Below are 57111 nucleotides of genomic sequence, written 5' to 3' on the forward strand. Positions count from 1 at the left end.
AGCGTGGAATCAATGTCCGGATGTTGGCGGAATGGGTGTCCGGATGGTCATGGAATCCGCAGCTGAAGTGCTGGAGTACGTTCCGGCACGTTTTAAGGTGATTCGCCATGTGCGTCCCAAATGGGTCTGCCGCTGCTGCGAGCACATCGCCCAGGTGCCGGCGCGAGTCGCCCGATAGCTCGAGGCCTCGCTGGCCCGGGGTTATTGGCCCATGTACTGGTCTCCAAGTTTGTCGATCTTCTTCCGCTGTATCGGCAATCCGAGATTTACGCCCGCGAGGGCGTAGATCTGGAGCGCTCAACCCTGGCCGACCGGAAAGAGATTGCCCGCTGCGGCATGCCCTCAGGTGCCGTATTGCGTCGACGGTGCCAATGCTTGCCCGCCGGAAGACATCGGCGGTTGGCCGGGCTATGCCGAATTCCTTGAAGTGATGGCAGATCCCATCCCGACCACCCAGAGCATGAAGATATGCTGGAGTGGCATGGCGATAACTTCGATCCAACGGTTTTTGAGTGTGAGCGCGTCAATCAGCGGTTAAAGGGGATTAAGGTTTGAGATGCAAGGCGGTGTAGTTCGGACGCTTACGCATCACCAATGGGGTCATCTCGACCTTCGCGCTCAACTTCATCAAGAATCTCCAGGTATTGAATTGCTCGATCAGATCCTGGCTGCAGCCTTTCTAAATCCCACAAGGCATAGCGTCGTCTACGTTCGCGCTGCCAGAGACGCTTCGTGTCAATCATCATTCTTGCCCGCTATTCCAGGTCGCAGTGAGTTCGTCTATTCGCTCCGCTACTTGAGCCGTTTTTGATAGGACTAGGCAGCGCGTGTTGCCGACAAATTCTTCTATCAGGTACACAGCGTCGCCGACATCCAGCTCGAGCTCCTGCAGCGTCTCGTCTGGAATGCGTATCGCCCCGTCACCATCCCATTCTTCGATGATGATTTTCATAGGTGGCCTTCTCACGTGTGGTCTCCTTGCTTGTTTGTCGGCAATGGTAACTCGCTTTGCGTACAGGCTCAGAACGCAGCGAGGAAGCGTTCAGACTGCTCGATCACTTGCCCGCCAGTGATTTGGTAACAGTGACGCGGCTAGACAGGCTAGCTGCGCACCATCCCCGTGACCTGCTGGACATTACTGAGCAGTTAGCGCCGACATCGAATTGAGCCAGTTGCTGAGATGTCACTGACCCGGTCTGATTCTTCGCAAGCCATTGCCTGTGCTGGATTGGCGCCGACGTGGGGGGCAGACTTGCGTCGGCATGTGGGTCAACTCGGCGTCGGTGTCTACAGGTATTGGAAACCTTATCGTAGATCCTCCGCACCACGCCCGGGATGACGCGAGGCTAAAGACGTATCCAGCAATCCTTTGGCTGTCTACGTCCGTCGCTCCGACAAACCTGGCCCTATGGATTTCGATCAAACGCGCACACCTGCGGCTTTCTGATGGCTAGAATTATGGGTTGACCAAGGATGTATTCAATGTAGTGCTTCGACGGCTTCGCGAATCAGCGGAATCTTAGTGGTGCGTTTGTCGTAAGCCTCCAGCTTAACCCTATGGTCTCGGCCCTTGATTTTGCGCATCACAAAAAAGGTTTTACCGCCAGCTTTGGTGACTCGAATAACCAGGCCTTTGATTTTCGTGTCGTACACCAGAATGTCGGCCTTGCCGTCAGGGCAGGTCAAGTCGTCCAGAGCGGCTTTGGTGAAATTGATTTTCATGGCCATTACATTCATTTCCCGTGGCTAAGTGATTGATTCTGGTTTTGTTTTGGTGTTAAATCGTCGCCTGCTTTAGCGCTCCACCCGCTACATAAGCCTCGATGGTGAAATTGGTAGACACACCGGACTTAAAATCCGTCGCCGCAAGGTGTGCCGGTTCGACTCCGGCTCGAGGCACCACTCCACTCGCTTTTCATCTCGCTTACCCCTCACATCTGTCACTAGCGTCTAACCGACTCTGGTGTTTTTTGTCGTCTGCGATTCGGTAGCCAGCATCTGAGGTTTGTGAGCCGCTTGGGAGCCGGCTTGGGAGCTTTGCAGACAGCTTTCGCCATTCCTGGCATGCTGAGCTCAGCTCTCGCCCTCGCATCAAGGCCAGCAAAGAGTGTTCGTAAGTGATTGATTTTACAAATTTTTAAGCCTGTAAACACGGTCAGCAGCCGATCTCAGCGCTCAAATGCTTTTGTAGGCTGGCGGTGGGGAAGATGACTTAAAATCCCCCGCTCGTAAGGGCGTGCCGGTTCGATTCCGGCTTCGGCACCATATTTATCAAAGGCCTGCATGAGGTTTCTCATGCAGGCCTTTGTCGTTTCTGCTTCGCAATTTTTGACAGGCTTTATCCTGGATGCCAGTCGGTTAAGCATTTCAGCCGCGACACGCGCGTTGTAGCAGCTGCCGAAGGCTGCGTTCGGCTGCGCAGCGGTCGTAGAACCAGAAGTTGCGGTGCGTCAGGCAGGTCGGTTCATAAAACAGCTACTTCTCCGTCCATTTCCCACCACCGGTTTCGCAATCGATCTTGACCTGCGGCAGGTTCTCGACGCTGTAGTAATAAGTGATGACCTGGGCATTGTCGGGGATGTTCAGCGGTTTGCTGTTCTTGTCCTTGCTGATGGACTGAGGGTTGGCCAGCGCCTCTGCAGTCAATGTGCCCAGGCAGGTAGCCCGATAGCGATCACCGCACTGTGCGACTTTTTTCTTGGTGGTGGTCAGCATTTCCTTGCTCTCGTTGCTGCAGGACCAATCAATAGAGTCCACGGGCATGCCTTCGTACTCATAGCAGCTGTGTGTTTCGATCAAGGGAACTGAAGGGCTTTGAGATCGGGTTTTGACGTCGCACCCTTGGGCCATCACCCACGTGGGGCACAGGCAGACGACCAGAAGCAGAAGAAGTCTGTTCATCGGTGTTTCCTCTCCTATAGCGCCCCATGTCGGGGTTGGGAGTCAGCTACACGAATGGCTGGCCGGTGAAACCGCGCGGCAGTCTTTGCAAACCGGGCATTTCGATCAGCCGCTGGGTCCAGGCTGCGCGCCAGTCAGTGACTGTGTGGACGACTTTGGCCTTGCGTGCGGCCCGACGTGCAGCGTTGCGTTCGGCTTTGCGTGCATCTTTGAACGCATCGGTGTTTCGGCAGCTTCTGCATTTTACGCGAGTCAGTATGCTGCTTGAAATCAGCTTGCTGCCTTTGTGTCCGCAGGCCAGGTGCCCGCTGACTTTGAAGTGAGTGACCATGGGGTATCTCCTTCGTGATGTGTAATCGTTCGACAGACGGGCGAGGGCGTTCGTTCGTTATATAGCAGGCAAAAAAAGGCCCGCATGCGGGCGGGCCAGGGGATTTCTTGAAAGGAGTGGATGCACTGTAGGGCATGAGTTGTGAAGGTCGTGTGAAATGGGAAAAGACCCAAACAAAAAAAGCCCGGCATATTTGGCCGGGTGGGTGTGTAGCGCATGACAGGCAGGCAGGTGTAAGCCTGGTGACGGCTGTCACCGTTCAGGTGCCCTGAATGGGGCTTTGTGCCTGGCTCAAGTACTTGGGTCGACTCATCTGAACCGAGGCAGCGGTGGCTCGACAGGTTTGAGTGAAGACAGCGCGCTGCGAATCTGCGGCGTGTCTTTCTCGATGTCATTCAGACGATCGCGAATCCTGAGGGCTGTGGGATGCCCCCCTTGATTATCGACCCAATCGGCGATTTCCTTACACGCAGCGGCAAGGCGCGCCTGACGGGAGTCAAGCAGGGTGAGCAGGGTGGTGATGGACTCTTTCTCGGACATGACATACACCTCCGTTCAAAGAAATCGGGCAAAGGGCAACAAAAAGCCCGCGAGGAGCGAGCTTTCTGCCGGTGGGTCGCTGATCCTTCAGCTCCTATGAGTATAGACCCGGAAATAAAACAGGTCAGCTTCAGGCCTGCTGGGACTTCGGCGAACTGACCGCGTTAAGCCGCCGACATTCGCGTGCGGCGTCCTCTTCAAGATCGAAGCCGTCACCGATGAAGCCGCGAGTGCGGGTATCGGTGATGCGATACCAGACGGCAGCGTCGGGTGGCGGGTGATCGGGTTCTCCGGCCCGGCGACCATGAATGATGATCTTGTTGCAGCGTTTCACAACGAAAATGTCTTCCATGGCGTCACCGAAGCTATTCGTATTCAGATCAAGCATAGAAGCCCTTTGCGATCATGCAAAAAACGGACAGGTCAGTTCGTCGGTTTAGTCCACCTCAAAGAGATCTCACGGTGTTTCGGCCGTCTCGATAAGCTTCTCCAGAAGCACTGCCAGCGCGACTTCTTCGGCCCTGAGCCTTTTACGTCCCCTAGATCGTGGCAGTTCGGACAATGCCCCCCGCATGAAACCATCGACGACTGCGGGGTGGATGTAGCACTTGCGGCAAACCGCCGGGGTATTGCCCAGTTGCCGGGCGACGTTCTTGACCATTTCCACCACATGCCGCTTCGCGTCGGCTTCCGATTCCCACTGCAACTCGCGCAGCACCGCCAACGCCAGCGCACTGCCGGCCCAGGTGCGGTAGTCCTTGGCGGTGAAATCGGCGCCGGTCAGCGTCTGCAAGTAGGCGTTGACGTCGGAGGAACTGATGGTGTGCCGCTCGCCGTTTTCGTCCAGATACTGAAAGAGGTTTTGCCCCGGGATTTCCAGGCAACGCTTGATGATCCGCGCCAGCCGCAGGTCTTTGACGGTGATCTGGTGCTCGATGCCGCTCTTGCCACGAAACTGGAACAGGATCGCACTGCCGTTGACCTCGACATGACGGTTGCGCAGGGTCGTCAGGCCATAGGAGCGATTGTCCCGGGCGTATTGCGTGTTGCCGACCCGGATCAGCGTCGCATCGAGCAAAGTAATCACCGTGGCCATGACTTTGTCGCGGCTGAGACCGGGCGCCGCCAACAGAGTTTCAAGCTGTTTACGCAGTTTCGGCAGGGCCAGGCCGAAGTCCCGCAAGCGCGAGTATTTGTCGGCATCGCGCACTTCTCGCCAGCGCGGGTGATAACGGTATTGCTTGCGGCCGCGAGCGTCGCGGCCGGTGGCTTGCAGATGGCCGCGTGGGTCGGGGCAAATCCACACGTCGGTGTAGGCGGGCGGCACCGCAAGTGCATTGATGCGTTTGATTTCATCCGGACCGGTAATGCGCTGACCCGCCGGGTCGAAGTAGCAAAACTTGCCGCGCAGGAGCTTGCGGGTAATGCCGGGCTGGCTGTCATCGACGTAATGCAGATCGGGCGGCAGAACATCGGGCAACGCGGTATCTGGCATGGCGGGCAATCCTGAGCGACGAATCATGGGGCGTTAAACCATTGACCGCGCACTGTTGCCGGGGTGCCTGGAGAATGCCTGGAGAGTGCCGACAGATTTTAGGCCAGCACCGCCACCGCTTTGATTTGCGCCCAGAGTTGCTGTCCGGGGTGCACGCCCAGTTGATCCCGGGAATAGCGGGTGATCCGCGCCAACAGCGGTGTACCGGCCGCGTTCAGACGGATCAGTACGTGAGCGGCGTTATCGGCGCCGATTTCACTGATCACCGTGACCGGCAGGCGATTGAGGATGCTGCTGTGCTCGACGCCTTGCAGGCTCAGGCTGACATCCCGTGCCTGGACCTTGCAGCGCAATGCCTGGCCTTCAGCCATCGGTAAATGGGCGACTCGAATGCTTAGCTCCGTGTTGGGCAGTTGCAAGGTCAACAACTGATAGTCAGCGTCATAGGCGCTGACGTGTCCTTCGATCACCACGCCGGCGTCGTCGCCCAGCGCCAGCGGCAGATCGAGCCGGGCCAGGGTTTCGCCGATGGGGCCACTGGCCAAAGCCTTGCCGTTACTGAGCAGGACGAGGTGGTCGGCGAGCCGCGCGACTTCATCTTGAGAATGGCTGACGTACAGCACGGGGATGTCCAGTTCATCGTGCAGCCGTTGCAGATACGGCAGGATTTCGTTTTTACGCTGGGTATCGAGCGCCGCCAGCGGTTCGTCCATCAGCAAAAGCTTCGGGCTGGTGAGCAGGGCACGAGCGATACCGATCCGCTGGCGTTCGCCGCCAGAAAGGTTCTGCGGATCACGGCCCAGCAAATGACCAATCCCCAGCAATTCAGTGGCATGCGCCATGTCGACCCGGCGCTGTTGGCGAGGGATGCGCCTGAGGCCGAACTCAAGATTGGCCCGCACCGACAGATGTGGGAACAGGCTGGCTTCCTGGAAGACGTAACCCAAGGCGCGTTTATGCGGCGGGACAAAAATCCCCTTGTCGCTGTCCTGCCAGACTTCATCGTTGACCTGAATAAAACCCTGCTCGGCCTGTTCCAGACCGGCGATGCAGCGCAGGCACGTGGTTTTGCCCGAGCCGGAATGGCCGTAAAGCGCCGTCACTCCTCGGCCGGGCAGTTGCAGGTCGACATCCAGGGCGAATCCCGAATAGTTCAGTTTCAAGCGCGTATGAATCATCGATCAGCTCCAGGCCGCTTTGGTTTTACGGCTGGAGTAGAGCGCCAGCAATACTGCAAACGAGAACACCAACATCGCCCCGGCCAGCCAATGAGCCTGGGCGTATTCCATGGCTTCGACATGATCGTAGATCTGCACCGAGACCACGCGGGTCTTGTCGGGAATGTTGCCGCCAATCATCAGCACCACGCCGAACTCGCCGACGGTGTGGGCGAAACCAAGAATGGCCGCGGTGATGAAACCGGGGCGGGCCAGCGGCACAATCACGCTGAAGAACGTGTCCCAGGGATTGGCGCGCAAGGTGGCAGCCACTTCCAATGGGCGAGTGCCGATGGCGGAAAAAGCATTCTGTAGCGGTTGGACCACGAACGGCATCGAGTACAGCACCGAGCCGATCACCAGCCCCGCAAAACTGAAGGTCAGGGTGCCGAGACCCAGCGATTGGGTGAACTGACCGATCCAGCCGTTCGGGCCGAGCGCCAGCAACAAATAAAAGCCGATCACCGTGGGCGGCAGCACCAGGGGCAGGGCGACGATCGCCCCGATCGGGCCGCGCAACCAGGACCGGGTGCGCGACAGCCATAATGCAATCGGAGTGCCGATGACCAACAGGATCACGGTCGTCAGGGACGCCAGTTTCAGGGTCAACCAGATGGCGGAATAATCGGCACTCGATAGCGTCATTTAGAGTTGGTAACCGTAGGATTTGATGACAGCGGCGGCTTTCGGACCTTTTAGGTAGTCAACCAGTGCCTTGGCGGCCGGGTTGTCCTTGCCCTTATTGAGGATCACCGCGTCTTGTTTGATCGGGTCATGCAGATCGGCCGGGACGATCCAGGCCGAACCGCTGGTGACTTTGCCGTCTTTGTAGATCTGCGACAAGGCCACAAAACCGAGTTCGGCATTGCCGGTGGAGACGAATTGGTAGGCCTGGGTGATGTTCTGGCCTTCAACGATCTTGTCTTTGACCTTGTTGGTCAGGCCTTGCTTGGCCAGTACTTGAGTGGCGGCAAGGCCATACGGGGCGGCTTTCGGGTTGGCGATGGACAGATGCTGATACTGATTGTCGCTCAGCACTTTTCCCTTGGCGTCGACGTAACGGTCCTTGACCGACCACAGCGCCAGAGTGCCGACGGCGTAGGTGAAGCGTGAGCCTTTGACTGTGTCGCCTTCGGTTTCGAGTTTTTGCGGGGTGGTGTCGTCTGCCGAGAGGAATACTTCGAACGGCGCGCCGTTCTTGATCTGGGTATAGAACTGGCCGGTTGCACCAAAGGAGGTGACCAGTTTGTGCCCGGTGTCTTTCTCGAAATCCGCCGCGATGGCCTGGATCGGCGCAGTGAAGTTGGCGGCAACCGCGACCTGGACTTCATCCGCCTGGGCGGAGCCGAAAGCGAACACGGTGAACAGGCACGCAGGGGCAATACGTGAGGCACGAATGATCATGAAGCGGCTCCGTGGTAGGCGAGATGAAACGCTATATAGCGGAATATATAGCGAATTGCCTGTAAACGGAACTTGCCGGATGCAGAGTGCAGGCTTGGCACCGGATTTGTGGGGAGAGGGCTTACCTGTGGCTAGTGGGCTTCCTGTGGCGAGGGAGCTTGCTCCCGCTAGGGCGCGAAGCGGCCCCAAAAGCTTCACGACTGCTTCGCAGCCGAACGGGAGCAAGCTCCCTCGCCACAGGAAGCCCGCTCCCACTGGTTTTGTGCCTAGCGAGTCAGTTTGGCCAACGCCTCATCCGCCAAACGCCGAGTCAACTCTGCCGAGGTCATTTCAACGCCCAGCGTGAACGCCTGACCGGCCCAAAGGCTGCTGAAATCCGCTTCCCCTTTGGCCCGCAGCGGCATCAACGCACCACCCGCCAAGGGAAAGGCCGGCGCTTTGGCGCTCATTGGCCCCAGCTCCCGCATCACCCGATTGAGAATCCCGCGTGCCGGGCGCCCGGTGAAAATGTTGGTGACCGCCGTTTCACTTTCCTTGGCTGTGCGCAACGCTTTGTGGTGAGAAGCACTGACCTTGGCCTCCGGCGTGAACAAATAAGCCGTACCCACTTGAACCGCCGAGGCGCCCAGCAGGAAAGCTGCCGCAACGCCTCGCGCATCGCCAATCCCGCCCGCCGCAATCACCGGCACGTTCACCGCGTCGACGATTTGTGGCACCAGGGCAAAGGTCCCCACCTGGCTGCTCAAGTCATCACTGAGGAACATCCCCCGGTGGCCGCCAGCCTCGTAACCCATGGCGATAATCGCATCGCAGCCATGCTGCTCCAGCCAGATGGCTTCTTCGACGGTAGTCGCCGAGGAAAGAATTTTCGCCCCGGTGGCTTTTACCCGATCCAGCAGGGACTTTTCCGGCAGGCCGAAGTGAAAACTCACCACTTCAGGACGAAACTCTTCAAGCACTTCGCAGGCCGCATTATCGAACGGCGCGCGATTGGATACCGGCGTCGGCGCATCGAAATCGACTTCCAATTCCCGGTAATACGGTTCCAGCAGATTCTTCCAGTTCCGGGCACGTTGCTCATCGGGCGGTGGAGGTTGATGGCAGAAGAAGTTGACGTTGAACGGGCGCTGGGTGTGTTGGCGAATCGTTTTCAGCTCCTCGCGCAACTGCTCGATGCTCAGCATCGCGGCAGGCATCGAGCCCAGGCCGCCAGCGTTGCTCACCGCAATCACCATGGCCGACGTCGTCGCGCCAGCCAGAGGGGCCTGAATGATCGGCAATTCGATCCCGAGCAGGTCAAGAATGCGGGTGTCTGGCCATTGGCTCATGTGCAGTGTTCTCCGGCGTCGGTAGAAACGAATTTGTATCAGTAATGGCTGACCCAAGGCCAGTCGAGTTTGAGGATTGGCTTAAAGTCGGCTACGGCGATGTGTTTTCATGTGTTATTTCAACAGCACGACAACTGAACGATTCCATCGGGAGGCAGTGATGTTCAAAGGCATTTTGATCGACAAGGACGACAGCGGTTACCGGGCCACCCTGCAAGAGATCAATGACGATCAATTGCCTGAAGGCGATGTGACCGTGCGTGTGGCGTACAGCACGCTAAATTTCAAGGATGGCCTGGCGATCACTGGCAGCAGCCCGGTGGTGCGCAAATTCCCGATGGTGCCGGGGATTGATCTGGCGGGCACTGTCGATGTCAGCAGTCATCCGGACTACAAGGTCGGTGATCAGGTCCTGCTCAATGGCTGGGGTGTGGGCGAAGGACACTGGGGCGGATTGGCGCAGAAAGCGCGCCTGAATGGCGACTGGCTGATCCCGTTGCCCAAAGCATTCACCGCCGCGCAAGCAATGGCCATCGGCACGGCCGGTTACACGGCGATGCTGAGCATCCTTGCACTGGAGCACAACGGCGTGAACCCCGAGCAAGGCGAGGTGCTGGTGACAGGCGCGAACGGCGGCGTAGGCAGTTTCGCCATCGCGCTGCTGAGCAAACTCGGCTATCGCGTGGTGGCGTCCACCGGCCGCACCGCCGAGCACGAATATCTCAAGCAATTGGGCGCCAGCGAAATCATCGATCGCGCCACGTTGTCGGAGCCGGGCAAACCGTTGGCCAAGGAGCGTTGGGCGGCGGTGATCGATTCGGTCGGCAGCCACACGTTGGCCAACGCCTGCGCAAGCACTCGGGCCAACGGCACCGTCGCCGCCTGCGGTCTGGCGCAAGGCATGGACTTTCCAGCCTCTGTCGCGCCGTTCATTTTGCGCGGTGTGACCTTGGCCGGCATCAACAGCGTGACCCAACCCAAAGCCAAGCGGATACTGGCCTGGAATCGCCTGGCCAAGGATCTGGATTTCGCCTTGCTGCCGCTGATCAGTCACGAAATCGGCTTGAGTGAAGCCATCGATGCGGCGCAGCGCCTGCTTGCCGGCCAGTTGCGCGGTCGGGTGGTGGTCGACGTCAATCGTTGATCGTCTTGGCGCCAATCAAACAGACAAACTGTAGAAATAAGGAAATAGCGACAATGGATGTAAAGCTGCGTGAAGTGCTGCCCTTTAGTGTCGCGGGCTTGCAGGTGCGAACCCTCAATGCCGCAGAACAGCAGCCAGATACCGCACGTATCGGCCCTATGTGGGAACAATTTTTCGTTGAGGACGTTTTCGACAAAATCGCCCACAAACAGCCGAACTCCTTTATGTACGGCGTCTATTCCAACTACGAATCCGATGCTTCGGGCCACTTCGATGTAACCGCGGGTGCAGCGGTCACCGCGCCCTCCGAGGGTTTTGCGCAGCTTCAAATTGAGGGCGGCGATTATCTGGTGTTCAGCTCCAAAGGACCGATGCCAGACAGCGTCATTCAGACGTGGGGACTGGTCTGGGCTTACTTCGAAGATAACCCGCAGGTTCACCGCAAGTTCGCCACGGACTTCGAGGTCTACACCGGCCCGGAGACCGTGGCGGTCTATATCGGCATTCAGGATTCAGCCGCGTTCTCGCGTTCAAGCAACTGACGCTTGCGCTCCACACCCCACCGATAGCCCGACAGGTTGCCGTCGCTGCGCACCACGCGATGGCAAGGGATTGCCACCGCCAGGCTGTTCGCGCCACAGGCCTGGGCCACGGCGCGCATGGCTTTCGGTGCGCCGATGCGCTGAGCGATATCGGCATAACTGGCGGTGCTGCCGGCGGGAATCTCTCGCAAGGCTTGCCACACCCGCTCCTGAAACGCCGTGCCGCGTACGTCCAGCGGCAAGTCCAGGCCGAGGGCCGGGGCTTCGATAAAACCCACCACTTTGGCGATCAACTGCTCGAATTCATGATCGGCGCCAATCAGGTTGGCGCGCCGAAACTTGTCCTGCAGATCACAGACCAATTGATGCGGATCGTCCCCCAACAGAATCGCGCAGACGCCGCGCTCACTTTGCGCCACCAGAATCGCCCCGAGGGAACACTGGCCGACGGCAAAACGAATGTCGTTGTTCTGCCCGGCCGCGCGGTAATCGCCGGGCTTCATGCCCAGCAGTTGATCCGCCGCCTCATAGAAACGGCTGTTGGAGTTGAAGCCGGCGTCATACACCGCGTCGGTGACCGTGCTGCCGTCCGCCAGGCGTTCGCGAACCTTGCGCGAGCGGTGGGCCGTCGCGTAGCCCTTGGGCGTCAGGCCGGTGACGGCTTTGAACACGCGATGGAAGTGGAAGCTGCTCAGGCCGGCCGCGTCTGCCAGTTCATTCAGCGCCGGCAAGGTCTCGGCGGATTCGATGTGACGACACGCAGCGGCTACGGTCGTGGCGTGTTGTGCGGCGACGTCGCTTTGATCTTTAGCGGCCCGTTTGCTGGGACGATACCCTGCCGCCTGAGCTTGCTCGGCCGTGTCGAAAAACTCGACATTCTGCGGCTTCGGCAAGCGCGCCAGACTGCTGGGACGGCAGTAGATGCCGGTGGTTTTCACCGCATACACAAACTGCCCGTCGGCGCGGGGATCGCGCGCGACCACAGCGGCCCAGCGAGGATCGTTTTCGGTGGCGATATTTTTCGAATGAGTTGTCATGGCTTCATGTCCGTTGACCCGTTTCATGCAGATTAACCAGCCGGCAGAGACGCCACACTCCGGGTCTTGCGGTCGAATTCAACGGTTTCATTCTGCGGTACGAAAGGTGAAGTTGATCCGCTGTTCGCCCAACTGAGGGTGATAACCCTCCTTGATCGGCAAGACGCCGTGATAACGCAAACGGTCGACGCCGCCCCAGACCACAATATCGCCGTGCAACAGTGGCACCCGCTGGCTTTTGGCGCTGCGTTCGAAGCCACCGAACAGGAATGTCGCCGGCAATCCCAAGGATACCGACACGATAGGGGCCGCGTAGGAACCTTCGTCTTTGTCCTGATGCAACGACATCCTGGCACCGGGAATATAGCGGTTGATCAGGCAGGAATCAGGCACGAAATCGATAAACCCAGCTTCCCGCGCCGCCGCTTGGGCCAGTTCGAAAAACACCTCAGGCATTTCAGGCCAGGGCAGGCCGGTCTGCGGATCGTTGCGAGTGTACTTGTAGCCGCTGCGATCGGTCGTCCAGCCCCAAGTGCCGCAACTGCTCAGCGCCACTGACATGGTAAAGCCGCCGGGTGTGACCATCTGCCGAAAAGGGGCTGCAGCCAGAACCGCCTCCAGCGTCGGCAGCAACCGGTCGAGCCAAGGCAGGGCGAAGCCTCTAAGCACGTAGGATTGTTCGCCGATTTGCTCGCGCCGGGGCTGCTGCTCGGGTTCGGCGTCGGCAAACAGATCGAAGGTGATCGGGCTCATGGGGTCATAGCGCATCGTGAAAGATGATTCCAAGGGTATGCCGCTTTCCACTGTGCAGGCGACTCACGCCGTGACGCATGGTCACTCGGTAATAGCCGCGAACGCCTTTTACCGGGCGCTGATTCACGGCAAAAATCAACGCGTCGCCTTTCTTCAGACCGATGACTTGCGGGCGCGACTGCATCCGTGGACGTTGTTCGGTCAGCACAAACTCACCGCCGGTAAAATCTTCACCCGGTTCTGACAGAAGAATCGCCACTTGCAGCGGAAAGACGTGTTCGCCGTACAGATCCTGATGCAAACAGTTGTAATCCTGCGGGCCGTATTGCAGCAACAAAGGTGTCGGGCGTTCCTGACCGGCGGCATGACAGCGTTGCAGAAACGCTTCGTGCGATTCGGGGAAACGGGTCGGTAGACCCATGGATTCGTACCAGCGATTGGCGATTGGAACCAGTCGAGGGTAAAGCGCGCTACGCAACAGGGCCACCGGATCCGGCAGCGGGTATCTGAAGTATTTGTACTCGCCACGGCCAAAACCGTGGCGAGCCATCACCACTTTCGAGCGAAAAGGCTCAGGCCGCTCGTACAGGGCGCTTATTTCATCGCAGGTATCAGGGCTTAAAAACGACCTGATAACTGCGCAGCCATCCTGATCGAGTTGCGTCTCAAGCCGGGCCCAGTCGAGGGAATCGTTGCGAATCGGGTCGGTAAACAAGGGTTCTGACTCCTTGACCAAAAGGTCGAGGCGGCCAGTTTAGTGTGCGTTTGGGGAGTGAACACTCCGGCGCTTGCGGTCGAATTCGAAAGGGGAGCTGACATCCATGTTGTCGCTCCAGATCGCATTTACAGCGCTTTGCTCACGCTGATCTCGCTGATGACGTCTTCAGTCTGGCCGTGAATGACGTCCAGTGCAGCCTTGGCTTCTTCTTCTGTGCCGTTTTCAAGTTGGGCGAATTCGAAGCGGCGCTCGCCGTTGAGTTTGTATTTGATGACGTACTTGGTCGTCTGGGCCACGGTCATATCTGCCTGTTTTGGTGTGAGGTCGTCGATCAGCTCAGCTTCGAGCTGGAACGACGAATGATCTTGATCGAATGCGTCAGCGTCGGTTTGCGGGTCACGCTGATCGGCCGGCGGTTGACCGTGTCGATGGTGATGTTCCAGAAACCGGTGCTCGGCGCGGTGATCCGGGCCGGAAAGGTGTCGAATGCACCGCCATGGTAGGTATGACGGCCGCCATTCTTGAAGCTGCGGAAGTTGGCGTCGTTCATCAAGCGGATGTTGCACATTTGCGAGCACTGGATGACGACGATGTCGTCTTCGTTGAGGTGCTCGCGCTGGTGGATAAATTTCATGAGGCGCCTCCAGAAGGGCTTTTTCTACAAAATCAAAACGATAGCATGGGCGATTGGCGCAGTTTATCAGCCCGAACGGGTTATTATCCGGCTGTCGGGGTCCGCTTTGACAATAAAAAACAGTTATTCGGAACTCTATGAGCTTTAAAAGCAGTGAGCTTTGGAGAAAAACAGCATTTGTGCTGTCGGAGGGTCTTTATCGGAGGTTTTGTATGAAGTGGGGTGTTCTGGTCGTGCCGTTAACATTGGCAGTGGGTGGATGTGCAAGTGTCTCGGACATTAATGACTCACTGCCCACCATGAGCGTGATTTCAGGCAAGAACCCCCATGAATATGCAAAGTGCCTCGTCGAGAAGCTGGCCGATAGCCGTGGCGCCCTGCAAGTCGAGCCGCAGAAGGAAGGCGTGCGGGTTATCGTGCCGCAGAAGTTCTCCTCCGGGCCGGCAGCGGTGTTTGAAATTGAAGACCGCTCCGGTGGCAGCAGCATCAAGCTGCATGAACGCATCTCCAACGTGCCTTTACGCCCATGGGATGTGCGCAATGCCGCAACGGCGTGCATCTCCGGCTGATAAACTACCCCGAGTCAGCACTAATGCCGTCAAAGTCGCGCTTTGACGGCATTGTCATTTCTGGAGTCGAGCATGAAGCGAGAGCAGGTACGGGCGCGCCATGCAGAGGGTCATATCTCTGCCACCCACGTGATTCAAAACCCGGCGAATCCGGGGGAGTGGATCGTGTTTTTCAAGAAAAGCGCCGGGCGTAGTTTTTTCCTGGTGGATGACAACGATGAAGTCGAGTCCTTCAGCGGCCTCGACGATTTGATCGAGACCGTGCGCGGGCTTGGGATCAAATTCGCCGAAATTCATATGTAGGGTGTAGGAGCGAGGCTTGCCCGCGAAGAATGCACCGCGGTTTTTCAGGTATTACGCGTCATCGTTCTTCGCGGGCAAGCCACGCTCCCACAGGGTTTGCATGCCCTACTTGCAGACCACCACCACGCTGCGGTTTTTGTAGTTGCCGACGTCGACGCCCAGGGTCTTGTCGCTTTCCTTGGTCGACGGTGTGCCGTCGGTACCGACAATCCGATAACCGGTGCCGGCGCACGAGGCATCGGCTTTTTCGTAGCAACTGGCCCAGGCGTTGGCTTCCCCGGAACAGTCGATGCTCAAGCCTTGCTCGCCATTTTTCAGGTAAGTCGTTTCGGATGTGGCACAGCCGTTCAGGGCCAGCACCGCAATCAATGGCAAAAATTTATTCATGTCGTGGTCATCATCAGTGATGGGGCTAAACGCACAAAAAAGCCCTGCGCAAAAGGCAGGGCTGCGGTCGTGTCAGGTTCAGCTCAAGGCTTGTCCTTGCCGCGCCGCTTGGGGGCTGCGGGTTGATCCTGCAACACCGATGCCACTTCAACCGCCAACGCTTCTGTAGGGAACGGCCCGGCAATATTCTCGCCGCCGACGCTGTCTACCCACCACTGGCCGTCTTTTGCCTGATTGATCAGGTACCCGTTAACGCTTTTTGCTGCCGACATCTATCTGCCTCGTTGGCTGGTTCAATCGCACAATGATAGCGCCAAATGCCCTCAACGGGTGCCGATGGGTGTAGGGTGGGACAGATTGTCTTTCGGCTGATGGCCGTGCAAATCTGCCGATCTCTGCTATTTATGAAGGGTTGTGCAGATTTTATCTGCGGAACTATCCATCAGAATATTTCTCTATGATGGCATCGGTTAGCCAGTGCGGGGCATTGTAAGGTGCACGCCGCCTGATTAGACTGCGCCGAAACTCGTACACACAGCCCTTTCAAGGACTTATATGATCAAGAAATGCTTGTTCCCAGCAGCCGGTTACGGTACTCGCTTCCTGCCAGCGACTAAAGCCATGCCCAAAGAAATGCTGCCGGTGGTAAACAAGCCACTGATCCAGTACGGCGTCGAAGAAGCACTGGACGCCGGGTTGACCGAAATCTCCATCGTCACCGGTCGTGGCAAGCGCGCCCTGGAAGACCACTTCGACATCAGCTACGAGCTGGAAAACCAGATCAAGGGCACCGACAAGGAAAAATATCTGGTCGGCATCCGTAAACTGCTCGACGAGTGTTCGTTCTCCTACACTCGCCAGACCGAAATGAAAGGCCTGGGCCACGCGATTCTGACTGGCCGTCCGTTGATCGGCGACGAACCCTTCGCCGTGGTACTGGCGGACGACTTGTGCGTCAACCTCGAAGGCGACGGCGTACTGACCCAAATGGTCAAACTGTACAAGCAGTTCCGCTGCTCGATCGTGGCCATCCAGGAAGTCGATCCTCAAGAAACCAACAAGTACGGCGTGATTGCCGGCGAGATGATCCGCGACGATATCTACCGCGTTCACAGCATGGTTGAAAAACCAAAGCCTGAAGACGCGCCGTCGAACCTGGCGATCATCGGCCGTTACATCCTGACCCCGGACATCTTCGACCTGATCGAACAGACCGAGCCAGGCAAGGGCGGCGAAATCCAGATCACCGACGCCCTGATGAAGCAGGCACAAAACGGCTGCGTCATGGCCTACAAGTTCAAAGGCAAGCGTTTCGACTGCGGTGGCGCCGAAGGCTACATCGACGCGACCAACTTCTGCTTCGAGAACTTCTACAAGACTGGCAAGGCTTACTGATAGCACCTGAGCTGCTTGTACTGAAAAGCCACCTTCAGACTGTGTGAAAACACACTGGTGAAGGCCCAAGCAAACGCCCCGACTTGTTCGGGGCGTTTGCTTTTGTGTGGGTGAAAGGAAAAAAGGCTTTCTCGCCGATCAACACTTAAATGTCTGTCGAGTCGGTGAGACTGATCGTACAGATCAGGATTACGACGAGTTCAGAAGCGACCTACAGGGAGTTTCAAATACATTCACGGCAGCATTGAAAAATGTCCCGTGAATTTTTTTGTGTGCAGTAAGGAGTTTTACCCATGGCATTAATAAGTGAGGCGGCACACCGCAGAGCGAGATCAAAGCGTTGGTTAGGCCTAAGCGTGCTGATGCTGCCTGTGTTGCTGGTGACAGTTGACAATACGGTGCTTGGATTCGCGTTACCAAAAATTGCCGAGGCCCTGCGTCCGAGCGCTAGTCAGCAGTTGTGGATGATCGATGCTTATTCGCTGGTATTGGCGGGATTGCTGGTGTCGATGGGTAGTCTGGGAGATCGAATCGGTCATCGTAAGTTGTTGCTGGCCGGGTCTCTGGGGTTTGCCATTGTGTCGGTGCTAACCGCGTATTCCGATACCGCCACGCAACTGATTGCCGGGCGAGCTTGTATGGGCGTTTTCGGTGCAATGCTGATGCCCTCAACGCTGGCATTGATACGTTCGGTGTTCGAGGACCGAGAAGAACGCAGGCTAGCAGTCGCGATCTGGGCTACGACGTTGACGGTCGGTTCGGCACTCGGTCCTTTGGTGGGCGGGGTATTGCTGGAGTTTTTCAGTTGGGGGTCTATTTTCCTGTTGGCGGTGCCCGTGTTGGTGCCACTGCTGGTATTGGGGCCATTGTTGTTGCCCGAGTCCGAGCGAGATGCTTCAGGACCCTTGGATCCGATAAGCATCCTGCAATCGATGGTAGCCCTTGGTGCCATTGTTTATGGCATTAAACACAGCGCCAGTAATGGTATCGACTGGATGGCGCTGACAACATTTGCAGTAGGCGCAGTTGCGGGCTGGTTATTTGTGCGTCGACAGTTACGACTGCCAGTACCGCTGATGGACCTGAGTCTGTTTCGCAGTGGCACCTTTAGCGGCTCTGTCGCGATCAATTTGATGAGTCTCGCGTTTCTCGTCGGCTTCGTATTCTTTGCCACTCAGTTCCTGCAGATCGTTCTTCAGATGTCGCCCTTGAGTGCTAGCCTCGCGTTGGTCCCAGGTCAGATCATGGCGATAGTTGTGGGGATGGCGGTCGTGCCTGTTGCACAGCGATTACAGGTGCATGTGCTGATACCGATTCTGATGGCGTTTGCTGGGGCTGCGTTTTTGCTGGTCGCCAGCATGGGCAGTAGCCTGACCGTTCTAGTGGTGGCTTTTGCCTTGCTGAACATTGGCGTGGGGGCGATCGCGACGGTGTCCAATGATGTGATTTTGTCAGCCGCACCACCGGCAAAAGCGGGCGCTGCGTCGGCCATTAGCGAAACGGCCTATGAAGTGGGCGTAGTTTTGGGGACGACCGTGCTCGGCGGTCTCGTCACCGCCTACTATCGCGGTGCGTTGCAGCTTCCGGGGTTTCTGAGCGAAGTGCAGATGATGCTGGCGAGTGAGACGCTATCTGGCGCCCATCATGTGGCGGCAGGCTTGTCGGGTGACCAGGCAAGGGAATTGATGACGCAGGCGGGAAGGGCATTCGAAGGTGGGATCGGTTTGGTTTCGTGGGTGACGTTCGGCCTGGCACTCATGGCGATTTTGATTGCCTGGCGCACTCTGCGGACACCGAAAGCGCAATCTGCAGGGGGGCATTGATCGAAGGCGAAGGTTGGGCCACGCATCGCACGGCCCGAGCATTTCGGCGCAATGCTTGCTCAACGGCCGTCCGCAGGTATGCTGGTCACCTGCCGAGGAGATAGAAATGGCCTACGATTTTGACCTATATGTGATTGGTGCCGGTTCCGGTGGTGTGCGGGCTGCGCGGTTTGCGGCCGGTTTTGGCGCGAAAGTCGCCGTGGCCGAGAGCCGCTACCTGGGCGGTACGTGTGTGAACGTCGGCTGCGTGCCGAAAAAATTGCTTGTCTACGGCGCGCATTTCGCCGAAGACTTCGAGCAGTCACAAGGCTTCGGCTGGACCCCGGGTGAGGCGAAGTTCGACTGGGCGACGCTCATCGCCAACAAGGATCGCGAGATCAATCGCCTGAACGGCATCTATCGCAATCTGCTGGTCAACAGCGGTGTGACCTTGCATGAAGGTCACGCGAAAATCGTCGATCCGCATACCGTCGAGTTCGATGGCAAACGTTACACCGCCAAAAACATCCTGATCGCTACCGGTGGCTGGCCGCAGATCCCGGAGATTCCGGGGCACGAGCACGCCATCAGTTCCAACCAGGCGTTCTTCCTAAAAGAACTGCCAAAGCGTGTTCTGGTGGTCGGTGGTGGTTACATTGCGGTGGAGTTTGCCGGGATTTTCCACGGGCTGGGTGCCGAGACTACGCTGCTGTATCGCGGTGATCTGTTTCTGCGTGGCTTCGATAGTGCGGTGCGCAAGCATTTGCAGGAAGAGTTGACCAAGCGTGGCATGGACCTGCAATTCAATGCCGACATCGAGCGCATCGACAAGCAAGCCGATGGCAGCCTGAAAGCCACGCTCAAGGATGGTCGCGTACTGGAGGCGGACTGCGTGTTCTACGCCACCGGTCGGCGTCCGATGCTCGACAATCTGGGGCTGGAAAACACCGGCGTCAAACTCGACAAGAAAGGTTTTGTCGAGGTCGATGAGCAGTATCAAACCGCAGAGCCATCGATCCTGGCTCTGGGCGATGTGATTGGTCGGGTGCAGCTCACGCCGGTCGCGCTGGCCGAAGGCATGGCCGTGGCGCGGCGCTTGTTCAAGCCCGAGCAATATCGCCCGGTGGATTACAAGATGATCCCGACCGCAGTGTTCAGCTTGCCGAACATTGGCACTGTCGGCCTGACCGAAGAAGAGGCGCGAGAGGCCGGGCACGATGTGGTGATCTTCGAAAGCCGTTTCCGGCCGATGAAGCTGACCCTGACCGGGTGTCAGGAACGCACCTTGATGAAGTTGGTGGTGGACGCCAAGACTGACAAGGTCTTGGGCTGCCACATGGTCGGCCCGGAGGCCGGCGAGATCGTGCAAGGATTGGCGATTGCCCTGAAGGCGGGCGCAACCAAGCGTGATTTCGACGAAACCATCGGCGTGCATCCGACGGCCGCCGAAGAGTTCGTCACCATGCGAACGCCGGTCGCGGGTTAATCGTCCTTACGCGGCACTGATGCGTCTGGCCCTGTCGCAACGACAGCCGTCAGGCGCATGCTTTCATCCAGGCTGGCCTGCAACTTGATCAGTTCAACTTCCAGCGCTTTGTTGATGTGCGACTGTTCGTCGTTGTTCTGCTTGAGTGACTGGCTTTCCAGCATGGCAATGCGCAAGCGTTCCTGGAGGAGGGTGCGTTCGCTGTCGATGCGGTTGACCTGTTCCAGCAGCTGATCCTGTCGGCTGTTGGTGTGCTTGAGTTGCTCTTGCGACAGGCTCAACTCCCGCAGCGTTCCACGGTTTTCCGTCAGTAAGCGCTCGTTGTCGCGATGCAGTTGGGTGATTTCATCCTGACGTACCAGTGCGCTTTGCTGCGCCTGACGCAACTCCATTTGAATCTGTTGCACCTGACCTTCGTGGCGGCGCTGTTCCTGCTCGCGCTGGTCTTTGACGGCGTTGCGGTAGTGTTCCAGTGCTTCGCGGGCGTGCAGGTGCTTTTCTTCCAGTGAGCGGATCTGCTCGTCCTTGTCCTGCAAGCGTAATTCGAAATCTGCCAACGCCTGGTTCAGCCCGGCGTTGCGGGTTTGCTCGCTTTGCAGCATGGAGCGGATGTCGTGCAGTTCTGCCGATTCCTGAGTCAGCGCCAGGCTTTGAATTTCGTATTGCTGGTGCAATTCGGTATTGGCCTCGCGGGCCTCGTGCAGCTGGGTTTCCAAGTCTTTTCGTTGTTGCTCGAACTGTGCGCGCGCCTGGTCGATGGGCTCTTGTGCCTGTTCTTTCAGGCGTTGCGCCAGGCGCGACACCAGGCTTGTCAGCTCATCATCGATAGGCTCGGAAGGTGCTTGCGTGGGCTCGGCGCCGTCATCGAGCTCCTTCATATAGCGATGGATTGTGGTTTTTGAACCGGTATTGCCCATCTCGATCCGCACTGCGTCAATACTCGGGTGTTCGCCCCGGGCGAGGATTGCCGAGCGTGCCGCCTGCACCAGTGCCTTGTTTACGCCGCCACGTGCCATGTGTTCTCCTACGATTTGATACTGTGGTACGTACCACTAATATACGCACTGTACCATGATGCGAATAAAGTTAAAATCCTATGCTTAATCATGCGGGATATACTGGTATTACCCCGTGTGATGAGCTGTAATTCGAGTTTTACCCGCCAGAGCGGTACGTTTTTGAGAAGTGAGCCCATGACCGAGCTGGATCGTTACCTGCAAGCCGCCACGCGCGACAACACCCGTCGCAGCTATCGCGCGGCCATCGAGCATTTCGAAGTCAGTTGGGGCGGGTTCCTGCCGGCGACCGCCGATAGCGTGGCGCGTTATCTCGTGGCCCACGCGGGCGTGCTGTCGATCAACACCTTGAAGTTGCGCTTGTCCGCGTTGGCCCAGTGGCACAACAGTCAGGGTTTCGCCGATCCCACCAAGGCGCCCGTGGTGCGCAAAGTGTTCAAGGGCATTCGTGCGCTGCACCCGGCCCAGGAAAAACAGGCCGAGCCGTTGCAGCTTCAGCATCTGGAGCAAGTGGTGGCCTGGCTGGAGCAGGAAGCGCAAACCGCCAAGGCGCAGGGCGATCAACCGGGTTTGTTGCGGGCGCGGCGCGACACGGCGCTGATCCTGCTGGGCTTCTGGCGCGGTTTTCGTAGCGATGAGTTGTGCCGCGTGCAGATTGAACATGTGCGGGCCAGCGCCGGCTCAGGCATCACCCTCTACCTGCCTAGCAGCAAGAGCGACCGCGAGAACCTTGGCCAGACGTATCAGACGCCGGCCTTGCAGCGCCTGTGTCCGGTGCAGGCCTATATCCAATGGATCACTGAAGCGGCATTGGTCCGCGGGCCGGTGTTCCGGGGTATCGACCGCTGGGGCCATTTGAGCGAGGAGGGCCTGCACGCCAATAGCGTGATCCCGTTGTTGCGCCAGGCCCTGGAGCGCGCCGGTATTGCGGCCGAGCACTACACCAGTCACTCCTTGCGTCGTGGTTTTGCCACCTGGGCCCATCAGAGCGGTTGGGATTTGAAGTCGTTGATGAGTTATGTGGGCTGGAAGGATATGAAGTCGGCCATGCGCTATGTTGAAGCCAGCCCGTTTCTCGGGATGACCCGAATCGCTGAAAAGCCGTTGACACCATAGATCACGTTTTCTTCTATTAATACGCTCGGCTAATAGCGAAAACCAATCAGCAGCATCAGGTTTGCCAATGAGCCAACCGGCGATCGACTGAGTAGGATTCACTCCATCAACTTCTTAACCCCTGACGGAGAGTCATCGATGCCTATCATCAACAGCCAAGTTAAACCGTTCAAAGCTGACGCCTTTAAAAATGGCGACTTCGTAAAAGTGTCGGACGCTGACCTGAAAGGCAAGTGGTCTGTCGTGTTCTTCTACCCGGCTGACTTCACCTTCGTTTGCCCGACCGAACTGGAAGACCTGGCTGACAACTACGCCGAGTTCGAGAAACTGGGCGTCGAGATCTACAGCGTTTCCACTGACACCCACTTTGCCCACGCTGCCTGGCACAACACTTCGCCAGCCATCGGCAAAATCCAGTACACCATGATCGGCGACCCGACTCATGTCATCTCCCGCAACTTCGACGTGCTGATCGAAGAAGCGGGTCTGGCTGACCGTGGCACCTTCGTGATCAACCCGGAAGGCCAGATCAAAATCGTTGAACTCAACGACGGCGGTGTAGGTCGTGACGCTTCCGAGCTGCTGCGCAAAATCAAGGCCGCTCAGTACGTTGCTGCTCACCCAGGCCAGGTTTGCCCAGCCAAGTGGAAAGAAGGCGAGGCCACTCTGGCTCCGTCTCTGGACCTGGTCGGCAAGATCTAAGTCTGTGACGCGCTTCATCAGGGCGGAACTCCGCACCTCCTAAGTAAGCTGCACCGCCCTTAAAAAACGCCCGGGCGAGATTCGCTCGGGCGTTTTTTTTCGACTTCTTTTTATCGAATACATGGAAATCGCCCGTATGTTGGACGCCAATCTTAAAGCCCAGTTGAAATCGTACCTGGAACGGGTCACCCAGCCGATCGAGATCGTTGCCTCCCTCGACGACGGTGCGAAATCCCAGGAAATGCTCGCATTACTCAAAGACGTTGCCAGTCTTTCCACCCAGATTACGTTGCTCGACAACGGTGATGATGCGCGTAAACCATCGTTCTCGATCAACCGCCCAGGGGCCGATATCAGCCTGCGTTTTGCCGGTATCCCGATGGGCCACGAATTCACTTCACTGGTGCTGGCCCTGCTGCAAGTCGGCGGGCACCCTTCGAAGGCCAGTATCGAAGTGATCGAACAGATCCGCTCGCTCAAAGGCGAGTTCAACTTCGAGACTTACTTCTCGCTGTCCTGCCAGAACTGCCCGGACGTGGTCCAGGCATTGAACCTGATGGCTGTACTGAACCCGAACATCCGCCACGTCGCCATCGACGGCGCGCTGTTTCAGGCTGAAGTCGACGAGCGCCAGATCATGGCCGTTCCAAGCATTTACCTGAATGGCGTCAACTTTGGCCAGGGCCGCATGGGCCTCGAAGAGATTCTCGCCAAGATCGACACCAGCGGCATCGAGCGTCAGGCCGAGAAAATCAGCGCCAAAGAAGCCTTTGATGTACTGGTCGTCGGCGGTGGCCCGGCCGGTGCTTCGGCGGCGATCTACGCTGCTCGCAAAGGCATTCGCACCGGTGTGGCGGCTGAACGTTTTGGTGGTCAGGTGCTCGACACCATGGCCATCGAGAACTTCATCTCCGTGCAGGAAACCGAAGGGCCGAAACTGGCCGTGGCGCTGGAAGAACACGTCAAGCAGTACGACGTGGACATCATGAACCTGCAACGCGCCGACAAGCTGGTGCCAGGCAAAAATGGCGAACTGCACGAAATCCATTTCGCCAGCGGTGCGTCCTTGAAAGCCAAAACCGTTATTTTGGCGACCGGTGCCCGGTGGCGTGAAATGAACGTTCCGGGTGAGCAGCAATACCGCAACAAGGGCGTTGCGTACTGCCCGCACTGTGACGGTCCGCTGTTCAAAGGTAAGCGTGTGGCGGTGATCGGTGGCGGTAACTCAGGCGTCGAAGCGGCTATCGACCTGGCCGGTATCGTGTCCCACGTGACCCTGCTGGAGTTCGACGTCCAACTGCGCGCCGATGCAGTGTTGCAGCGCAAGTTGCACAGCCTGCCGAACGTCACCGTAATCACCAGTGCGCAAACCACTGAAGTGACTGGCGACGGCCAAAAGGTCAACGGCCTGCGCTACAAGGATCGCCAGTCGGACGAGTTGCGCACGGTCGAGCTGGAAGGGATTTTCGTGCAGATCGGTCTGCTGCCTAACACCGATTGGCTCAAAGGCACCATCGAGCTGTCGCCGCGCGGCGAGATCATTGTCGATGCCCGCGGTGAAACGTCGATGCCCGGCGTGTTCGCGGCAGGTGACGTGACCACCGTGCCGTACAAGCAAATCGTGATTGCGGTGGGCGAGGGCGCCAAGGCTTCCCTGAGCGCATTCGATCACTTGATCCGCACCTCGGCGCCTGCATAAACGCCGACGCTGAAAACACAAAACCCCATGAGCGATCATGGGGTTTTTTGTGTCTTGCACACGCCCAATGTGGGAGCGGGCTTGCTCGCGAAGGCGGACTGTCAGCCAGCATCACTGGTGAATAACACACCGCTTTCGCGAGCAAGCCCGCTCCCACAGGGAGTCTGCGGTGGGGTTTACATCGGTGCAGGCTGAATAATTTCGACCCAGTAACCATCCGGGTCCTTGATAAAGGCCAGGCTCTTCATGCGACCGTCGTTCAGGCGTTTCTGGAAATCGCAGCCCAGCGCTTCGAAGCGCTCGCATGCGGCACGAATGTCCGGCACCGAAATGCAGATATGGCCGAAGCCGCGTGGGTCGGTGTTGCCATTGTGATAGGCGAAATCCGCGTCGTTCTCGGTGCCGTGGTTGTGGGTCAGCTCGAGAATGCCGGGGATCGATTTCATCCACTCGGTGCGAGCAGCGGCATCGGCCGGGATCTGGTTTTTATCGACCAGCGCCAGGAAATACAGGCTGAACTCGGCTTCCGGGAAATCGCGTTTTTCCACCAGCGAAAAACCCAGGACGCGGGTGTAGAAGTCCAGGGACTGGGTGATGTCTTTGACCCGCAACATGGTGTGGTTGAAGACGAATTTCTGGGTGGCGGTGTCGGGTTGGGCGGTCACACCGGGAAAGGTGTTGAGTTCGTGCAGGCTCATGGGCCCTCCGGAAAACAAGCTAAGAATGCTCACAATGATACGCAACGGCTCTGGCATCGCCAAACCAAAACCGCAGGCTTGCCTGACAGCCGGGTGAGGCTCAGACTTTGCCCCTCAATCTGTGAGTGTTCATTGCAATGATCCGATCCTGTCAATTGATGTTCGTCCTGATGTGTTTGCTTTCAGGTGTTACCAGTGCTCATGCAGAGGCTCCGGTCATCACCTGGCCAAATGGATGGACCGTCGAGGCTGTCCCCCAAGACGAGGCTAAACCGCAGGTATCCCGGCAACGCGCGGTAAAAAACGATCAGGACGGTGCACCGGTGATGGTGATGGAATTGACCATGACTCAAGTGGAAAGCGGTCACCAGGTGAACCTGGAAGGCGTGCTGCTGGAAATGCGCAAGTCGGTGCAAAAGGACTTTTTTCAGAGTGGGTATCAGAGCGTTTGCACTAAAATTCACCCGACTACCTTGAGCCGGCTATCGGCGCTGGAAACTACCTGCACGATTACGCAGAACGGTCGACATGTGCTGTCTCAAACATTGGTGGCTGCGGTGGACGCCGATAAAGCCTATGTTCTTTCCTATGCAGGGGAGGCAGCGGCTTATCAGGCAAGTCAGGACGACATAGAGGCTGCTCGAAACAGCTTGAAACTTTAGTTTATGGTTTGCGTATCAGTAGATTTCAGCGTGTTCGGCATTTTTTAGATAGCCAAAGGGATTAAGCATAAAGTTGGTCGGTATGTAATGAATTGATCGACGACTATTAGACGTCATCCATGAAAAAGCCCTGCATTGGCAGGGCTTTTTTATGACCGCGAGCGCTTAGCCGCGCAGCCAGGAATCAACGGTAGCGGCCCCGTATTGTTCCTTCCAGGCTTTCAGGCCGCGGTGGTTGCCGCCCTTGGTTTCAATCAGTTCACCGGTGTGCGGGTTCTGATAAACCTTGACCACGCGAGCGCGGCGGGTTTTAGGCGCTGCTGCCTGCTGCAGGCCGGATTTCGCCGGGTTCGGATCGAGGATGGCGATGATGTCGCGCAAGCTCTTGCCGTAGGTTTTCATCAGCCCCTGGAGCTTTTCTTCGAATTCGATTTCTTTCTTGAGCCCGGCATCATTCTTCAGTGATTCCAACTGCTTGAGCTGTTCTTGAAGAGCCTTTTCAGCTGCACGGAATTCAGCGAGTCTGGACAATATCTTTACTCCAATAGTGTGTTTGGCTGATACCAACCGCAAACAAAGCTATAAGCCAAGAGCCTTGAAGCGACTCGGTGATAATGGCGCACCTGCCAGTTCTGCACAGGTATGAAAAATTGTAGTAGTTAATTGACCAAGAGTAAATCCTGACTTTTTCTTCATGTAACAAGAGTAGACTTTTGATTCAATTTGGTGCGCACCATCATGGCTTCGATGCTTGAAGTGGTTAGTTAATGATCACTTAATGCTCTAATGAATTCTGCACCGGGCATCGGCCGGCCAAACAGAAAACCTTGCAGAAAGTTCACGCCGTGGGCCGTCAGATAGTCACTTTGTTCTACGGTTTCCACGCCTTCGGCGACGATACCCAGATCAAGTTTGCCCGAGAGCTCGATGATGCTGTCCAGAATGTGCCGGGAGAGGGCATCGACGCCGATCATGGCCACAAAACTCTGGTCGATTTTCAGGAAGTCAACATTGAACTGACGCAAATAACCCAGACTTGAGTGGCCGGTGCCGAAGTCATCAATCGCGATCATCACGCCCAAGCCGTGAAGCTGCTCGAACAGGTGCAGGGTGATGGCTGTCGGCTCGATGAGTTCGCGTTCGGTCAGTTCCAGCACCAGGTTGATGCTGCCAGGTGCGAAAGCGCTGAGGAACTCACGGCAGTCCTCGACCAGCTCCAGATCCCGGCAGTGACTGGCAGTGATGTTGATCCCGATGTGAAATGGCCCGTCGAACGACGCCGACAAGGGGGCGAGCAATGCGCAGGTCTGTCGCATCAAGGAACGAGTCATCGGCACGATCAGACCGGAATGTTCGGCAAACGGAATGAACAGATCCGGGCGTACCAGGCCTTCCTTGGGATGTTTCCAACGCATTAATACTTCGGCGCCGGACCACTGTTTATTGTCGCCCTGCACCACGGGCTGAAAATACGGAATGAACTCTGCTGCCTCCAGCGCCCGCTGCATTTCACGGCTGGGCGAGGTCGAGCGCTTCTGCAGGACATGCCCGATCGAGCCTGACACCATACCGAAGAACATCAACAGGCTGAACAGCGGCGGGTACTCACTGCGCATATATCGCCAGGTTTCTCCTTCGGGGAAACCGGCGGCCACCGTAAAGGCATAACGCGCAGACGTCAGTGTGTTTTGCGCCACCGGCAAGACGGGCAGGGTGTCGTCGTGGACTTTGCCATCGGCGGACAGCCAATTAGGGCCGATTCGCAGCAACAGTAATGTCTTGCGACCCATCAAGCGCAACACGTTACTCAGGTGATAACCGTCCAGCGTGGTCAATGCGCCCTGGTTTCCTTCGCTAAGCCGATACACTAACAACGCGGTATTGGGCGTGACCGCATTACCGTTCATGAGCCAGAGCGTGCCTTGGGTATAGTCGCCGGGATTGATCTTTTCCTGATAGTCGCCGAACAACGAACTGCAATAGAGGTTGTTGTCCCATACAAGATTGGTCGAGCGCACGAACGGTCGGCGGGTGACTTGTTCACGCAGGGCCAGTTTAACGTCATTGCAGTTTTGGCCAGCCAGTGGCAATAGTTGCCGCGCCGCTTGGGCATTGTTGTCGAGCATCAGCTCGAATTGGCGAACGGCTTCCTCGCCAGTCAGTTCGGTACTTTGCTTGAGCGTACGTTCAGCTTGCAGATAGAGAATGGCGACCCCCAGCAACACCGGGAGCAACCCGCTCAAAACAGTCACAGCGATCCGGGTGCCACGCTTGCGGCGATTTTTGACGTTCAGTGGCATTCGCAAATCCATCGCGGTAAAAAAAAGGGCACTCAAAGGTTGGCAGGGAGACACGTCTCCCGGAAGAGTTCAGCCATGATAGTTGGCCGACAGCATTTATGCCGTTCAATGATCATTCAGGCTCGAAGCCAGTTTGATAAAGGCCAGCGTCGCAGGTGATGACTGACGCTGATCGAGCACCGCCAGCCCGACCGGGCGGCTGACCGGTGGCGACAGAGGTTTTTTCACGTAGCGGTTGTCGTTGTCGTCAGGCAAAGAGCCTTCGGCAACAACGGTCAGGGCATCGCCACGGCCGACGGTGGCCAGCGTGCTGAGCAACTGCGAGCAGCGATAGCGAATGTTCGGCGTCAATCGCGCCGCATTGAATAAGCGCGACACCAGTTCCGAAGAGCCGGCTTCGGTCAGCACAAAAGGGTCGTGGCACAAATCGCTCAAGCTCAACCTGTCGCGACCGGCCAGCGCATGGTCGGCAGGTAGCAGCGCGACCATCTGGTCCTCGATCAGCCTGAACGTGTCGAAACGTTCCTGGGGCAATACCACGAAGCCGATATCGATACGCCGTTCTTCCAGCCACTGGATCACCTGGCGATCCGGTCCTTCGTCGATGTGAACCTCGATGCCCGGGTGTGCAGCGCGGTAATGTTGCAGGATTTTCGGCAGCAGTTTGATCGATGAAGTCGGACCGAACGAGCCGATGCGCAGGGTGCCGCATTTCATTCCGCGAGCATCCGCCGCTTCCTGGCGCAAGGTGCTGGCCAGCCCGAGCATTGCCCGAGCGCGCAGCAATAGCTGCTGGCCGATGTCACTCAGCTCGACGTGAGACTGATGCCGGCGCAGCAGTTCGACGCCCAATTCCTGTTCCAGCGACTTGAGCGCGTGAGACACCGCGGATTGGGAAATTTCCAAACGATTGGCCGCCGCCGTGAAGCCGCGCAGTTCGGCCACCAGCGAGAAAATCTCGAGTTGTGTGAGGGTCATGAGTATTTACTCATTTTACGATGATCTGGAATTAGTCGAATGATACGCCATGTGCCCGATTTCTGATGGTGGAGACTTATGACTACGTGTGAACAGACCCTGGCGAATTCCTCGGATGTACCGGTTTATCTGAAACTGGCAGCGGTCACCATGATCTGGGGCGGGACGTTTGTCGCCGGGCGATTTCTGGCCGACAGCCTCAGTCCGTTATTGGCCGCGAGCCTGCGGTTCTTGCTGGCGAGCGCGGCGTTGCTGCTGTTTCTGTTGCTGGCGCGGGTGCCTTTGGTGCGACCTAGCCCTCGGCAATGGCTGCAGTTAGCGTTATTGGGATTCTTCGGGATCTTCTTCTACAACCTGTGCTTCTTTTACGGGCTGCATTACATCAACGCGTCACGGGCGTCATTAATCGTGGCGTTGAACCCGGCCGTGATTGGTCTGGCGTCGTGGTTGCTGTTCAAGGAGCGATTGAGCGGGGCGAAAGTGGCGGGTATTGCGATCTGCATTGCCGGCGCCAGTCTGGTGATCGTCAGTCGCAATCCGCAATTGCTGGCCGGTGGTACGGATGCCTGGATCGGCGATCTGTTGATCTTCGGCTGCGTGCTCGGTTGGGGCATTTATTCGCTGTTTTCCAAAGGCCTGAATCAAACGCTGGGGCCGGTGCAGACGGTGACGTACTCGATTTTGCTGGGCACGCTGATGCTCTGGGTGACCAGCGCCGTGCGTGGCGAGCTGAGTGTCGCGGCGCTCGCCGAACTCGGCACGCAACAATGGTTGAGCCTGATGTACCTGGGCGTGCTGGGTTCGGCATTGGCCTATATTGGTTATTACGACGGTATCCGCAAAATCGGTGCGACGCGTTCGGGTGTGTTCATCGCCTTGAACCCGCTGACCGCCGTTTTGTTTGGCGCGTTGCTGCTGGGCGAGCAATTGACCCCGGTGATGTGCCTGGGCGGTGGGCTGATCCTGGCGGGGATTTTTCTGTGCAACAAACCGCTTGCACAGGCTGCGAAAAGGGGGATTTTATAAGAAGGATGGACAACTGATTTACGCTGTGTAGAATCGGGTTACGCATATAAGAATAATCCTCTTCTGGCAGCAGAAGCCTCGCCCGCAAGAGCCTTGGGTCGACAATGAAGATATTTGGGTTTCAATTGATCTACGGTGACTTCCTCGCCCGCAGTGTGCGGGGCATCTCCTGTGCGCCACCCGCCGGTCTCAGCATTGCTAGCAACTAACGATCCGTTAATTGATAAGAAATGATGAGGCGCCAAAATGGCAGATTTATACGAAAACCCAATGGGCCTGATGGGCTTTGAGTTCATCGAATTCGCATCGCCGACCCCTAACACCCTGGAGCCGATCTTCGAGATCATGGGCTTCAGCAAAGTCGCGACCCACCGTTCCAAAGACGTGCACCTGTATCGTCAGGGCGCGATCAACCTGATCCTCAACAACGAACCGAACAGCGTGGCGTCTTACTTCGCGGCCGAGCACGGCCCGTCGGTGTGCGGCATGGCGTTCCGCGTCAAGGATTCGCAAAAGGCCTACAAGCGTGCCCTGGAACTCGGTGCCCAACCGATCCACATCGAAACCGGTCCGATGGAACTGCACCTGCCGGCGATCAAAGGCATTGGCGGCGCGCCGCTGTACCTGATCGACCGTTTCGGCGAAGGCAGCTCGATCTATGACATCGACTTCGTGTTCATCGAAGGCGTGGACCGCAACCCGGTCGGGGCCGGCCTGAAGATCATCGATCACCTGACCCACAACGTGTATCGCGGTCGCATGGCTTACTGGGCGAACTTCTACGAGAAGCTGTTCAACTTCCGCGAGATCCGTTACTTCGACATCAAAGGCGAATACACCGGCCTGACCTCCAAGGCGATGACCGCGCCGGACGGCATGATCCGTATCCCGCTGAACGAAGAGTCGTCCAAGGGCGCCGGGCAGATCGAAGAGTTCCTGATGCAATTCAACGGGGAGGGCATTCAGCACGTGGCCTTCCTCAGCGATGACCTGATCAAGACCTGGGATCACTTGAAAAGCATCGGCATGCGCTTCATGACGCCGCCGCCAGACACCTACTACGAAATGCTCGAAGGCCGTTTGCCGAACCATGGCGAACCGGTCGATCAACTGCAAGCACGAGGCATTTTGCTGGACGGTTCGTCCGAGTCGGGCGACAAGCGTCTGCTGCTGCAAATCTTCTCGGAAACCCTGATGGGCCCGGTGTTCTTCGAATTCATCCAGCGTAAAGGCGACGATGGTTTCGGCGAAGGTAACTTCAAGGCGCTGTTCGAGTCCATCGAACGTGATCAGGTTCGTCGGGGCGTGCTCTCCACCGATTAAGCCGTTTCAGATGTAAGAAAGCCCGGTCAGCAGCAATGCTGGCCGGGCTTTTTTTTGGATCATGCAAAACCAATGTGGGAGCGGGCTTGCTCGCGAAGAGGGAGTGTCAGTCGACATTAATGTTGTCTGGCACACCGCTTTCGCGAGCAACCCGCTCCCACAGGGTTCGTCATTGCTTGGCTTATCGTCGATGACGCATCAAATGCTTGAACCCTTCAAACACCAACACCAGTACCGCCAACCAGATCGGAATATAGGTCAGCCATTCGCCGGGCTTGATGCTTTCCCCCAACAGTAACGCCACGCCGAGCAACAGCACCGGTTCGACGTAACTCAACAACCCGAACAGGCTGAACGGCAGCAAACGGCTGGCAATGATGTAGACCACCAGCGCCGAAGCGCTGATCACGCCGAGTAGCGGAATCAGCCAGGACAACATCGGGTACTGATCGAAAACGCCAAAGCCTTGCTCACCGCCCTGCACGAACCAGAACGCCACCGGCAGCATCAACGCCATATCCAGCCAGAGCCCGCCAAGGTTGTCCGTGGCCAGGCGCTTGCGCAGGATGAAATAGATCGGATAGCCGACCACCACCAGCAAGGTCGCCCAGGAAAAACCGCCGACCTGATACAACTCGTTGAGCACGCCTAGGCTGGCGAAGAACACGGCCATTTTCTGCAGGTAGGAAAGACGCTCGCCATAGACGATTCGTCCGGTCAGGACCATCGACAGCGGCAACAGGAAATACCCCAGCGACACGTCGAGGCTATAATCGTTGAGCGGTGCCCACATGAACAACCAGAGTTGCAGGCCCAGCAGCACTGCGGAGCCAATCAGGCCGACAATCAGCTTTGGCTTGCCAGCCAGCCGCCGAACAATCTCGACCACGCGCTTCCACTCACCGGACACCACCATGAACACAGTCATGCATGGCGCGGTCAGCAGCATCCGCCAACCGAAGATCTCCACGCCGCTCAAAGGTGAGAGCAGCGAAGTGTAGTAATACATGACGGCAAACAGCACCGAGGCTGTGACCGATAGAGCGATACCTTTAGACAAACTGCCCTCGCGTGACATTGTAGAGCGTGAAGCGGGCGCAGAGGATACGTGGTTTTCGAACCTGAAATTGTCCGAACGATCAATACCCATCGAGTGTGGCAGACAGCCTATTCAAAGGGTGCTTGCAACACTGCCATCGCGAGCAGGTTCGCTCCCACATTTGGCCGGTGTGTACTCAATACCTGCGGTCCACACTAAACCCTGTGGGAGCGGGCTTGCTCGCGAAAGCGGTCTGCCAGCCAATATCAATGTTGAATGTGAAACCGTCTTCGCGAGCAAGTCGGATCGCCGCACCGCCGCTCCCACATTTTGACCGATGCGGTACACAATTTTGCAGTCGACACAATCCCCCTGTGGGAGCGAGCCTGCTCGCGATAAATCTCAAGCCGTACCCGGTTTACGCCCCGACACAAAATGGCTCACGTCATTGAACCCCGGCGTCGACGCATGTCCCGGTGTCACCAGCGAATCGATAAAGGCTTCATCTTCCGCCGTGATCTTCACCGCTTGCGCCTTGGTGTACGCGTCCCACTGTTCTTCGGTGCGCGGACCGACGATGGCTGAGGTGACGGCGCTGTTGTTTAGCACCCACGCGATGGCGAACTCGACGATGCCCACGCCACGGTCTTGAGTGTATTGCTGAATTTGCTGGGCGATGCGCAGGGACTCGACCCGCCATTCGGTTTCCAGGATGCGTTTGTCCTGGCGACCGGCGCGGCTGTTGGCGTCCGGCGTCACGTCCGGCGCGTACTTGCCACTGAGCACTCCGCGCGCCAGCGGACTGTAAGGCACCACGCCCAGGCCGTAGTTTTGCGCGGCGGTGATCTGCTCGGCCTCCGCCTGGCGGTTGACGATGTTGTACAGCGGCTGACTGATGATCGGACGGTCGATGCCGAGTTTGTCGGCTACACGAATCACCTCGGCAATGCGCCAGCCGCGATAGTTCGACAAGCCCCAGTAGCGAATCTTGCCCTGGCGGATCGAATCGCCAATGGCCGACACCGTGACTTCCAGCGGCGTGTTGTGGTCTTCGCGGTGCAGGTAATAGATGTCGAGATAGTCAGTGCCGAGCCGGGTCAGGCTGGCTTCGAGACCATTAAAGAAATGCTTGCGACTCAAACCGCTGCGGTTCGGCACGCCATCCACCGGGCCGAAGCCGACCTTGGTGGCCAGCACCCATTCGTGGCGGTTGCCGGCAATCGCTTCGCCGACGATCTCTTCGGAGCGGCCGTTGGTGTACACGTCCGCGGTGTCGATGAAGTTGATGCCCTGGTCCCAGGCCTTGTCGATGATCCGCAGGGAATCTTCGGTGCTGGTCTGTTCGCCGAACATCATGGTACCCAATGTGAGGGTCGACACCTGTAAACCCGAATGACCCAGCGTGCGATAGCTCATGACGAAATCCTTTTACCGGTCAGAAAGGCCTAATCAAATACCAGAACCGTGGCTGGGAGCAATCGGAATTATTGACTCAGTCCCACATTGGATAAGTGGCAATAAACAGCAATGTTTAAATGGCATCGATGGATGCTCTCAGAGGCTACACATCCTTGCGCCGTTGCCTACGACTACGCCAGAATCCGCCGGCTAGTGCATCTTTGGCCCGGGCTATATCGTTTCCTTGTCGCTGAAAAACAGTGATGGGGTTTGGTAGCCCGTTGCGAGGTGCATAAGCATCATGATTTGCAGTGTTTGTTCGACTCTGCTTTATGGTGGTCATGCACAGGGCGCTTTCGAGCGCGCCGGTCTCCTCGCATCCCGGTCTACCAACCTGCGCATGGCCGCCACCCTACGTTTGGTAGCGAAGGGTGATGGTTCCTTTATACGATGAGAGGAGCTTTATTTATGTTCAAACCAACGCCAAATCCACCAGAAACCGATCCAACATCCCCCTACGAATCCCTCGATTCCAAAAAGCTCCACGAAGCCGCCGATCGCGCCCTCGACCACTACCTCAAACCGCCCACCCCCAAAGACACCGCGCGCAAACCCAGCACCATCTACCACGTGGGTGCAAAGGTCGATAACGAAACCCTGCTGGTCAACGCCTGCGAATCCCTGGCGTCAGCTAGCGTGATGCTCAGTGAGTTCGCCGGGTTGATGGACATGCCACATCGCAACATGATGTTGGGGATTCAATCGGTGGTCATGCTCGGTGAGCTGGCCGTCAACCGGGTGCTGGATAACCTCGATCCTCAGAACTGAGCGATCCATTGTGGCGAGGGAGCTTGCTCCCGCTCGGCTGCGAAGCAGTCGCAAAACCGGTTTATGCGGTGTGCCTGAAAATACGCGGTTGCAGGTTTTAGGGTCGCTTCGCAACCCAGCGGGAGCAAGCTCCCTCGCCACAGAAGCATCTGTGCATCCATGAAATGAGAAACGGCCCGAAAGGGCCGTTTTTGTTTTCGCAGAACCTAAACCCGCAACGTCCGGGTCATGCGCAACGCCAGCAAACTCCCACAAACAATCACACCCGCCAGCAGATAAAGCGCCGCATCGGTCGACCCGGTGCTGTCCTTGACCCAACCCACCAGATACGGGCTAAGGAAACCCGCCATCTGCCCCATGGAGTTGATCAACGCCAAGCCACCGGCAGCCGCACCCGCGCTAAGCATGGCGGTCGGCACCGGCCAGAACATCGGCAGGCCGGTGAGGGCGCCCATGGTGGCGATGGTCAGACCGAGGATGGCGATGGTCGGGTTGGCGGCGAAGTTCACCGCGATCAACAGGCCCACCGCGCCCATCAGCATCGGCACCACCAAGTGCCAGCGGCGTTCTTTGCGCAGGTCCGCCGAGCGACCGACCATCAACATGAACACCGCCGCCAGCAGATACGGAATCGCACTGAGCCAACCAATCACCAGGTTATCGCTGAAACCCAGGTTCTTGATGATCGACGGCAGCCAGAAGTTGATCGCGTAGACACCGCTCTGGATGCAGAAATAAATCAGGCCGAAGGCCCAGATCGCCGGGTTCTTGAACACCGCCAGCAAGGAATCGGTAGCGGTTTTCGGCTTGCTGGCCAGGTCTTCAGCGTGATCGGCCTCAAGCACCGAACGCTCGTAAGGGGTCAGCCACTTGGCGTTGGCGTAACTGTCGCTGAGCAGGAAGTAGGCGAGGGCGCCGAGAATAACGGTCGGAATGCCTTGCAGCAGGAACATCCACTGCCAGCCGGTCAAACCGGCCTGGCCTGCGCCGAAGTGGTTGAGGATCCAGCCAGAAAACGGACTGCCGAGCAGGCCGGACACCGGGATCGCCGACATGAACAGCGCCATGATGCGACCACGACGGAACGTCGGGAACCACTGCGAGAGGTACAGCACCACGCCCGGGAAGAACCCCGCTTCGGCCGCACCGGTAAACAGGCGCAGGGTGTAGAACTCGGTCGGTGTAGTGACGAACAACAGGCAAGTCGACAGCGTGCCCCAGGTGATCATCATCAGCGCGATCCAGCGTCGCGGGCCGAATTTGGTCAAAGCCAGGTTGCTCGGTACGCCACAGAGTACGTAGCCGATGAAGAAGATCCCGGCGCCAAGGCCGTACACGGTTTCGCTGAATTTCAGTGCGTCGAGCATCTGCAGTTTGGCAAACCCGACGTTCACCCGGTCAAGGTAGTTGAACAGGTAGCAGATGAAGATGAAGGGGATCAAACGCAGGGTAATGCGTTTGTAGACGGCGTTTTTGTCGTCAGCGGTGGCCAGGGTAGCTGCGGCGCTCTGTGACATGGCGGGCTCTCTCTTTATTATGATTTTTTGCGACGCAAGGGTAACGTTGATCGCCCAGTGAGTCTCGGCCACCCCTTGGGTGATTGTCTTTGTGCCTGAGCACAGGGTTTATGACCAAGGCCTGTGCGGGTGAACAACCCGTTCCATCACGTTTTCAAGGAACCGCGCTATGTTCGAACTCGATCACGACCTGGCCCAGGACATCGTCGACCGGGCGATGGCCATCCTGCCGCACAACGTCAATGTCATGGACAGCCAGGGGCTGATTCTCGGCAGCGGCGAACCGGAGCGCATCAACACCCGCCACGAAGGCGCGCAATTGGTGCTGGCCAACGGGCGCGTGGTGGAGATCGATGCGCAGACCGCGATTCACCTCAAAGGCGTGCAACCGGGGATCAACCTGCCGCTGTTGCTCGATCAGCGTTTGATTGGTGTGCTGGGCATTACCGGCGAGCCTGAACAATTGCGCACCTACGCCGAACTGGTGCGCATGACCGCCGAGATGCTGGTGGGCCAGCGCAATCAGCAGGCCGAGCAGCAATGGCGGCGGCAGCGTTGTGATGACCTGTTGGCGCTGCTGCTCAGCGAGGCGGGGGATTCGCCGCGGTTGCTGGATGAAGCGCAGCAACTGGGGCTCAAACCGCAATTGACGCGGGTGCCGTACCTGTTCGAGTTGGGCATGGAACACGGTCCCGGCCAGACCGTCGAAGCGCTCAGCGCCTGGCTGATGTCGCGCTACCCGGACAGTTGGTGCGTGAGCTCGGCCAAGTCTTCGTTGCTGTGGTGCCGACCGGCGACGCCTGCGATCGAGAACGATCGGTTGCTGGAGAAGCTCGATGGCCTCGGCTGGAATATTTTGCGCATTGCCGTGGGCGGGCAGGCTGATGGATTGTCGGGGTTGCGCCGCTGCTATCGGCGGGTCGGTGATTTGCTGGCCTATGGACGCGATGTGCTGCCGCATTCGCGATTGCTAACCCTGAACCGTTATCGGCTGCCGGTGATGCTCTGGCGGCACCGCAATGACGATGCGCTGGATGAATTGCTGCGGCCGTTGCGCAAAGTCATCGCCAAGGATGGTAATGGTCAACTGCTGGCGACGCTGCGCAGTTGGTGCGAACACGACGGCCAGAGCCAGGCCTGTGCCGATGCGCTGGGGATCCATCGCAACAGTTTGCGTTACCGCATGGAGCGGATTGCCGAGTTGAGTGGGGTTGATCCGTTGCGGTTGGATGGGATGTTGGCGCTGTATCTGGGCGTTCAGCTTCTGCCGCAAACTGATTAGAGAGGTGGTGATTGTAAGGACGCCTTCGCGGGCAAGCCTCGCTCCTACAAGAGCGAGGCTTGCCCGCGAAGAGGCCATCCCAATCGCTATCAATCCTGGGTTTTGTGGAAATGAACAATAATCCTCATGCCCGCTTGTGCAGCGGACCGGCGTTATTGTTCATGGCGGCTGGCAGCATGGACGCATTGGAACTGGAGAATTCGCATGAAAATCGTCATCGCCCCCGACTCGTTCAAGGACAGCCTCAGCGCCCAAGGCGTGGCGGATGCCATCGCGCTCGGACTGGCCGAGGTCTGGCCGGACGCACAATTGCTCAAATGCCCGATGGCGGACGGTGGGGAAGGCACGGTCGAATCGATTCTCGCCGCGTGCGACGGAGAGCGGCGCCGCACCCGCGTTCGCGGGCCGTTGGGCGCAACGGTCGATGCCGCCTGGGGCTGGCTGCCGCAGAGCCACACCGCAATCATCGAAATGGCCGAGGCCAGTGGCCTGCAATTGGTTGCGCCGAACCTGCGCGATGCCTGCACCAGCAGCACCTTCGGCACCGGGGAATTGATCCGCGCCGCGCTGGATGCCGGCGCGCAACGGGTGATCCTGGCGATTGGCGGCAGCGCCACCAACGACGGCGGCGCTGGAGCGATGCAGGCTTTGGGCGTGAAGCTGCTGGACGCTCAGGGTCAAGTCCTGATGCCTGGCGGTCTGGCTCTGGCGCAACTGGCCCGTCTTGATCTAAGCAACATCGATCCGCGTCTGGCCAAGGTGCGCTTCGACATCGCCGCCGACGTCAATAACCCGCTGTGCGGCCCTCACGGTGCCTCAGCGATTTTCGGCCCGCAGAAAGGCGCGTCACCCGAGCAAGTCGAGCAACTGGATCACGCCCTCGGGCACTTTGCCGAACGCTGCGCCCAAGTCCTGGACAAAGACGTGCGCGACGAACCGGGCAGCGGCGCGGCGGGCGGCCTGGGGTTTGCCGCGAAGGCGTTTCTCGGCGCGCAATTTCAGGCTGGCGTGGAAGTGGTCGCTGAACTGGTGGGTTTGGCCGAGGCGGTCAAAGGCGCCGACCTGGTGATTACCGGTGAGGGGCGTTTCGATGCCCAGACGTTGCGCGGTAAAACTCCGTTTGGCGTGGCGCGCATTGCACGCCAGCACGGCGTGCCGGTCATCGTCATCGCCGGCACCTTGGGCGAGGGGTATCAGGCGCTGTATGAGCATGGCATCGATGCGTCATTCGCGTTGGCAAGCGGGCCGATGACACTGGAGCAGGCCTGCTCCGACGCGCCGCGTTTGTTGCGCGAGCGCGCCCGTGATATTGCGCGGGTGTGGCGGGTGGCGGCCCGCAAGGCCTGACCCAATCCTCAGCAGAAAGAAATCCCTGTGGCGAGGGGGCTTGCCCCCGTTGGGCTGCGAAGCAGTCCTAAAAACCTGCAACCTCATTCCGCCAGGCACACCGCATGCACCGGATTTGCGACTGCTGCGCAGCCCAACGGGGGCAAGCCCCCTCGCCACAGTGTTTCACCACTGAAGCACTCCTGCCTCCCTAGAAATTTATTTCTCCAACCCCTGCAAAAACCTCAACCCCGGCCGATACAACCAACAGGCGCACACAAACCAATTACAACAGTGGCGCCAAGCTGAAAGGGTGCGCGCCATTACCCGCCCGACAGTGATCCCCGCAAGGATGCTCGCCGCCTCAATTACCGAGATCATCCTATGTCACTGCGTAATCTGAAAATCGCGCCTCGAGCTTTCCTGGGTTTCGCCTTCATCGCCTTGCTGGTCATCGTGCTGGGTGTGTTTGCCGTGAACCGCATGACGATCATCCGTCAGGCCTCTGTGGGCATGGAAGCCACACAGTTACCCAGCATCGGGTTTCTGGGCAACATGACGGAAAACGTTCTGCGTATGCGAATTCTCTCGTTCCGCGTGCTGGTCAACCGTGACCCGGCGGCGTTGCAGGAAGCTCAGACGCGCATCGGCGTGCTCGTCGACAAGTTGCGCACTTCCCAAACAAGCTATGCCGCCTTGCCTGCCAGCCCCGAAGAAGCGGCGCTGTACAAAACCTTCGCGACAACCCTCGACAATTACCTGCAAGCCCAGAGTCAGATGCTGGAGCTGTCGCGGCAGAACAAACTGGATGAGATGCGCACCCTGATCAACACGCGGATCAAGGAGGGCACCGATCAGATGGGCGAGCAACTGAACAAACTGGTGGCGCTCAACGCCGCCGATGCCAAAGCTGCATCGGCGAAAGCGGGCGAGCACTACAGCGAAGCCTTTATCGGCATCGTGACGGTGGCGGTGATGGCTTCGCTGCTGACCGTGCTGCTGGCCTGGTTGCTGACCCGCAGCATTCTCACGCCGCTGAACCGTGCGGTGCTCGCAGCCGAAACCATTGCCGGTGGCAACCTGAGCAAGGTCATCGAAGTCGACGGCAACGACGAACCGGCGCGTTTGCTCGGCGCCTTGTCCGCCATGCAGACCAACCTGCGTAAAACCATCGAACAGATCGCCGGCTCCGCCACGCAATTGGGCGCCGCCGCTGAACAACTCAGCACCGTGACTCAAGAAGCATCCCGTGGCCTGCAACAACAAAATAACGAAATCGAACAGGCCGCCACCGCCGTCAACGAAATGACTGCCGCCGTGGAAGAAGTGGCGCGCAATGCGGTATCGACCTCCGAAGCATCGAACCAGTCGACTCAGGCTGCTCGTGAAGGTCGTGACCGGGTGGTGGAAACCGTTGACGCGATCCAGACCATGACCCACGACGTGCAAAACACGGCGTTGATGATCGAGGGCCTGGCGGCGCAGGGCCGCGACATCGGCAAAGTGCTGGACGTGATCCGCGCCATTGCCGAGCAGACCAACCTGCTTGCCCTCAACGCCGCGATCGAAGCGGCCCGTGCCGGGGAGGCCGGGCGTGGCTTTGCGGTGGTGGCGGACGAGGTTCGGGCGCTGGCCCATCGCACCGCGCAGTCGACCCAGGAAATCGAGAAAATGGTGGCTGGCATTCAGAACGGTACCGGTGAAGCGGTCTCGTCGATGCAACAAAGCAATCAACGCACCCAAAGCACCCTGGAGCTGGCCCGTGCGGCGGGCATCGCCCTGGAGCAGATCACCCCATCGATCCAGCTGATCAACGAACGTAACCTGGTGATCGCCAGCGCCTCGGAAGAACAGGCACAGGTATCCCGTGAAGTCGACCGCAATCTGGTGAACATTCGCGACCTGGCCACCCAGTCTGCAGCTGGCGCCAACCAGACCAGCACCGCCACCCACGAACTGTCGCGACTGGCGGTGAATTTGAACGCGATGGTGGCGCGTTTCGTGATTTGAGATAGGGTTGAAACTGGAACCCGCGCGTTAGGAGAAGTACATGCGCTATTCAGCCTTGACCCAGAGAATCGGCGGTGAGGGAGCCGCAGCCTGGAAGATTCACGATCGAGCGCTGGAATTGCGCGAGCAGGGCGTCGACGTCCTGCTGCTGTCGGTCGGCGATCCGGATTTCGACACGCCGCTGCCGATCGTCCACGCCGCCATTGATAGCCTGCTGGCCGGTGACACCCATTACTCGGATGTACGCGGCACCCGCTCCCTGCGCAGCAGCATCGCCCGTCGTCATCAGCAGCGCAGCGGTCAGGAAGTGGACGCCGGCCATGTGATCGTGCTGCCCGGCGCGCAGTGTGCGGTGTATGCGGTTGCGCAATGCCTGCTCGATCCGGGCGATGAAGTGATCGTCGCCGAGCCGATGTACGTGACCTATGAAGGCGTGTTCGGGGCCTGCGGGGCCAGCGTGGTGCCGGTGGCGGTGCGTCCGGAGAACGGCTTTCGGGTCGAGCCGGCGGATGTCGCGGCGCTGATCACCCCTAAAACCCGCGTCATCCTGCTCAACAGCCCGAACAATCCCTCCGGTGCCAGCCTGTCGTTGAAGAGCTGGCAGGCGCTGGCGGCACTGTGCGTGAGGCATGACCTCTGGCTGATCAGCGACGAGGTCTACAGCGATCTGTTGTATGAGGGCGAGCACATCAGCCCGTCCAGCCTGCCGGGCATGGCGGAGCGTACGGCGACTATCAACAGTGTGTCCAAATCCCATGCCATGACCGGCTGGCGAGTGGGCTGGATGATCGGCCCGAAACCGCTGGCCGAACACTTGATGCACCTGTCGTTGTGCATGCTGTTCGGGATTCCGGATTTCGTCCAGAAAGCCGCGCAAGTGGCCCTCGATAAAGACTTGCCGGAAGTGGCATTGATGCGCGAGGAGTATCGCCAGCGTCGTGACCTGGTGTGCGCGAGGTTGAGCGGTTGCCCGGGCATCCGGCCGATCAGGCCCGATGGCGGGATGTTCGTGATGGTCGACGTGCGCCAGACCGGGCTTGGGGCCCAGGATTTTGCCGAGCGACTGCTTGAAGAGTATGGCGTGTCGGTGTTGGCCGGCGAAGCTTTCGGGCCGAGCGCGGCGGGGCATATTCGCATAGGGTTGGTAGTGGATCAGAGGCGGCTGGCGGATGCGTGTCAGCGGATTGCGTCGTGTGCGGCGGATTTGCTGCAGGTGCGGCGGGCCTGAAGGGTTGTGTTGTTTGGGCTGGCCTCGTCGCGAGTTCCCACATTAGTTCGTGATCGCCAACAAACCGTGTGATCGACACAGGCCCCCCTGTGGGAGCTTGCCCGCGATGAGGCCGTCACATCTAACTTAATGTTGACTGACCCACCGCTATCGCGAGCAGGCTCCTACATTGGTCTGTGGTGTAAGCGCAGATTTTTGACCGACGCAAATCCCTGTAGGAGCACGGCTTGCCGGCGATGGCGATCTTGAGTACGCCATCTCCGGCAAGCCGTGCTCCTACAAGGGCGTGTATGAATCGCCGGGTTTTGTGGAAATGAACAATAATCCTCATGACCACTTGTGCAGCAGCCCGGCGTTATTGTTGATACCTGCTGGCAGCATGGGGGCATCGATACTGGAGAATTCCCATGAAAATCGTTATCGCTCCCGACTCGTTCAAAGACAGCCTCAGCGCCCAGGGCGTGGCCGACGCCATTGCCCTCGGACTGGCTGAAGTCTGGCCCGATGCGCAGGCCCCAAAAAGCTGCGGCTGCTGCGCACCCGACCGGGAGCAAGCCACTCCCTCGCCACACAGGTTTCGCGTAACAGCTCCTACGCAGGCGGATCAATCTGATCCAGCACCCGGTTCGCCGTGATCTCCGCCACCATGATGCTGTTGGAAATGCCCAACAGCGCATAGCGCGATGCACCCTCCAGATGATCCATTAATTGATGCACCCTCCAGATGATCCATTAATTGATGGACCATCACATCGACCGAAGCCAGTGTCTCGACCAAAAAAAACGCCAGGGTTTCGGTCGTGGCCTCCGGGTCGACGGTAAACAGGGTGCTGGGGGGGCGCGGCGTGGCTTTGATGTCGGCAATCGATGCGAAGTGGAAGTCGAGAGCGCTCTCGGTGGCCTCGTTGAGCTTTTTTTAACCGGGTTCGTACGGGGAGACCGGATCGGTGTCTGGGGGATTTGGTGTGACCTTGAACATGATTTCTTATCTTGGTAATGCCGACCAGCTCTGTAGGAGCGAGCTTGCTCGCGATGGTCGTGAACGATAACGCGTAAAACCAGATGCCTGGCGCCGCCCTCAGGTTTTTCGCGAGCAGGCTCGCTCCTACAGGGCGGACTGGCACTGTGCTCTGCATTAACAATGAGAGCGGAGTCATTATGCGATGGTTTTCAACTGCACCTGTATAAGCAGCCACCTATCAACTCTGACAGTATCGCGTTAAAAAAAAACGGCGCTTAATTCGTCCAGGTTTTTATGATCGGGCAGAAACGGCAAAGCGTTTCGTAGTAGTGGAGCCATGCATTGAACTGCCAAGGATGTCTTTGAACGCCATGAGGTCATACGTGGCTCAACCCGAACGATTTTGGAGAGATAAGCATGGCCAACTCATACAAAGAACTAACGGCTGAACAGGTGCGCATCGATTATCGCAAACAGTTTTCTCGAGTAAACCTGGTGCCCCCTGACATCATTGATGCGTTCCCTGGAGATGCCGACGGATTGATGCCAAAAATCTACATTAGCGCGGCGATAAAGGTCGAGATTCCGGAATGGCCGGATCGTCTAGCGGATCAACCTAGTGACCCGCAAGACACATTGTATCTGGAGTGGCTGCCTAGTTCATCAGCGGACTATTTACCTGTTCGGCCTTCAGAATCGATACCAGGCAGTGTCGCGCTACCCAGCTCTAATTTCCCACTGAAGAGAGAAATACCTCTAACCATTTTTAATAGTTATGAAGGAACATTCCAATTCAGATACCGCTTGAAGATGTGGAACAATGATGAAGTGCATGCATCGGCACCCATTACCATTGACCGGACAGGGCCGCTCTGGCCTGCCGTACCTTTGGCCATGATTGTACCAAGCTTGATCACAACGGAAACTTTGGATCAAGACAACGGTGTCATATGCCAAATTCCAGATTTTGCTGAGGAGAAAAAAGACTTCGTTAGAGTTGCTGTTGCCTGGATGGACACGATTCCGGAGGATGAAAGCGACTTCCCTGAACTTGTAGCCTTTTGGGACGTGCTTCCTGCTGATCGTAAAGTACTGGTGCCAAAGCGTTTCGTTACGAACATCGGTTCGAAAACCCATTATGTAGTGTATTTTTTGTACGACAAAGCGGGCAACCGCAGTGAAATGTCTCTGCCAAAACCTGTTTTAGTTGCTTTGGGTGAACTACCCGCCGACTTGGAAAAGTGCTCGGTCCCCCTAGCTGCGGATGGTTTGATTGACCGTGCCGATGCCGCCGAGACTACCGGTCCTACGAGGGTGCATATAAAGCTATACACAGGTTGGGACAGCAATGACGACATTGTGATCAAGTGGGGAGACAAGGAGGTTAAGACAACAGTCGGCGCGCATTTACCCGATGTGAAAATAGATGTACCGTGGTCCATCCTCAAGGAAACATATGATTTTGTGACAGGGGGGAACCAAACAGTAACAGTAGACTATGTGGTCTATCGAGGAGACTACCCGACAGCCTCTCCGGGTAATATCTCCGTCGTGCAAAACTTTGAAGTTCCGGGGCCGGAAAACCCTGATCCTAAGCCGATCAATGAGGATCTGGAACTTATCAGGTTCCAGAGTTTCAGCAATAGCTCAACCGAGTTGACACCGGCGGATATTGGTAAAGATGCAACGGGGTATATCGAGCTGTATGATAATCCCAAGATTGGCGACGTGTTGACGCTCGTCTACAATGGTGAAGTTGTAAGTCCGCCCTACACCGTTACGGGTAATGAAGCGCCTAATCAGGAAGTTCCGATCACTATTCTTTGGTCCGTTATAGAAAAGACTTTGGTGATGACGGATTTGCCAATGTACTACATCTTGACTCGCCCCGGTGTTCCGAATCCGCAGGAATCATTGCGTAGAACGATCAACGTAATCGTTGAGAGAGTCGACCTGCCGGAACCTACCCTTCCAGGCAATCCAATCAACTGCACTCATCTGCTCGAAAAAAATTCGACTTGGGGGATAAACGTACATATCCCGCCTTCAAATTACTTGAAGGTCGGCGCGCACGTAATTGCTGTGTGGAATTCGTACGAACTGGACGGAGTCACTGCATTACCTAAAACTTATCTGATCGAAGAGTTGCCTGTCACTTCGGTTGAAGAGCAAGGCGGTATCAATTGGTTTATCCCTTATGATAAATGCCTGAAACCTACTTATGGTGGTTCAGGAAATTCGGGAGGACGAGGGAAAGTTGCATACGGCATCACGATTCGCGGTGAAACAGTGGCCAGTGATGTAGTTGGAGTTCTCATTGGCGTGTTCGAAAATAATGGTCACTGCGCAATTCCCAGGCCTTGAGGTATTTGCGATGAGTAAGCCGGAGGGAGTTTCCTTTCGGCCATCGTAAGCGCACGGATTATTTTCCGTAACGTTCGGATTAGTCCTACAGAACATTCTGAGGCTGCTCGCTAATCTTGTCACCCTTGTGAGTTCACAAACATGTCGGTAGCTCTGCGAACTTGTCATGGAAATCGTCTTTCTCTGGTGCCTGATGAAAAATAGAAATGCCTTGCTCTTACAGCCTTTATCGGCCTCCCTCAAGTGGGCGCCTCTCCTGCCTTTTTTGCTGGTAAGCACCCACTCGATGGCCAGAATCCTTGACAATGAAACCGCCGTGATCAACGGCAATGTCAGTGCTGATAATTATTTGCTCAGAAACAATTCCGCCCTGACGGCCAATGGGGCAACGACCCGTGAGATCAGAGCTGATACAGGTTCGAAGCTGACGCTCAACGGCGCCACGGTGACATCCGTGGGAAGCCCGATTGCTGTCGATTTAGTCGATGCCAGTGCGAACATTACCCGGAGTATTGTGACGGGTACCAGTACGGGCCTGTCGCTTGGCACTGTCGCCGCCAACCCTCAGGGCTCATCATCGAGCGTCACCGATAGCGTCATTACCGGGGGGACGAACGGTGCCTCGGTGGGTAACTTGAGTGTGTTGGCTTTGACCCGCACGGTTCTCACCGGTACGAGCGGGCAGGGGCTTCAAATCGCTAATGGTCTGGCGTCGGCGACCGATAGCAAAATAAGTGGTGGGCGTAATGGTGTTTTGTTTACGCCTGGCGGCACAGGCAACTCCGGGCGTCTGGTGCTCGACAATACGGACGTGGTAGGTCAAAGCGGCTCGGCAATCCTCATCAACGACTTTGGTCTGTCGCCGATTATCGCTACTGTTGAAGTAGGTAATGGCTCCACTCTGGTCGGGGGCAACGGCAATCTGCTTGAAGTCAAAGGTTCCTCGACGGCCAACATGACGGTCGATAACAGCCATCTGGTGGGTGATGTCACTGTCGAATCCGGTGCTTTTGCAAATATCACATTGCAGAACCAGTCGACCTTGACCGGTCAACTCGACAATGTGTCCAGCCTTGCTGTCAATAGCGGAGCCAGGTGGGTCATGGTCGGTGACGGGAACGTCGGGAATGTAGAACTCAACGGCGGTGGAATTCAGTTCGGCAACCCTGGCGAGTTCTACAAGCTGACGGTTGGCAATCTGGCGGGTGAGGGCGGTACGTTCTACATGCACACCAATTTCGGCGTGGTCGACACCCTGACCGTCACCGGAACAGCCAGTGGCAATCATCTGGTTTCGATCGATTCCAGCGGTTCGGAACCTGTGGCGGCCGGGTCAATACCCGTTGTGCATATCGGCGGCGGCGATGCTCAGTTCACGCTGCTAGGTGGCGAAGTGGATCTGGGTGCGTTTTCTTATGACCTGATCAAACAAGGCGACAAAGACTGGTACCTGAACACCACGAGCCGAACCATAAGCCCTGGCACGCGTTCGGTCCTTGCGCTTTTCAATACAGCCCCGACTGTCTGGTACGGCGAACTGAGTACGCTGCGTACCCGGATGGGCGAGGTGCGGATGGACCACGGCAAAGCTGGCGGGTGGGTGAGAGCGTACGGCAACAAGTACGACGTCAGCGCCAACTCCGGCGTCGCCTATCAACAAACGCAGCAGGGTTTGTCTTTCGGTGCCGATGGTGTGTTGCCGGCTGGCGATGGCCAATGGCTCGTGGGCCTGTTGGGTGGCTATAGCCAATCCGATATCGATCTGAGCCGAGGCACCAGTGGCACGGTCGACAGCTATTATCTGGGCGCCTACACCACGTGGATGGACGAGCCCAGCGGTTATTACTTCGATGGCGTACTCAAGTTCAACCGGTTCCAGAACAAGTCCGACGTCCAGCTCAGTGATGGTGATAAGACCAAAGGTCACTACAACAACAACGGTGTTGGCGCATCCCTTGAATTCGGACGACATATCAAACTGGCCGACGATTACTTCGTAGAGCCGTACACACAATTGTCGGGTGTGATCATTCAAGGTCAGGATTACGACCTCGACAATGGCCTGGTCGCCGAAGGGGATCGTACGCGTTCCCTGCTGGGCAAGGTGGGCGCCACTGCGGGACGAAATTTCAACCTGGGTGAGAACAAGACAGTCCAGCCCTATATCCGGGTAGCCTATGTTCACGAGTTCGCCAAAAACAATGAAGTTGAAGTCAACAACAATGTATTCAACAACAATTTGTCCGGCTCCCGTGGTGAGTTGGGTACAGGCATTGCCGTGAACATTAACGAAGCCGTCTCCATGCATGTTGATCTTGACTACAGCAACGGCGACAAGATCGAGCAGCCGTGGGGCTTCAATGTCGGTGCACGTTATCGCTGGTAATTTAATACGTTGAAGAGGGGATGGCGTTTTTGCCTCCCCCGTACGTACCGGAGGGATGGCGGGTAATCGATTACAAGAAAAGAGGAAGTGGTATCTATCTGCCGGGAATGTAATAAGCGGTGTTTTTCGGCTTGTTTTCATGTGTGAGGGAACCAGCATGTTCAAGCTTTTCGAATTGTTCAAAAACTTACTTTCTCGCAAACAGAGCCTTGAAAATCTGGATGCTCCCAGGGTAATCGGTGCGCTTCCGCCTATGCCTGGCGGCGAAGAAAATCTGCTACCCAAGGACGCATGGCTTGAACCGTTACGCGTAGAATTCAATCTTTGGCCCGATTACGCTCAGGCCCCAGAGGTATTCGATACCCTGGAACTGATATGGGATAACGACGAAAGTAATCCGGTTGCCACAAAGCAGTATCAAGGGCCAATTGATCCGGACAATCCGCCCGATCTCTGGTTGCATGTACCAATTGCCAATCTGCAAGAGGGTGTACATCAGCTGCGCTACCGAGTACTTCCCTGGAATGGTTCACCCCCTCGAGATTCAGTGCCAGTCAACGTCACCATCGATAAAACCCCTCCCATACTGGCTACCGCCAGCGAATTGAGTATTCCTGACGATATTCGTCCACCCAACAAACTGACCGCCCGCTACCTTGAATTGAACGATGACGAGGTGAAGGCTGGCCTCCCGTCATATACAAGTCCTCGGCCCTGGGATCGCATCACGTGGTATTGGGGTCCAACCCCGGGTACCCAGGAAGAGGGCGGCGAGATCGAGCTCGATGACAGCGACTATTCCGAACCCGTCATCATCACAATTCCAGGTGATCTGATCCGTGAAAGAGACGATGGTTGGCGCTATGTGTGGTACAAGGTGCGGGACCGCGCGGGCAATGTGAGTCATCGTTCCGAACCAGTGGAGCTGGACGTTGCCGCAACGCCAATTCCGCGTGATTTGCCTTGGCCTAGTGTAGAAAAAGCCTCGGGTGAGGGGGCGCGCCAAACGCTCGATCCGTTGCAGGTTACGACGGGTGCGGTTGTGGTGATTCCTGAGGGTGCGGCTTATCCATCTGAAGAGGTGTGGCTGCAGTGGGGCGAGCCCGATTCGTTGGGTGCCTGTCGAGTTGATTCCCCTATAGACCCCGGGCAAAGACGTTATTTGGTTCCAAAGGAATCCGTCGCCCCTTTTATCGATAAGGAGGTGCCTGTTTACTACGTCGTGGTCGACCACAATTCTGAACAGTTACCGTCTCAACGACTTACTCTAAAAATCATCAAGCTAAGCGGCCTGCCTACGGTTCAATGCGATGGGCTTACAGGTGGAGACCTAAGCTACAGGAACGTCGAGGCAACAGGTGCGAAGATGACCCTCATACCGTGGCCCTTGATGAGTACCGATCATTGGATCCGAATAACGATGACCGGCCTCAATAGTGGGAGTGGAGTCCCCATTTCCTATCCAGTGATCAACGGTCGTGCGGTCACCGCTCGCGAGGTGCTCGTTGGTATCGGTGGGGATCAAGTCATCCGGGTACCGAAGACTTTTTTGAATACGCTCCGCCGTAATGCGCCACTCACCGGTCGCGTCTACGTCAGCTTTGACGGCGGGAAAACCTGGCCTCCGGATTCTTCGCCTGATTTCCCACTACTGACACTGACACTTGTCGATTGAATACTTGTCTGGACACAGACGCTGTTAGCGCGAACCTAAACAAGTCTACTTGTAAGTCAATGTAAAGTTTAACGCGCCTTTTGCAGACCCGGCACGTATGTCACTGCTTGCACCAAGTTGATAATACCGCGCGGTAAAATCCAGAACGGTGTCGCCGTTGCTTATCGGTTTTAGAGGTACTTCTCGCTCGAGTTCGACGGGTGTAAGACCATCGCCGCGCAGGATCTGTATACCCATCCCTTCAGCCGAGGAATCAGCTGTCAGGCTGAAAACTCCCGATGGGGTTGCCGGTTGCGAGCCACTGGCACCCTCAAGATGAATGTTGGCGTAGGCGATGTTGATATCGCGCCCATCGGTAACACATGAAGCCAGGGTGATCTTGAACGGTACTGCAGTGGTCGTGTAGCCCGGCCCCGAAAAATCGACCGCGTCCCAGTCCCCGAGTTGCACAGGGTCGGCGCTGACTTGGCTGGTCCCGCAATGAGCCTGGACCACCGTACCAATCAGTCCGACCCCAAAAGCCTTGCCGGTAATGCCCGAAAAAGAACCGCTGAACAATTCTTGTCCGTTGAGTGTTTGCGGCCCCGGCGGAATCTGCCCTGTTTTTATCAGCGTAATTCGGCTTTCCAACCGTGAAAAAGTCAGCAATGCGGCACCCATTGGTCGTTGGTGATGTGCGCTGAACGGCACGGTGGAGTCGCCGAAATCTGGGACAAAAGCGTTGCTCGCGGAGTTATCGAACGGGAACAACAGTTTTATCTGTACACCTACACCAGGAATATTGGTTTGCATGAGGGTATTGGGAGCCACTTGAGTTCCCGTGGCTAGCAACAGACCCTGAGCAAGCGGCACGCTCGTATGTGCATTGAATGACAGTCGGACATTCCCATCGTTTTCACAGATGATGGCGCGTCCTTCGTTGTTTGACGTTCTTATGAATTGCGAAGCCCTGCCTATCACACTACCAACCGGCGCATCTCGTGGCACGAATACACTGCCGAGGTTCTGATGAAATGTCATGGTCCCGGCGCCGGTTCTCCAATCACAGGAGTTGGGCGTGGCCTGCGCCGGAAAGTGATGGAAACCGGCAACGAACCCCAGCAAGCCAACCAATTTGTTTATGGATAGTTTCATGATGATTTCCTGAGCGGTCAGGGTGGTCATGGTTTTCCGCGCCTCTTGAGTCTTAGCGCGACGACGATTGGCATGTCATAGACTGCAACCGGTAGCCCTGTGTCTGCTGCATGTTCTGTGGGTCAACGAACAGTTGGCACCGCGGTTCAGTTTGTGCCCCCCAACGCACCTGCAGAACGTGCGGTTCGGCACTGGTCGAAAGCATGACTTGACCGGCCTGCCCAACGATACCGATGACTTCATTGCCATTGCTCACCTGAGCCCCGAAGGGTAACGGCTGACCGTTCGCGGTACTGCCCGTGATCACCAGGCGGGTGACAGAGCGCGCCGCGAAGGTCGCCTTAACCACAGCACCGCGTCTGGGTACGACCTGGGCGGTACCGTTATCGATTTCTACTTCGGGGCCGGACTTATCCGTTTCCAGGACGAGATGATTGACTCGGTAGGGACGCAAGTACGGCACCAGTGCGTAGCCCCGCACATTGGTTTCAACGCCAATGGCATTCACTACCCCGATGCCCTCAATGCCTGGAACTTCAACAAGCGCCGTGGTTTCACCCATGTAAGGCCCCAACTCGACGCCTCCCGAATGCAGCATCACAGTGCCGCTGGCATTGAGCGAAACGTTTCGGTAGTCGTTACCTTGAGTGAGACCGGCGCCGATACTGCCGGCGGACGCCTGATACCCAAGCGAAAGCGCGGCGGACTTTTGCCTCGCTTCGTCGTTGCTGACAGACGCCTGATAGCTGAGCCGGTTTTGATCGATGCTACCGCTCAGGCTCGCGCGCTGACTGAGTTGATCGCCGTTTCTCTGGAAGTCCAAAGTCGCGTTGCTGGAATGACCAAAATTCAATGGAAAGGTTGCACTTAGCCCAATCTGCCGGTCATTGCCACGATCGTTACTCAACGATTGGGAGGCAAACAGGTTGTAATTCACGCCTTTGTATCGAGTGTTGAAGTTGAACTGATACTGGCGTTGGACATGGGTGCTCTGCCAATAATCCTGTTGCGACAGGGAAAGGCTCAGTGAACTTTGAGCGCTTATATTCTGATAAACGGATGCCTCCAGCCGACTGCGACGGCTGCCGCGCCAGGTTGAGCTTTGGCTGCGTTGGCGCACAGCTTCATCGAAGTCCCGATACCCCTCGGTGGAATAGCGATAACCGGCGAAGCGCACGTTCGTTCTGGAGGCGAACGACTTGCCATATTTGACCGCATAACTCGGCCCTTGAACTTCCTGCGAGTCCACGTTGCCGATATCGGCGCGGGACTGGGTCAGATCGAGGGACAGCGCGCCAAACGATCCCAGGTCCCTGGATACCCCAACGGTGCCGGCCCGGTAGAAGTCACTGGCCATCAGGCCACCATACAGCGTCGAACTCCACACAGTGCCCATGGCCAATGTTCCCTGCCAGAACACAGGTTCTTCAAGATCGTCTGCGCCATAGTAGCGACCCAGCGCGCTGCTATAGCGCCACACGCCTTCGCGCAGCAAATTGTTGAGCGTCGCGTAGGGTTGCGAAAAACGTCGGACCTGTCCATCCGCTTCGGTTAGAACGATGTCCAGCTCGCCGCTACCGCCGCTGATACTGAGGTCATCGATTTCATAAGGGCCAGGGCTGACATAGGTGGAATAAATCGGGTAACCGCTTTGAAAAATTTCCAGATTGGCGCGTGTTTGCGCCACGCCTCGGATGATCGGCGCGTAATTCTGCAGCACATCGGGCAGCATCCCAGGGTCCGAACCTATGACAGCGCCCCTGATGGGCACGCTTCTGAAAACGTCGCCACTGGTGAAGGTTTCACCCAAAGTCAGGTTTGCATGGGTGCCCGGCAAATCACGCTGGGCAAAGGTGTTGGTTCTCGTCCACTCCCGCTCGCCTTGCTCATTCATACGCAGCGACTGGTTGCTGCGCAATCGCCATGAGCCGAGGTTCAGACCGCTGTTGAGGTACAGGTCATCGCTGCTTTGATCGCCTGCATGGCGGCTGTTGGTTTGTTGCGCCGACACCTGGTAACTGACAAACGCGGCGTTGATGCCGTTGTCCCAGCGCTCGGGATCAACCTCGCCCAGGACGTTGCGACGCATGGCGATCTGAGGCACGGAAAGAGCAAGCGACAGCTTGCTGCCATCGAAATCGATTTGCGCGCCGGGAACGAGTTTCAACAGGTCGATGCACGTCGTTTGCAGCAAATCCGGATCGACCAGACCGTCGAGCCGGATGCCCATCTCGTCCAATAGCCGGGGCGAAAGGCAAGGTAATAATCGATCACCCTCGGGGTTGAGAATGAATTGGATTTCCCGCTGGCCAAAGTGATTGAGGTTGACCTGAATATCGACCCAATAGCGTCCAGGACCGAGATCGTCGCCGTTCGACAGCGTGCTCAGGGCCAATGCCCCGGCCTCTGCATCAGTTTCCGGGCTCTGGCGCATGAAACTGGATTGGAACTCGATGGTCGATGCTCCCTGTGCAGCCTTTACATCGAGCAACAGTCCCGCACCGCTGCCGATGACAATCAGTCGGGCCAGGTGCAGGCGCAAGGGCGCGCACCGGTTTTCCGGTAAGCATGTCATGGTGTATTCCGGGCAGAAGCGCAATTCACGGTGTGAGCTGTAAAGGCAGGGTCAAAGGGAGGGTGTAGCCGCCGTAATCGTTGATGGCCGAAAATACCACCTGCAAACCAGTCTCTGGTTTGAGCGAATCCAGTGCGTAGGTATGGCTGGAAAATGGCTCGGCCATCCTGACGGCCTGAATGATTTGGTTTTGGTCGGCGCTGGTCACTTCCAGTCGCGCGAAAGTCACATGAAAAGGCGTGGGGTTATTCACCACAAGGTGTTGTCTGTCTCCGATGCGCTTGATCGACCATTGCAGATCCTTCAATCGAGCGACCGGATTGTCCGTGAGCTGTTCAGGTCGATAGAAAAACTTGATTCGGGTGCGCAGTGCAAAATTAAGAACATTTCCCTGGCTGTCATCGGCTTGGGGAATTTCCTGAACATTGAAATAAAACAATGACTCGCGATCGGTGGGGAGGTTGTTGGGCAGGCCACTTATCTGCACTTGCTGTTGTTTTCCCGGGTTGAGTCGGAACAGCGGTGGAGAAGAAATAAACGGCACCGGGGTGGTGGTATCGTCTTCGACCGTGTTGACCCAGGTTTGCACGGCGAATGGTTTTTCGCCTGGATTGGTAACGACCAGTGAGGTACTGCGTTTTTCACCATCGAATACCACGCGGGTGCCGCTGAGCCTCAGCGCCGCCTGGCTGGCGGGTATGTATGTCGCGAGCATGGACGCAATCACACAAACGCCGACGGTGGGCCGACAAAAGTCCACCAGTTTGATCAAACCGAGCATGTTCATTACCTATGGTCCAGGCGAGCAGTGCCCGCCTGGACAGCATCAGAACGCCCCGTGTCTGCAATAGCGAACAGGGGCAGGGAGTCAGTTGATGGCGACGACGAATTGCACGTCGGCCGAGGCAGCACCCGCCGTTACAGGCATGGCTATCGAACGGTAGTAAGCGTTGAACAACATGTCGGTCGGATTGGTGTCGTCCAGGTCGTAATCGACAGAGGATCCGCCCGGTGGGATCGCTGCACCGCTTTTATCCTTCAGCGTGATAGCGACGCCTTTCGCGCCGTCTGCCGTGGGCGTGACCGCGAAGTTGGCGCCAGTAGAATCAGCCGTACCATTGAACGTTACGCTGGCGGTACTGGTGGGTGTCAGGACGCAACCCGAACCACCCTTCACGCGCAAGGCGAATCGCTTGCCGCCGTATTCTTGCCCCACGGCGGTAAAGCGGCTGACGTCAATGTTGCCCATTTTGACCTGGTTGCCGATGGAGCCGTCTTCCGGGTTGACGATTTCAATCGGGCAAGTGCTGGCGGTGATCCTGCCTTCAAAGTTGATAGTGCCGGTGTTGGCGAAGGCACCTGTCGCGGTGAGGCTTGCAGTCAAACCCAGAGACAACGCGAGTAGAGTTTTTTTCACAATTCAAATCCTTTTTAGTCTCGCAGAACCCAGCGCATGGAGATCGAGACATGGGCGCTGTAGCGATGCGAGGCAAACGAAGTCACGAGCAATGTCTTGTCTCGACGGGGTAGGGATTCTAGAAAGCTGGAGAGGGAGGAGATATGAGAGAACTCTCACTTTGGTGTGGCTGTGCGCTGGGATTATTGCAAGGCGTGTTGTTTGACTATCAGGCGGCGTAAATATAGGAAGGTAATGGGTGCAGCCCTTTGTAGGACTGCACCTGGATGGTTGATGTCGTTGTTACATCACGGGGAGGGCTGAAAAATAGTTTTTGAATCCTGCGGTTTTAGTTGCCCTTTGTTGAGCCCCGATATAACCGCCCGGTACAGATTCGAAGGGGCGCATCGGAACAGGTGCCAACGGCGGGGCGGCGTCCGGCAAATCTGCAAAATTATTCAGACGCGATGTCGTCAAGCTGTCGTCAGACGCGTGAGCGGAAACACTTTGTGAGCCGGATGAAGGCGAGGTTCGGGACGAAACTGAACTGCGCGCTGGACTGGACGTTAACTCACTACGCCGTATAGACGGTTTAGGCACTTTAATCTGGCTAGGTCTCGGAATCTTGAAATTGCTTATTCCCGAAGATTCAACCGTTTTTACAAAACTTTTCACGTTAGGTAGTTTCAACAGATCATCGGCAGCGCCTCGCGCGACCCCAACGCCTGTTTTTTGCGCAGCGGCAACCTTAGCAGCAGCCCTCGCCGCAATCGCACCACCGGCAACCGAGAGGGCAGTACCTGCAATACCCAACCACATTGCGGCAGTCATCGCACCTTGATCCTCCTTGAGCGTTCCATAAACGCCAACACCCAACGCAATACCACTGAGCCCAACGCCGACGACCCCGAGTGCAAGTCCAAGAGACAGACCACCGGTGAAAGGCGTAAATGCGATTGCGACTGCGAAACCAATAGCGAGACCCGCGACGGGAAGCCACTTATCCCAAAAGCTCTGTTTCGGTTGCTCGAAAGGGTAGACGTAGCCAGTCAAAGTCGGTCGTCCATTGGTTCTATAGTGCCCGCTTGGGTCATTGAAATTGACCGGGTCACCCAGGCAATAGACGTATGGATTGACGCCGCCGGCACCGAACGGGCTGAGAGAGTCCGGGGTATGAAAACGCATCAGTCCCGGGTTATACGCGCGGTACCCGCGACCCAGTAAGTACCAGCCCAGACCTTCTTCGCGCACTTCGCTATTAAAGGCCAACAGGCTTTGCAGCTGGGTATCCGTGCGCTCTCCGAAGGCACTGTACTCTCCGGTACGCAATTGGTTATTCGTAAGGCATTCGCCGATGACACTCGGGCTGGCATCCGTCATGAAAAGCAGTGTGCGATTGTGGTCGTCCAACTGTTGCTCGCCCAATGGCAGATCCGCCAGGAACATGTACTGCGTTTGCTTATGGTCCTTGATCACATGGCTTAGACGGTAGCCTTGATAGAACCGCAAGCTCTCGCTCTCGCCCTGTTTGCGAACCCCGACAAGATGGTTGTGGCCGTCGTAACGATAGCTGTAAAGGACTTGTTCCTGCGTCGGGTGTTTGACCGAAAGCAACCGACCCTGGCTGTCATAACTCAGGCGTTGCCCGCGCTCGTCATTGAGCATATTGCCGTCAGCGTCGTATTCGAATGTCTGGCTTTCGGGATAACCACCTTCAAGATAGGTATGGGTAACTTTCTCCAGCCGACAAGGATCATCGGTCGCGTAGGTAAAAGCTGCGTTATCTATCTGTGAAGTTCCGTTGACGTCAAATGTCGTTCGGCAAGTCTGGATATTGTTCAATGCGTCGAAACGGAACAACTGTGATTTGATTCTATTGCCATGGGCGTCGCAGGGGAGCATTTCACCCGAACAGCTATGCATTTGCAGTCGATTGAGCAAATCATAGCGATACTCCTCCTTCAGAAGGCTGTGTCCATCGGCGGCGAGTTGCAGGTGTTTGCTTTGCAACTGATTATCGGCCAGCCAGGTCTGGGTGATGATGCGCGTCGGTTGACCGGTCAGGCTCAGGGTGCGTTTTATCTCCCGTTCTTGTGTGTCGTATTCGAGCTCAGTCACTAAGGTATTGTTGTTGCTTGAGTCATGCGTAGTGGTGCGACTTGGCTGGCCCAGGGCGTTATATTCGAAACTCGCTTGAAGTGTGCCTTGAGTGAGCCGGGCGACGCGGCCACATATATCGTATTCATAGACATTGTCCCGCCCGTCGGTGTGACTACGGTTCAATGGCCGCTGTTGCAAGGAGGTGACGTAATGCGTTTCTTTGGAAGTGCTATCAACATCGGTCCATTGCTCACTCGTTAGTTGGTCGACGGCGTTATAGGTGTATTGACGATTTCCCTGGCCATTGACCGCTTTCTCGATGTTGGCACTGACGGGGTTATATTCGTAGGTGGCCTCGCCCTCGGATGTTTTGATGGCAGTGGGTT

General features: G+C 57.1%; 52 protein-coding genes, 1 tRNA gene and 5 pseudogenes (1 of these 58 only partly in view). 26 read left to right on the plus strand and 32 right to left on the minus strand.

The features are described 5' to 3' along the window. Positions 1–312: pseudogene (locus IC37_RS12835) on the plus strand (IS66 family transposase zinc-finger binding domain-containing protein); the annotation flags it as partial. A gap of 4 nt (positions 313–316) precedes the next feature. Then, positions 317–555 (plus strand): annotated as a pseudogene (locus IC37_RS12840) (plasmid pRiA4b ORF-3 family protein); the annotation flags it as partial. 187 nt (positions 556–742) lie between these two features. Here IC37_RS12840 and IC37_RS12845 read toward each other — a convergent pair. Further along, positions 743–952, minus strand: a complete 210-nt coding sequence (locus IC37_RS12845) for an AbrB/MazE/SpoVT family DNA-binding domain-containing protein (RefSeq protein WP_256580728.1) — start codon at positions 950–952, stop codon at positions 743–745. A 56-nt stretch (positions 953–1008) separates the two neighbouring features. Here IC37_RS12845 and IC37_RS30970 point away from each other — a divergent pair. Beyond that, positions 1009–1149 (plus strand): annotated as a pseudogene (locus tag IC37_RS30970) (recombinase family protein); the annotation flags it as partial. Between the two features lie 330 nt (positions 1150–1479). Here the strand turns inward: IC37_RS30970 and IC37_RS12850 are convergent. Then, positions 1480–1722, minus strand: a complete 243-nt coding sequence (locus tag IC37_RS12850) for a hypothetical protein (protein WP_143519189.1) — start codon at positions 1720–1722, stop codon at positions 1480–1482. A gap of 95 nt (positions 1723–1817) precedes the next feature. Between IC37_RS12850 and IC37_RS12855 the strand changes: the two genes are divergently transcribed. After that, positions 1818–1902, plus strand: a tRNA-Leu gene (locus IC37_RS12855). A 573-nt stretch (positions 1903–2475) separates the two neighbouring features. Here the strand turns inward: IC37_RS12855 and IC37_RS12860 are convergent. The 9 genes from IC37_RS12860 to IC37_RS12900 all read right to left on the minus strand — a co-directional run bounded on the left by IC37_RS12860 (position 2476) and on the right by IC37_RS12900 (position 9216). Beyond that, on the minus strand, positions 2476–2901 hold the full coding sequence (locus IC37_RS12860; RefSeq protein WP_030131454.1) for a hypothetical protein: 426 nt from the start codon (positions 2899–2901) through the stop codon (positions 2476–2478). A gap of 46 nt (positions 2902–2947) precedes the next feature. Beyond that, positions 2948–3232 (minus strand): hypothetical protein, encoded by a 285-nt coding sequence (locus IC37_RS12865; protein ID WP_030131453.1) that lies wholly within the window; start codon positions 3230–3232, stop codon positions 2948–2950. A gap of 309 nt (positions 3233–3541) precedes the next feature. Further along, entirely contained in the window at positions 3542–3772 is a 231-nt protein-coding gene (locus IC37_RS12870) for a hypothetical protein (RefSeq protein WP_008012835.1), read from the minus strand. A gap of 130 nt (positions 3773–3902) precedes the next feature. After that, positions 3903–4160 (minus strand): hypothetical protein, encoded by a 258-nt coding sequence (locus IC37_RS12875; RefSeq protein ID WP_030131452.1) that lies wholly within the window; start codon positions 4158–4160, stop codon positions 3903–3905. Positions 4161–4229: 69 nt separating this feature from the next. Beyond that, positions 4230–5267 (minus strand): DNA topoisomerase IB, encoded by a 1038-nt coding sequence (locus tag IC37_RS12880; RefSeq protein ID WP_030131451.1) that lies wholly within the window; start codon positions 5265–5267, stop codon positions 4230–4232. Between the two features lie 98 nt (positions 5268–5365). Next, positions 5366–6445 (minus strand): molybdenum ABC transporter ATP-binding protein, encoded by a 1080-nt coding sequence (gene modC / locus IC37_RS12885; RefSeq protein ID WP_030131450.1) that lies wholly within the window; start codon positions 6443–6445, stop codon positions 5366–5368. 3 nt (positions 6446–6448) lie between these two features. Next, entirely contained in the window at positions 6449–7129 is a 681-nt protein-coding gene (modB, locus tag IC37_RS12890; RefSeq protein ID WP_030131449.1) for a molybdate ABC transporter permease subunit, read from the minus strand. Then, positions 7130–7888: a molybdate ABC transporter substrate-binding protein gene (gene modA, locus IC37_RS12895; RefSeq protein WP_030131448.1), complete on the minus strand. Its 759-nt coding sequence runs from the start codon at positions 7886–7888 to the stop codon at positions 7130–7132. Between the two features lie 266 nt (positions 7889–8154). Beyond that, complete coding sequence (locus IC37_RS12900) at positions 8155–9216, minus strand: nitronate monooxygenase family protein (protein WP_030131447.1); 1062 nt, start codon at positions 9214–9216, stop codon at positions 8155–8157. Between the two features lie 160 nt (positions 9217–9376). On the opposite strand from IC37_RS12900, the gene IC37_RS12905 reads away from it, so the two are divergent. Both IC37_RS12905 and IC37_RS12910 read left to right on the plus strand, forming a co-directional pair. After that, positions 9377–10360, plus strand: coding sequence for an MDR family oxidoreductase (locus IC37_RS12905; RefSeq protein WP_030131446.1), 984 nt, complete (start codon positions 9377–9379; stop codon positions 10358–10360). Positions 10361–10413: 53 nt separating this feature from the next. Beyond that, on the plus strand, positions 10414–10902 hold the full coding sequence (locus IC37_RS12910; protein WP_030131445.1) for a GyrI-like domain-containing protein: 489 nt from the start codon (positions 10414–10416) through the stop codon (positions 10900–10902). Here the strand turns inward: IC37_RS12910 and ada are convergent. The 5 genes from ada to IC37_RS12935 all read right to left on the minus strand — a co-directional run bounded on the left by ada (position 10866) and on the right by IC37_RS12935 (position 14044). Beyond that, a complete protein-coding gene (ada, locus tag IC37_RS12915; RefSeq protein ID WP_030131444.1) occupies positions 10866–11939 on the minus strand; it encodes a bifunctional DNA-binding transcriptional regulator/O6-methylguanine-DNA methyltransferase Ada in 1074 nt (357 codons plus the stop codon). The two genes, IC37_RS12910 and ada, sit on opposite strands and share 37 nt — an antisense overlap. A gap of 87 nt (positions 11940–12026) precedes the next feature. Next, positions 12027–12707 (minus strand): DNA oxidative demethylase AlkB, encoded by a 681-nt coding sequence (alkB, locus tag IC37_RS12920; RefSeq protein ID WP_030131443.1) that lies wholly within the window; start codon positions 12705–12707, stop codon positions 12027–12029. Continuing rightward, a complete protein-coding gene (locus tag IC37_RS12925; RefSeq protein ID WP_030131442.1) occupies positions 12697–13407 on the minus strand; it encodes a 2OG-Fe(II) oxygenase in 711 nt (236 codons plus the stop codon). Before IC37_RS12925 ends, alkB begins: the two co-directional genes overlap by 11 nt. Before the next feature lie 128 nt (positions 13408–13535). Then, entirely contained in the window at positions 13536–13712 is a 177-nt protein-coding gene (locus tag IC37_RS30095) for a hypothetical protein (protein WP_008012850.1), read from the minus strand. Positions 13713–13741: 29 nt separating this feature from the next. Then, complete coding sequence (locus IC37_RS12935) at positions 13742–14044, minus strand: DUF1883 domain-containing protein (protein ID WP_007900033.1); 303 nt, start codon at positions 14042–14044, stop codon at positions 13742–13744. 212 nt (positions 14045–14256) lie between these two features. Between IC37_RS12935 and IC37_RS12940 the strand changes: the two genes are divergently transcribed. Next, entirely contained in the window at positions 14257–14613 is a 357-nt protein-coding gene (locus IC37_RS12940) for a hypothetical protein (RefSeq protein ID WP_030131441.1), read from the plus strand. A gap of 72 nt (positions 14614–14685) precedes the next feature. After that, positions 14686–14916, plus strand: a complete 231-nt coding sequence (locus IC37_RS12945) for a hypothetical protein (RefSeq protein ID WP_030131440.1) — start codon at positions 14686–14688, stop codon at positions 14914–14916. Between the two features lie 105 nt (positions 14917–15021). Here the strand turns inward: IC37_RS12945 and IC37_RS12950 are convergent, their stop codons facing one another. Then, entirely contained in the window at positions 15022–15303 is a 282-nt protein-coding gene (locus tag IC37_RS12950) for a hypothetical protein (RefSeq protein ID WP_030131439.1), read from the minus strand. A gap of 83 nt (positions 15304–15386) precedes the next feature. Next, positions 15387–15575 carry a hypothetical protein gene (locus IC37_RS12955; protein ID WP_030131438.1) on the minus strand — a complete coding sequence of 63 codons (189 nt, stop codon included), beginning with the start codon at positions 15573–15575 and terminating at the stop codon, positions 15387–15389. Between the two features lie 283 nt (positions 15576–15858). Here IC37_RS12955 and galU point away from each other — a divergent pair, with 283 nt between their 5' ends. The 3 genes from galU (at position 15859) to gorA (ending at position 19986) form a co-directional block, all read left to right on the plus strand. After that, positions 15859–16698: a UTP--glucose-1-phosphate uridylyltransferase GalU gene (galU, locus tag IC37_RS12960; RefSeq protein WP_003182953.1), complete on the plus strand. Its 840-nt coding sequence runs from the start codon at positions 15859–15861 to the stop codon at positions 16696–16698. A 293-nt stretch (positions 16699–16991) separates the two neighbouring features. Then, positions 16992–18521, plus strand: coding sequence for an MFS transporter (locus IC37_RS12965; RefSeq protein ID WP_030131437.1), 1530 nt, complete (start codon positions 16992–16994; stop codon positions 18519–18521). A gap of 106 nt (positions 18522–18627) precedes the next feature. Beyond that, positions 18628–19986 carry a glutathione-disulfide reductase gene (gorA, locus tag IC37_RS12970; protein ID WP_030131436.1) on the plus strand — a complete coding sequence of 453 codons (1359 nt, stop codon included), beginning with the start codon at positions 18628–18630 and terminating at the stop codon, positions 19984–19986. On the opposite strand, the gene IC37_RS12975 is transcribed toward gorA, so the two are convergent. Beyond that, positions 19983–21002, minus strand: a complete 1020-nt coding sequence (locus IC37_RS12975) for a DNA-binding protein (protein ID WP_030131435.1) — start codon at positions 21000–21002, stop codon at positions 19983–19985. The two genes, gorA and IC37_RS12975, sit on opposite strands and share 4 nt — an antisense overlap. A 177-nt stretch (positions 21003–21179) precedes the next feature. Here IC37_RS12975 and IC37_RS12980 point away from each other — a divergent pair, with 177 nt between their 5' ends. The 3 genes from IC37_RS12980 (at position 21180) to ahpF (ending at position 24519) form a co-directional block, all read left to right on the plus strand. After that, entirely contained in the window at positions 21180–22118 is a 939-nt protein-coding gene (locus IC37_RS12980; RefSeq protein WP_030131434.1) for a site-specific integrase, read from the plus strand. 138 nt (positions 22119–22256) lie between these two features. Next, complete coding sequence (gene ahpC, locus IC37_RS12985) at positions 22257–22820, plus strand: alkyl hydroperoxide reductase subunit C (protein WP_030131433.1); 564 nt, start codon at positions 22257–22259, stop codon at positions 22818–22820. Between the two features lie 136 nt (positions 22821–22956). Then, positions 22957–24519 (plus strand): alkyl hydroperoxide reductase subunit F, encoded by a 1563-nt coding sequence (gene ahpF, locus IC37_RS12990; protein ID WP_030131432.1) that lies wholly within the window; start codon positions 22957–22959, stop codon positions 24517–24519. A gap of 176 nt (positions 24520–24695) precedes the next feature. Here ahpF and gloA read toward each other — a convergent pair whose 3' ends face one another. Next, positions 24696–25217: a lactoylglutathione lyase gene (gene gloA, locus IC37_RS12995; RefSeq protein WP_030131431.1), complete on the minus strand. Its 522-nt coding sequence runs from the start codon at positions 25215–25217 to the stop codon at positions 24696–24698. Positions 25218–25354: 137 nt separating this feature from the next. On the opposite strand from gloA, the gene IC37_RS13000 reads away from it, so the two are divergent. Next, a complete protein-coding gene (locus tag IC37_RS13000) occupies positions 25355–25879 on the plus strand; it encodes a DUF4946 domain-containing protein (protein WP_030131430.1) in 525 nt (174 codons plus the stop codon). A gap of 165 nt (positions 25880–26044) precedes the next feature. Here the strand turns inward: IC37_RS13000 and IC37_RS13005 are convergent, their stop codons facing one another. The 3 genes from IC37_RS13005 to IC37_RS13015 form a co-directional block, all read right to left on the minus strand. Then, the gene (locus IC37_RS13005; RefSeq protein WP_008075430.1) at positions 26045–26410 is read right to left on the minus strand and encodes a histone-like nucleoid-structuring protein, MvaT/MvaU family; all 366 of its coding nucleotides are present in this window, start codon (positions 26408–26410) and stop codon (positions 26045–26047) included. A gap of 233 nt (positions 26411–26643) precedes the next feature. Beyond that, on the minus strand, positions 26644–28179 hold the full coding sequence (locus IC37_RS13010; protein WP_030131429.1) for an EAL domain-containing protein: 1536 nt from the start codon (positions 28177–28179) through the stop codon (positions 26644–26646). Between the two features lie 105 nt (positions 28180–28284). Further along, positions 28285–29157: a LysR family transcriptional regulator gene (locus tag IC37_RS13015; protein ID WP_030131428.1), complete on the minus strand. Its 873-nt coding sequence runs from the start codon at positions 29155–29157 to the stop codon at positions 28285–28287. 78 nt (positions 29158–29235) lie between these two features. On the opposite strand from IC37_RS13015, the gene IC37_RS13020 reads away from it, so the two are divergent. Both IC37_RS13020 and hppD read left to right on the plus strand, forming a co-directional pair. Then, positions 29236–30183, plus strand: coding sequence for a DMT family transporter (locus tag IC37_RS13020; RefSeq protein WP_030131427.1), 948 nt, complete (start codon positions 29236–29238; stop codon positions 30181–30183). Positions 30184–30429: 246 nt separating this feature from the next. Next, positions 30430–31506 (plus strand): 4-hydroxyphenylpyruvate dioxygenase, encoded by a 1077-nt coding sequence (hppD, locus tag IC37_RS13025; protein WP_030131426.1) that lies wholly within the window; start codon positions 30430–30432, stop codon positions 31504–31506. A gap of 181 nt (positions 31507–31687) precedes the next feature. On the opposite strand, the gene rarD is transcribed toward hppD, so the two are convergent. Together rarD and IC37_RS13040 are read right to left on the minus strand one after the other, a co-directional pair. After that, positions 31688–32566: an EamA family transporter RarD gene (gene rarD / locus IC37_RS13030; RefSeq protein ID WP_030131425.1), complete on the minus strand. Its 879-nt coding sequence runs from the start codon at positions 32564–32566 to the stop codon at positions 31688–31690. A gap of 381 nt (positions 32567–32947) precedes the next feature. Continuing rightward, positions 32948–33961, minus strand: a complete 1014-nt coding sequence (locus tag IC37_RS13040; RefSeq protein ID WP_030131424.1) for an aldo/keto reductase — start codon at positions 33959–33961, stop codon at positions 32948–32950. Between the two features lie 450 nt (positions 33962–34411). On the opposite strand from IC37_RS13040, the gene IC37_RS13045 reads away from it, so the two are divergent. Continuing rightward, positions 34412–34771 (plus strand): DUF6124 family protein, encoded by a 360-nt coding sequence (locus IC37_RS13045; RefSeq protein WP_030131423.1) that lies wholly within the window; start codon positions 34412–34414, stop codon positions 34769–34771. 206 nt (positions 34772–34977) lie between these two features. Here the strand turns inward: IC37_RS13045 and IC37_RS13050 are convergent, their stop codons facing one another. Further along, entirely contained in the window at positions 34978–36288 is a 1311-nt protein-coding gene (locus IC37_RS13050) for an MFS transporter (RefSeq protein WP_030131422.1), read from the minus strand. A 169-nt stretch (positions 36289–36457) separates the two neighbouring features. Here IC37_RS13050 and IC37_RS13055 point away from each other — a divergent pair, with 169 nt between their 5' ends. The 5 genes and pseudogenes from IC37_RS13055 to IC37_RS29255 form a co-directional block, all read left to right on the plus strand. After that, the gene (locus IC37_RS13055) at positions 36458–37570 is read left to right on the plus strand and encodes a sugar diacid recognition domain-containing protein (RefSeq protein ID WP_030131421.1); all 1113 of its coding nucleotides are present in this window, start codon (positions 36458–36460) and stop codon (positions 37568–37570) included. A gap of 204 nt (positions 37571–37774) precedes the next feature. Continuing rightward, entirely contained in the window at positions 37775–38917 is a 1143-nt protein-coding gene (locus IC37_RS13060) for a glycerate kinase (protein ID WP_030131420.1), read from the plus strand. A gap of 363 nt (positions 38918–39280) precedes the next feature. Next, a complete protein-coding gene (locus IC37_RS13065; RefSeq protein ID WP_030131419.1) occupies positions 39281–40906 on the plus strand; it encodes a methyl-accepting chemotaxis protein in 1626 nt (541 codons plus the stop codon). 40 nt (positions 40907–40946) lie between these two features. Continuing rightward, positions 40947–42134, plus strand: coding sequence for a pyridoxal phosphate-dependent aminotransferase (locus IC37_RS13070; RefSeq protein WP_030131418.1), 1188 nt, complete (start codon positions 40947–40949; stop codon positions 42132–42134). A gap of 407 nt (positions 42135–42541) precedes the next feature. Then, positions 42542–42655: pseudogene (locus tag IC37_RS29255) on the plus strand (glycerate kinase); the annotation flags it as partial. 70 nt (positions 42656–42725) lie between these two features. Here the strand turns inward: IC37_RS29255 and IC37_RS13080 are convergent. Then, positions 42726–43113, minus strand: a pseudogene (locus tag IC37_RS13080) (DUF6124 family protein). 399 nt (positions 43114–43512) lie between these two features. Between IC37_RS13080 and IC37_RS13085 the strand changes: the two are divergent. From IC37_RS13085 to IC37_RS13095, 3 genes are all read left to right on the plus strand, one after another. Continuing rightward, a complete protein-coding gene (locus IC37_RS13085) occupies positions 43513–45459 on the plus strand; it encodes a hypothetical protein (protein ID WP_030131417.1) in 1947 nt (648 codons plus the stop codon). Between the two features lie 166 nt (positions 45460–45625). Further along, positions 45626–47845, plus strand: a complete 2220-nt coding sequence (locus tag IC37_RS13090) for an autotransporter outer membrane beta-barrel domain-containing protein (protein ID WP_256580729.1) — start codon at positions 45626–45628, stop codon at positions 47843–47845. Positions 47846–48002: 157 nt separating this feature from the next. After that, positions 48003–49520 carry a hypothetical protein gene (locus IC37_RS13095; RefSeq protein ID WP_256580730.1) on the plus strand — a complete coding sequence of 506 codons (1518 nt, stop codon included), beginning with the start codon at positions 48003–48005 and terminating at the stop codon, positions 49518–49520. A 45-nt stretch (positions 49521–49565) separates the two neighbouring features. Here IC37_RS13095 and IC37_RS13100 read toward each other — a convergent pair whose 3' ends face one another. The 5 genes from IC37_RS13100 to IC37_RS13120 form a co-directional block, all read right to left on the minus strand. Continuing rightward, positions 49566–50684: a fimbrial protein gene (locus IC37_RS13100; RefSeq protein ID WP_051414862.1), complete on the minus strand. Its 1119-nt coding sequence runs from the start codon at positions 50682–50684 to the stop codon at positions 49566–49568. A 22-nt stretch (positions 50685–50706) separates the two neighbouring features. Further along, positions 50707–53229: a fimbria/pilus outer membrane usher protein gene (locus IC37_RS13105; protein WP_030131413.1), complete on the minus strand. Its 2523-nt coding sequence runs from the start codon at positions 53227–53229 to the stop codon at positions 50707–50709. A gap of 25 nt (positions 53230–53254) precedes the next feature. After that, on the minus strand, positions 53255–54010 hold the full coding sequence (locus IC37_RS13110) for a molecular chaperone (RefSeq protein ID WP_030131412.1): 756 nt from the start codon (positions 54008–54010) through the stop codon (positions 53255–53257). Positions 54011–54097: 87 nt separating this feature from the next. Continuing rightward, entirely contained in the window at positions 54098–54646 is a 549-nt protein-coding gene (locus tag IC37_RS13115; RefSeq protein WP_030131411.1) for a fimbrial protein, read from the minus strand. Between the two features lie 282 nt (positions 54647–54928). Further along, positions 54929–57111, minus strand: partial view of an RHS repeat domain-containing protein gene (locus IC37_RS13120; RefSeq protein WP_051414861.1) — the final stretch only. Its footprint extends 2917 nt past the window's final position; 2183 of the gene's 5100 nt are visible here — the last part of the coding sequence; the start codon falls outside the window, past its right edge — the gene reads right to left on this strand; the stop codon is at positions 54929–54931.

Source organism: Pseudomonas sp. QTF5 (assembly GCF_000512695.2).
GTDB lineage: Bacteria > Pseudomonadota > Gammaproteobacteria > Pseudomonadales > Pseudomonadaceae > Aquipseudomonas.

What these genes read in the sequence shown, in the direction of transcription:
- ahpC (WP_030131433.1), top strand. Translation starts at nt 22,257, where the DNA reads ATGCCTATCATCAACAGCCAAGTTAAACCGTTCAAAGCTGACGCCTTT.
- IC37_RS30095 (WP_008012850.1), bottom strand. Translation starts at nt 13,712, where the DNA reads ATGACCGTGGCCCAGACGACCAAGTACGTCATCAAATACAAACTCAAC.
- ada (WP_030131444.1), bottom strand. Translation starts at nt 11,939, where the DNA reads ATGACAACTCATTCGAAAAATATCGCCACCGAAAACGATCCTCGCTGG.
- IC37_RS12900 (WP_030131447.1), bottom strand. Translation starts at nt 9,216, where the DNA reads ATGAGCCAATGGCCAGACACCCGCATTCTTGACCTGCTCGGGATCGAA.
- IC37_RS13100 (WP_051414862.1), bottom strand. Translation starts at nt 50,684, where the DNA reads ATGACCACCCTGACCGCTCAGGAAATCATCATGAAACTATCCATAAAC.
- IC37_RS12850 (WP_143519189.1), bottom strand. Translation starts at nt 1,722, where the DNA reads ATGAAAATCAATTTCACCAAAGCCGCTCTGGACGACTTGACCTGCCCT.
- IC37_RS13090 (WP_256580729.1), top strand. Translation starts at nt 45,626, where the DNA reads ATGGAAATCGTCTTTCTCTGGTGCCTGATGAAAAATAGAAATGCCTTG.
- ahpF (WP_030131432.1), top strand. Translation starts at nt 22,957, where the DNA reads ATGTTGGACGCCAATCTTAAAGCCCAGTTGAAATCGTACCTGGAACGG.
- IC37_RS13110 (WP_030131412.1), bottom strand. Translation starts at nt 54,010, where the DNA reads ATGCTCGGTTTGATCAAACTGGTGGACTTTTGTCGGCCCACCGTCGGC.
- IC37_RS13015 (WP_030131428.1), bottom strand. Translation starts at nt 29,157, where the DNA reads ATGACCCTCACACAACTCGAGATTTTCTCGCTGGTGGCCGAACTGCGC.
- hppD (WP_030131426.1), top strand. Translation starts at nt 30,430, where the DNA reads ATGGCAGATTTATACGAAAACCCAATGGGCCTGATGGGCTTTGAGTTC.
- alkB (WP_030131443.1), bottom strand. Translation starts at nt 12,707, where the DNA reads ATGCGCTATGACCCCATGAGCCCGATCACCTTCGATCTGTTTGCCGAC.
- IC37_RS12905 (WP_030131446.1), top strand. Translation starts at nt 9,377, where the DNA reads ATGTTCAAAGGCATTTTGATCGACAAGGACGACAGCGGTTACCGGGCC.
- modC (WP_030131450.1), bottom strand. Translation starts at nt 6,445, where the DNA reads ATGATTCATACGCGCTTGAAACTGAACTATTCGGGATTCGCCCTGGAT.
- IC37_RS13020 (WP_030131427.1), top strand. Translation starts at nt 29,236, where the DNA reads ATGACTACGTGTGAACAGACCCTGGCGAATTCCTCGGATGTACCGGTT.
- IC37_RS13050 (WP_030131422.1), bottom strand. Translation starts at nt 36,288, where the DNA reads ATGTCACAGAGCGCCGCAGCTACCCTGGCCACCGCTGACGACAAAAAC.
- IC37_RS12940 (WP_030131441.1), top strand. Translation starts at nt 14,257, where the DNA reads ATGAAGTGGGGTGTTCTGGTCGTGCCGTTAACATTGGCAGTGGGTGGA.
- IC37_RS12950 (WP_030131439.1), bottom strand. Translation starts at nt 15,303, where the DNA reads ATGAATAAATTTTTGCCATTGATTGCGGTGCTGGCCCTGAACGGCTGT.
- IC37_RS12860 (WP_030131454.1), bottom strand. Translation starts at nt 2,901, where the DNA reads ATGAACAGACTTCTTCTGCTTCTGGTCGTCTGCCTGTGCCCCACGTGG.
- IC37_RS13105 (WP_030131413.1), bottom strand. Translation starts at nt 53,229, where the DNA reads ATGACATGCTTACCGGAAAACCGGTGCGCGCCCTTGCGCCTGCACCTG.
- IC37_RS12965 (WP_030131437.1), top strand. Translation starts at nt 16,992, where the DNA reads ATGGCATTAATAAGTGAGGCGGCACACCGCAGAGCGAGATCAAAGCGT.
- IC37_RS12865 (WP_030131453.1), bottom strand. Translation starts at nt 3,232, where the DNA reads ATGGTCACTCACTTCAAAGTCAGCGGGCACCTGGCCTGCGGACACAAA.
- IC37_RS12910 (WP_030131445.1), top strand. Translation starts at nt 10,414, where the DNA reads ATGGATGTAAAGCTGCGTGAAGTGCTGCCCTTTAGTGTCGCGGGCTTG.
- IC37_RS13065 (WP_030131419.1), top strand. Translation starts at nt 39,281, where the DNA reads ATGTCACTGCGTAATCTGAAAATCGCGCCTCGAGCTTTCCTGGGTTTC.
- IC37_RS12955 (WP_030131438.1), bottom strand. Translation starts at nt 15,575, where the DNA reads ATGTCGGCAGCAAAAAGCGTTAACGGGTACCTGATCAATCAGGCAAAA.
- modA (WP_030131448.1), bottom strand. Translation starts at nt 7,888, where the DNA reads ATGATCATTCGTGCCTCACGTATTGCCCCTGCGTGCCTGTTCACCGTG.
- IC37_RS13010 (WP_030131429.1), bottom strand. Translation starts at nt 28,179, where the DNA reads ATGCCACTGAACGTCAAAAATCGCCGCAAGCGTGGCACCCGGATCGCT.
- IC37_RS13040 (WP_030131424.1), bottom strand. Translation starts at nt 33,961, where the DNA reads ATGAGCTATCGCACGCTGGGTCATTCGGGTTTACAGGTGTCGACCCTC.
- IC37_RS13060 (WP_030131420.1), top strand. Translation starts at nt 37,775, where the DNA reads ATGAAAATCGTCATCGCCCCCGACTCGTTCAAGGACAGCCTCAGCGCC.
- IC37_RS12945 (WP_030131440.1), top strand. Translation starts at nt 14,686, where the DNA reads ATGAAGCGAGAGCAGGTACGGGCGCGCCATGCAGAGGGTCATATCTCT.
- IC37_RS13070 (WP_030131418.1), top strand. Translation starts at nt 40,947, where the DNA reads ATGCGCTATTCAGCCTTGACCCAGAGAATCGGCGGTGAGGGAGCCGCA.
- gorA (WP_030131436.1), top strand. Translation starts at nt 18,628, where the DNA reads ATGGCCTACGATTTTGACCTATATGTGATTGGTGCCGGTTCCGGTGGT.
- IC37_RS13095 (WP_256580730.1), top strand. Translation starts at nt 48,003, where the DNA reads ATGTTCAAGCTTTTCGAATTGTTCAAAAACTTACTTTCTCGCAAACAG.
- IC37_RS12975 (WP_030131435.1), bottom strand. Translation starts at nt 21,002, where the DNA reads ATGGCACGTGGCGGCGTAAACAAGGCACTGGTGCAGGCGGCACGCTCG.
- IC37_RS12935 (WP_007900033.1), bottom strand. Translation starts at nt 14,044, where the DNA reads ATGAAATTTATCCACCAGCGCGAGCACCTCAACGAAGACGACATCGTC.
- IC37_RS12870 (WP_008012835.1), bottom strand. Translation starts at nt 3,772, where the DNA reads ATGTCCGAGAAAGAGTCCATCACCACCCTGCTCACCCTGCTTGACTCC.
- IC37_RS13085 (WP_030131417.1), top strand. Translation starts at nt 43,513, where the DNA reads ATGGCCAACTCATACAAAGAACTAACGGCTGAACAGGTGCGCATCGAT.
- IC37_RS12980 (WP_030131434.1), top strand. Translation starts at nt 21,180, where the DNA reads ATGACCGAGCTGGATCGTTACCTGCAAGCCGCCACGCGCGACAACACC.
- gloA (WP_030131431.1), bottom strand. Translation starts at nt 25,217, where the DNA reads ATGAGCCTGCACGAACTCAACACCTTTCCCGGTGTGACCGCCCAACCC.
- modB (WP_030131449.1), bottom strand. Translation starts at nt 7,129, where the DNA reads ATGACGCTATCGAGTGCCGATTATTCCGCCATCTGGTTGACCCTGAAA.
- IC37_RS13055 (WP_030131421.1), top strand. Translation starts at nt 36,458, where the DNA reads ATGTTCGAACTCGATCACGACCTGGCCCAGGACATCGTCGACCGGGCG.
- IC37_RS13045 (WP_030131423.1), top strand. Translation starts at nt 34,412, where the DNA reads ATGTTCAAACCAACGCCAAATCCACCAGAAACCGATCCAACATCCCCC.
- IC37_RS12845 (WP_256580728.1), bottom strand. Translation starts at nt 952, where the DNA reads ATGAAAATCATCATCGAAGAATGGGATGGTGACGGGGCGATACGCATT.
- IC37_RS12880 (WP_030131451.1), bottom strand. Translation starts at nt 5,267, where the DNA reads ATGCCAGATACCGCGTTGCCCGATGTTCTGCCGCCCGATCTGCATTAC.
- galU (WP_003182953.1), top strand. Translation starts at nt 15,859, where the DNA reads ATGATCAAGAAATGCTTGTTCCCAGCAGCCGGTTACGGTACTCGCTTC.
- IC37_RS12875 (WP_030131452.1), bottom strand. Translation starts at nt 4,160, where the DNA reads ATGCTTGATCTGAATACGAATAGCTTCGGTGACGCCATGGAAGACATT.
- IC37_RS13000 (WP_030131430.1), top strand. Translation starts at nt 25,355, where the DNA reads ATGATCCGATCCTGTCAATTGATGTTCGTCCTGATGTGTTTGCTTTCA.